Source organism: Streptomyces sp. NPDC051020, assembly GCF_040683105.1.
Lineage (GTDB): Bacteria > Actinomycetota > Actinomycetes > Streptomycetales > Streptomycetaceae > Streptomyces.
In genome coordinates, this window is record NZ_JBFBCG010000052.1 from 1 (window position 1) to 47,225 (window position 47,225).

Here is a 47,225-nt window from a genome sequence, read left to right on the forward strand (position 1 = left end):
AGCGGATACGACGTCGACACTCGCATCCTTGCAGGCCAGCGGCACCTTTCTGCTACCGGGACGTCAGATCACCCAATTCCGCTGAATACCCAGGGTCGGTGCTACTCGCTGAGCATGTCGGCATTTCTACGAGACTTCGATGCTCTGCGGGACAGGTGCGCGAGCAGCTGGCCCGCGCCGACGGCAACGTAGAGCACGACCAGAACCCCGAGTGCGAGGTCGAGCCAGTCATAGGTCGCGCCCCTGAAGAGCGAGGCCCACGCCCTGTACCCCGCGACGGATCCGGCAACCACCAGCAGCACCGACGCCAAGGCATACAGCGCCTTCGCGGCCCTGGGCCGCCGCTCTTTGAGCAGTTCACCACCCGCACCGAGCGCTACCAGCGCGGCGAAGGCATGGTGCGGCTCCAGATGCCCCGTCCCGATCGCGTCCACGATGTTGATCAGAACGCCGATCGACCCGACGACCAGGACACCTTGGGATATACGGCGGCTCATCAGCCCTCTCCTTGCAGTCAAACTTCGTTGGCAATGAATCAATCTTCGCTGTCGTCGGATATCGGGCACTTCCCCCAGGATCGCGGTAACAGTCCGGGCGACTGTTACCCCACCTGACCTGGGGAAGTTTCATAAATCGGCCCTCAAATGAGGGAGCAAAACTAGAAGCGGGCGCCCCCGGTGCCCAACGGGCGGCGGCCCGGCGGCCGCGCCTCGACCACCTCGTTCTCGACCGCCAGGGCGGGCGGCTCGACGGCTGCCCGCTCTGCTGCTGTCCGGCCGCGTTCGCGCTGGCCGCCAATTGGCGACTGCTCCTCGGCGGTACGGGGTCCGGTGCCCAACGGGCGGCGGGTGGTGCTCACCTGCCCAAGTCTCCCAGTTCGCCGAACGGGTCGGGCCCACGGTGCCGCGCTGAGCGGAGCGCCCACGACGGGCTCGGCCACCTCGCGGCAGCTGCTGCTCCCCCTCGACCACGGCCGGCGGCGCGGTCTCCTCACGCTCCCGTCATCCGAGACGGCGGGAGTACGGCGCCCGGCCCCACTCCGGCGGAGTCGACGGCGAACCGAACCCGGCCGCCCCTCCCCCCTCCCCCCTCCCACTGCTGCCGTCTTTTGGCACTCCGGACGGGCCGCAGTCGGCAACGAGAGGCGGCTACGCGTGCCATGTGACGGTGGCCGATAGCACCAGGTAGGCCGCTGAGAGGGAAGCGCCGGCGGCGCTTCCCTCTCTGTGCATCAACCGATCCGTTGTTGGACAACGGCGCCCGGACGTCGACATGCCCGACCGGAGTCGACTTCTGGTGTCCAACAAGGGTGTTCAACAACAGAGGGCGTCCAGGAACCTCTTGGGGCCCTTTTCTGTACGGTGCAGTGCATGACGACTACCGCTGAGTGGGCGGACGCTGACAGCCCGCTGGAATCCTTCCCTGCCAACTCCTCCGGGGCTCGGGTCGGGTACGGGCGCGTGTCCACGAAGGGGCAGCTGCTCGACCGGCAGATTGCGGCGCTGACGGCGGCCGGCTGCGTTCGGGTCTTCACCGACAAAAGTCGGGCAAGAACGCGGAGCGCGAGGAACTGTGGCAGTGCCTCGACTACCTCTGGCCCGGCGACACCCTGGTGGTGCCCTCCCTCGACCGCCTGGGCCGCTCGATCCAAGACCTGATCGCCATCGTCTCGGGCCTCCGCAAGCGCGGTATCGGCTTCCAGTCGTTGCACGAGGCTCTCGACACCACGACCCCGGGCGGGCGCCTGGTGTTCCACGTGTTCGCCGCGCTCGCGGAGTTCATCCGGGAACTGATCGTGCAGGGCACGCACGAGGGTCTGGCGGCGGCTCGTGCCCGGGGCGAGCAGATCGGGCGGCCGCCAGCCATGAACGCGGAGCAAGTCCGGCACGCCCGCGCCCTCCTCGCGCAGCCGGAAAACACCATCACCTCGATCGCGAAGTTGCTCGGCGTCTCCCGTACGACGTTGTACAAGTACGTGCCGGAACTGGCCGCTGGCCGTGACTCCCTCATCTCTGGAGACAGCCCGGCCCTGCCCGCTCCCCGGTCCTGATCGGCGCAAGGGATTCTGGCGAAGACTTGCGCAGCCGTGTGACCTGCTAAAACGGCGGATTTTCGCGAGAGTTGCGTCGCTAGTGCTCTGACCGCGAAGGTTCGCCGGGTTGGTGATTGGGGCGGTTGGATGTGCGATGACATCCGATCCAACCGGTGGAGGTGCGGTGGCCGAGCCTGTCCGTGTGCGCAGGTTGACCGACCAGGAGGGGCAGAAGCTGCAGCAGATCGTGCGCCGGGGCAGCACCAGCTCGGTGCGCTACCGGCGCGCGATGATGCTGCTGGCCTCGGCCGGCGGGAACCGGGTCCCGGTGATCGCGAAGCTGGTGGCAGCGGACGAGGACACCGTCCGGGACGTGATCCACCGGTTCGACGATATCGGCCTGGCCTGCTTGGACCCTCGGTGGGCGGGAGGCCGTCCCCGCCTGCTCAGTCCTGACGACGAGGACTTCGTCGTCGCGACGGCCACCACTCGCCCGACCAAGCTGGGCCAGCCCTTCACCCGCTGGTCCGTCCGCAAGCTCGTCATCTACCTGCACAGGGTCCACGGCCGGGTGATCCGCATCGGTCGCGAGGCGTTACGGTGCCTGCTCGTCCGGCGCGGCGTCACCTTTCAGCGCACCAAGACATGGAAGGAGTCGCCCGACCGCGAGCGCGACGCCAAGCTGGACCGCATCGAGCACGTGTTGGAACGCTTTCCCGACCGGGATTTCGCGTTCGACGAGTTCGGACCGCTCGGCATCCGGCCCATCGCCGGGTCCTGTTGGGCCGAGCAGGGACATCCCGAGCGGCATCCCGCGACCTACCACCGCACCCACGGCGTCCGATACTTCCACGGCTGCTACTCGGTCGGCGACGACACGCTGTGGGGCGTCAACCGGCGCAAAAAGGGGCTCGTAACACCCTGGCAGCGCTGAGGTCGATCCGGGCGGCCCGCCCGGACGACGCCCCGATCTACGTGATCCTGGACAACCTGTCCGCCCACAAGGGCGACACCATCAGGCGCTGGGCGAAGAAGAACCGGGTCGAGCTGTGCTTTACCCCGACTTACGCGTCCTGGGCCAACCCGATCGAGGCCCACTTCGGGCCACTGCGGCAGTTCACCATCGCGAACTCCCATCACCCCAACCACACGGTCCAGACCCGGGAGTTGCACCGGTATCTGCGCTGGCGCAACCAAAACGCCCGCCATCCCGAGGTACTGTCCACTCAACGACGCGAACGTGCCCGTGTCCGCAGCGAGAAGGGCATCCGCTGGGGCGGACGACCACTCACCCGGGCGGCTTGAGCATCCTCAGGGCACTTGCTTTTCAGGTCGCCACAAGTACCGAATGTCCGGCTCACGTTCCTCGTTGCGGTGACCGTCTGTGGACTCGGCAGCGACGAAACCGTGCCGCTCATAGAAGCGACGTGCCGAATTGTTGACCTGGAACGTCCACAGCGCCAGCCCTGCCGGGCGACGCTGCTTCGCCAGATGCACGAGGCGGCTGCCGATGCCCTGGCCCTGCCAGGCCGGATCAAGATAGAGCTGGTCCAGGTCTGCGTCGGCCAGCACCATCATCCCGACCACGGAGCCTTCGACCGTGGCCACCCAGGTCTCCTGGCCGGGCACGACCACCTCCCGGAACCAGGACCGGACCTGGTCGTCCGTATGGGCTCGGCGCACGCTCGGAAGCGCCTCCAGGAAGGAACGCAGCCACACCTCGGCCACCGCAGCAGCGTCGGATTCGACCGCACGGCGGACGACGAAGTTGTTGATCTCCACAGCGCCGCATGCTCGCAGACAGACGGCAAGGCCGCATCCGACTTCTTGACGACGTTTGGACCAGAACGGAACCCGGTGAACCTATGCGGCCAGAGCACTAGCCCCCGCGTCCCTGAACCTCTCTCCACGGCTCCGGAGCCACATCCATCCAACTGCGATCCTTGGAGAGAACGCATGTACCTCAGTTCCGGCGGCGCGGCCCTGATGCTGGATGACGGCTGGTCGGCGGCCTCCCTTGTTGCCCTTGGCCTCGGCGGCCCGCAGCCCGTCGTAGGTCAACTCCCGCTGGAGGTCGCGCTGGAGTTCGCCGGCGGCGGCGAGGGTCTGCACCATGAACTTCACGGTGGACAGCAGTTCGCCGGTACGCGGGTGGCGGGCGGTGAGGTGCATGGCGGAGAACGCGCCGTCGTGGATGCGCAGGGCGAGGCGGTCGTGGTGCAGGACGTCCAGCACGTCGAGGATGTGCTTGGTGCCGCGCACGAGACGGAACATCTCGGAGATGTGCACGGTGTCGCCCGGTCGTGCGTACGAGAGCAGCTCGCCGAACTTCGGGCGCTGGAGAGGGTGGAGGCGGCTGGAGGCGCCGGGGTTCTCCTCGAAGACGACCGGGTTCTCGATTCCTGCCTCGTCGAGGACGAGGTTCTGACGGTTGGTCGACTGCTGGTCGGTCGACACCCGCTTGTAGACCAGGTTGGCCATGCCGCTCCCCGTCGTGTCGGTGGTCGCATTCGACCCTAGCTGTCAGTAAACCCTGTCATCATCCGCCATCGGATCTGATTGGATCCGTGCCGCCGACAGGCCCCGGAAAGTCCGGGTTCATTGGACGCCCACCACGCCTGTCGTCATTCGATCGTTTGCCGACACTTGAGAGCCGCGGTGTCAGCGGCCAGGCACATCGTCGGCGGCGAGCCGTCAGCGGCTGACGAGAAGGCCGTCCACCAGGGCCCGGAGCCCGTCCTGGTAAGTGTCCTCAGCGGTCAGCGGCGCCCAACGGTCCGCGGCCTGTGCCAAGCGGGGTAGCTCGCTCGGGTCGAGATCGGCGAAGACTTGCTCCCGGTAGGTCGCACGGTCATCGTCTGCGCGCCGTCGGGCCGCTGTTGTCCTGACCACGATCTCTCCGGCGGTGTAGTACCAGATCGCACGGTAGCCGTGCACGGCCCGGTCGGGGGAGAGGCCGCATTCGACCAGGCCGTCAACGATCTGCTCGACAAACCACAGCGCGGATGTGGACATCAAGTCGTCGGCGGTCAGCACCTCCACGATCCAGGGACAGGCGGCGAGCGCCTCGTGAATTGCGGTGGTGGCGGCGACGATCCGCTCGCGAGGGTGGGCGGGCAGTTCGGATCGGCGCAGTGTCCGTGCGGCGTAGTCGTCGAGCAGCAGGACGAGCAGTTCTTCCTTGTCGCGGACGTGGTGGTAGAGGGCCATGGGCGTACTGCCGATTTCCGTGGCCAGCCGCCGCATGGTTAGCCGGTCCACGCCTCCCTCATCCACGATCCGGCGGGCTGTCTCGATGATCTCCTCGCGAGAGATACGGGGAGGTCGGCCCTGGGTTTTGCGCGGTGCGGACGGCTGCGGCATGCCCACATCATCCCCCAGGTGTCGACAACGACCACCCCCTGACGCTAACTTTTCTTACATGTATAAAAACTCCCGAGAGAGGCCAGGCGTGGTGCTGGCGGCAGCCGCCGTCGCCCAGTTCGTCGTCGCCCTGGATATGTCCGTGGTCAACGTCGCATTACCCGCGATCCACGCGGCGTTGGGATTCGCGCCGCTCGACCTGTCGTGGGTCGTGCACGTGTACGCGCTCACGTTCGGCGGGTTCCTGCTGCTGGGGGGACGCGCTTGCGACCTGTACGGCCGGCGTCGGATGTTCGCGCTGGGGCTGACCGTCTTCGGGCTGTGCTCGCTGGCGGGCGGACTGGCTCAGGCGCCTTGGCAACTGATCGCCGCCCGCGCCGGGCAGGGCCTGGGCGCCGCCGCAGCTGCGCCGGCCGCGCTGGCGATGCTCACCACCACCTTCACCGAAGGCCCCCAGCGCGTACGCGCGCTCGGGGTGTGGAGCGCGGTGAACGCCGCAGGCGGCGCGCTGGGCGTGCTGGCAGGTGGACTGCTGACCGAATACGCGGGCTGGCGCTGGGTCATGCTGATCAACCTGCCCATCGTCGTGGCGGCTCTCGCGCTCATCCCCGCAGGGGTGCCCGCCGGAGCATCACCTGCCCGGCGCGAGAGCCTGGACGCGCTGGGCGCCGTCCTGGCGACAGGCGGAGTCGGGCTGCTGGTGCTCGGTGTCGTCCGCACCGACACCCTCGGCTGGGGGTCCCCGGTCACGTGGGCGGCCCTCGCCACCGCAGCCGGACTGCTGGTCGCCTTCATCTTCGCCGAGTCAAGGGTCACCGCACCGCTGCTGCGCCTCGGCCTGCTGCGCAGCCGTTGGGTCGTCGGCGCGAACGTGCTGGTGTTCCTGGCCGCGGCGGGGCAATTCACCGCGTTCTATTTCGTGTCCCTGTACATGCAGCAGGTCCTGGGCATGGGTGCCGCAGCAACCGGCACCGCATTTCTGCCCTTTTCTCTGGGCCTGGTCGCGGGAACCATCGTCGCGACCCGCATCACCACGTCACGCACCCCCCGTGTGTCCCTGGTGCCCGGCGCCCTGCTGGCCGCCGCGGGCCTGGCCTGGTTCGCCCTCATCCGCCCCGACGGCAGCTTCCTCACCGACGTGCTCGGCCCGTCCCTGGTCACCAGTGTCGGCGCCGGACTGGTCCTGGCCCCGGTCGCCGCCGCCGCGACCACCGGCGTCGCTCCGCGCGAGGCCGGCATGGCCTCCGGCCTCATGAACAGCTCCCGTCAACTCGGCGGCTCCATCGGCCTGGCGGCCCTGGCCACTATCGCTGCGCACCACACCGGCACGACCACCGACCCTGCCGCGCTCAACGACGGCTACGCCCTGGGCCTGGCCATCGCCGCCGCCATTTTCGTGCTCGCGGCGGTCGTGGCCATCGGCGTGCTGCCGCGCCGCCGAACCGTCACACCTCTCCCGCAATCCACCGCTCCTGCAGACAATCAACTGGAAGGAACACCGTCATGATGACGACCCCCACCGTCGACCTGTTCGCCTCGGCGCTGCATTTCCACCCCGACGGCGACGTCCGAGCCGTCGAACGGCAGATGACAAGCAACGACTCTGGCGCCTGGCAGATGGCCACGTTCCACGTCGAGACCGACGCAGACGTGCACGCCGACTACTGGGAGATGCACCCGGAAGCCGAGGAAGCGGTCTGCTGCCTGACCGGCGGTGTCCGCCTGTACTTCCGGGCCGACAGGCCCGGCGGCGAGGAAATGGTGCAGTTGCAGGCAGGCGCCGCCGTGGTCGTCCCCCGCGGTCGCTGGCACCGCCTGGAGCTGGAGACCCCCAGCGACCTGATGTCGATCACCCTTCGCAACGGCACCCGCCTCGAAAAGCGCACCGATACCCACTGAGCGGAAGGTGGCCCGGCAAAAGGGCTGCCGGGCCACCACGAACCTCGCCCGAAGACTTGGCGGCGCCTGGCCCGCCGACACAAGGTGTTCATCGCGCTTGTCGGAGACCTCGCGCACCCGGCCGGACCCCACAAGGTGACGATCGTCCGGGACGGCACCGTTATCCACGGTGTAGCTGAGCCCTCAGCGTCCATCACCCTGGAGCGGGGGCCGGTTCGCCCTCGGGGACGCGCGGCCGGGGCACGGACCGGGCGGTCAGGTCCAGGTCGAGGCGCCGGTTCATGTCCAACTCGAACCGGCCGTAAATCTCCTTATCTGGACACCTTCGAGTGATGCCTGAATCGGCGCCGTGGCGGTGGAGGCGGAGGTCTCGTTGGGCTGTCCGAGTGCAGGCTCGGGGAGGCCAGTGTGCGGGTGGTCAAAGAACGCGACGGCGGCGTCGTACGGCGAGTTCGGTTGGTCGACGGTGACGGTGAACCGGTCGCGGCAGCCTGCCGGTTCCTGGACCATCTGGTCGACCGGGGCTTCTCGCCGCACACGGTCTGCGCGTACGCGTACGACCTGCGGCGCCTGTTCACCTTCCTCGCTGCTGAGGGCATGGATTGGCGCGAGTTCCGGGGCCCGGATGCCTTGCGGCTGCTGGCGTTCCTGCGGCGGGCACCGTCGCGTCGGCCCGCCCAACGGCTCGGCCTGACGGTCGTGGTCGGTGGCCCGGAGGCGCCGGGCAGTCTGCTCGCACCGGCGACGGTGAATCGGATCTTGGCTGCGGTCTCCAGCTTCTACGACTGGGCGGTGGTCGCCGAGGAGTACGACGGCGACTCCCCGATGCAGAAGCGTCTCGACCCGGCACTGGCCCGGGTGCCGGACCGGCATCAGCCGTTCATGGGCCGTGCGAGCCGTCAGCAGCCGATGCGCCGCACGGTGACGGTCAAGCAGCCGCGGCGGCTGCCGCGTCCGGTGGACGAGGCGGTGCTGGAGCATTTCATCGGCAGCCTGAAGCGGCTGCGGGATCTGGCGGTGTTCTTGCTGATGCTGGACGGCGGGCTGCGGCCGGGCGAGGTGCTCTCGCTGCATCTGGACGACGTCTCCTACGGCCGCCGCAGGGTGACGGTCCGCAAGCGCGACGACCACCCGCGCGGAGTCCGCGGCAAGTCCCGCACCGAGCGGGTCGTGGACCTGCACGAGCCTCGCACCCTGGACGCGGTGAGCCGCTACGTGATGCACGAGCGCCCGCTCGATGCGGCCGGCCCGTTCGTGTTCCTGGTCGGCGGCAAGGGCACCCGCCGTCTGGAGCCGCTGGGCTACGACGCGGTGGTGCGGCTGTTCGCGCGGCGGCTGGACAAGCTCGGCCTGCGCACGCCGGAGACTACGCCCCACGCGCTGCGGCACACCCACGCCATCGCGATGTGGGAGGGCGGGATGCGGGAGCTGTCGCTGCAGAAGCGATTGGGACACGCGTCGCCGGAGTCGACGAAGGTCTACACCCGGGTCTCCGACGAGGCCGTGCTGGCCGACTACACCCGCGCGTGGGAGAACAACCGGTGACCGCGCTCGCCCTGGCGCCCGCCCCGGAACCGGACCGCCGCCGGTGCCACGCGCCGAGGGAGGAGTACTTCGGCTGGGTCCGGGCGACGTTCGCCGATGCTTCGGCGTCGATCAAGTCCCGCCGCTACTTCTACAACCGCTTCCTCAAGCACTGGCCGGACCTGGAGGACTGGTTTGCCGAGCCCTTGCTGGTCCGCCTGGACCTGCACGGACGCGTCGCGCATGAGCCCGGCAAACGCATCGGGCCGTCCCACGAGGCAGGCCCCTATCTCGCCTACCTCTCGCTGGTGCACGGTCTCCGGCTGGACGCCGACTACGTCCTCAGCCGGAACTTCGACAGCCTGTTCGTCCCCAAGTTCGCCGCCGGTCTCGGGCTGGACCTGGATCTGCTCGATTCGTTCTCCGCCCGCATGTTCCAGTTCGGTTATGCGCCGGTCAGCGGGCGGTCCGTCCTCACCTGGACCTTCACCCGCCTTCTCCTGATGCGCGGTGACCCCGATCTGCGCGCGATCCGGCTCGACGACCTCACCGCGCTCGCCGAAGAGATCAAGCGCTACTGCGCCCGGCCGGAGGCCGGGTTCGTGCGGGCCAGCCATGTCTCCAACGCGCGCCGCCGCATGCCTATGGACCAGCTCGCCGAGATCTACCAGAAGGCGTGTCTGACCAGGCTGCACGGCGTCCATGTGCTGTTGTTCAACATCGGGCAGGTCCCCGAGCCGCCGTTCCACGGCCTGAAGACCGCCGAACTCTGGCGGACCGAGCTCACCCCTCCCGAGACGCCGCCGGCGCTCGCCGCACCGGTGACGCGCTGGCTGTCGGGTCGGTTGCAGACCAGCGACCGCGCGGAGTCGGTCCGCCACTCACGCGACGCCTTCCGCTACTTCCTGCGCTGGCTCGCCCGGGCCCACCCCGAAGTCGATGCGATGATCCAGCTGGAGCGGCGGCACATCGAGGGCTTCATGGCCCACCTGCACGAGCACATCAACGCCCGGACCGGACGGCCGCTGACGGCACGGTCCCGCTACACCTACCTCAGCCCCCTGCTTCAGTTCTTCCGCGAGACCAGCCAATGGGGCTGGAACGATGTCCCCGGCCGGCCCCTGCTCGGCCGGTCGGACATGCCCAAACTCCCCTCCGCTCTGCCGCGGTTCATCCCCCGGGCCGAGCTGGACCGCCTCATGGACGCGGTCGAGGAACTCGAAGACCCCCATCAGCGCGCCGCCCTGTTGCTGCTGCGCTGGAGCGGTGCCCGGCGCGGGGAGATCGCACGGCTGGCCCTGGACTGCCTGGACGCCTACCCCGACGGCTATCCGCGGCTGCGGATCCCGGTCGGCAAGACCTACACCGAGCGCATGGTGCCGCTGCATCCCCAGGCGGCAGACGCCCTGCTCGCCGGACCAGTGCGTACGCCGCCTCGGCGATGGAGGACCCCGCGCTGATACGGGCGATTGCTGCCCCGCGGCGATGATGAGCCAGGTCCACAGGTCGGCGGTGTCCGTGTGGCGGATTTTCGGGGCGGTCCATCCGAGCGTCTGCTTCATCAGCCTGAATGTGTGCTCCAGGTCGAAGCGGCGGAGGAAAGACTGCCACCAGCGGTCCACATCCGCGGGTGTGGCGTCGGCGGCCGATGACCACAGCCAGACGGGTTTCGGGTCGCGGCCGCCCGGCAGCCGCTCGACCTTCAGCCGCATTAACGTGCCGTGCAGGATGGGCAGTTCCTCGTCCGCGTGCTCCAGCCAGGGGCCGCGGTGGGTGATTCTGGGGTGCATCCGGTACCAGGCCGTCGCCTTGGCGGTGCCGTAGCGGGTGGTGTCCGTGGAGGTGGTGACGTCGGGTTGGTGCCAGGTGTCGGGCTTGGTGAAGGTCAGGACGCCGCCGTGCCTGCGGGGCCGCCCGCCCTTCGGCCCGGAGCGGGCGGGACCCGGGTCGCGGAGCATGACGCGGTCCGAGCGCAGACGTCCGACCAGCACGACCGGCAGATCCGCCAGGACGTGGGAGAGGTAGGCGACGTCGTAGCCGCTGTCCATGGCGATCAGGATCTCGGGGTCGCCCGGCCGCCAGTGCCCGGCCATGGCCAATCGGCTGACGACTTCGCGGAGTTGGCTGGCGGTGACCTGGGTGGCGTCGTCCGCCTGGCCCAGGCGGACCGCGTCCAGGAGAGCGCCCCAGGAGGTGCGGCCGGACTCCAGGGCGGCGACGAAGGAATACGGTCAGCCGGGCACGAACTGGTCCGAGCTGCGGTCACCACGTCCGTAGACGTGGCAGAACAATCGCTCGTCGCTGGTCGGTGCATCGGGCCGCAGCCAGTGCGACACATCCGCGGCGAGCACGATCCGCCCGTCGGCCGCCTTCGGCAGCGGCAGGCCGGCCAGGGCGCGGCGCAACCGCGCCGGCTCCAGCCAGCCCTGGTCCAGGGCGGCATACGGCGCGCCGTGCCCGCGCCGGTGCTCGGCCGCCAGCGACAGCTCGACCAAGGTCTTCACCGGCCCGTCCGCGCACAGCACCGCATCGGTGAGCTCGAAGAGCGCATCCGCGCGGGCGTAGAGACACTCGTAGAACTCGACCCGAAAGCGGGACAACAGGCCCAATGCCTCGCTTCCGGGCACATCGACGGGCAGACTCATGGGCAGCGGCCGTTCCTTGCGTGCTTCGTTACTCGACATCTCGAAGCGTGAAGAACGGCCGCCTCATATGCACCGGGATCCCAGCGATCTCAGCAGGTCGAGTGACCAGCGACGGTAAACGTCAAGCTGAGACCGCCGCCGGCGCTGCGTTGGCGCGCGTCGATCTGAGCGGTGTGGCGCGGCAGAAAGCCGGTGTCAAGAGGGCGTGAAGCGGAGCTGCGGCTGCGCTTAAGAAAACCTCGATGGACCTGTGGCGCGGGGTACGGCAGATTTCTCCGTGACGGCGGAGGATGGTGCGCGGCAGCCGATCACCGTGCGTGCTGCCCCCATGCCGTCCCTCTCATCTTCCCCGGGCCGCAGGCTCCCTTCGAGGCTGCCCCCGGCCCGGGGCGTTCACCTCGCACCACGTACAGGGAGCCGCAGCCGTGAAGGCACTTGTGAAGCAGAAGGCCGAGCCCGGACTCTGGCTGATGGACGTTCCCGAGCCGGAGATCGGCCCCTCGGACGTGCTGATCAAGGTCCTCCGTACCGGCATCTGCGGAACCGACCTGCACATCCGCAACTACGACGGCTGGGCGCAGCAGGCCGTGAAGACGCCGCTCGTCCTCGGCCACGAGTTCGTCGGCGAGGTCGCCGCGATCGGCGCCGATGTCGTCGACATCACCGTCGGCGACCTGGTCAGCGGCGAAGGCCACCTGGTCTGCGGCAAGTGCCGCAACTGTCTGGCCGGGCGCCGCCACCTCTGCCGCTCCACCGTCGGGCTCGGCGTCGGCCGGGACGGAGCGTTCGCCGAGTACGTCGCGCTGCCCGCCTCCAACGTGTGGGTGCACCGGGTCCCCGTCGACCTCGACATCGCCGCGATCTTCGACCCGTTCGGCAACGCCGTGCACACCGCGCTGTCCTTCCCACTGGTCGGCGAGGACGTCCTGATCACCGGCGCCGGTCCGATCGGCATCATGGCCGCGGCCGTCGCCAACCACGCGGGCGCCCGCAACGTCGTCATCACCGACGTCAGCGAGGCCCGGCTCGAACTCGCCCGGAAGGTCGGCGTCAGCCTCGCCCTCAATGTCGCCGAGGAGACCATCGCCGACGGCCAGCGCCACCTCGGCCTGCGCGAGGGCTTCGACATCGGCCTGGAGATGTCCGGCCGCCCCGAGGCCATGCGCGACATGATCGCGAACATGACGCACGGCGGACGGATCGCCATGCTCGGACTGCCGTCCGACGAGTTCGCCGTCGACTGGTCCCGCGTCGTCACCTCGATGATCACGATCAAGGGCATCTACGGCCGCGAGATGTACGAGACCTGGTACGCCATGTCCGTCCTGCTGGAGGGCGGCCTCGACCTCGCCCCCGTGGTCACCGGACGGTACGGCTACCGCGACTTCGAGGCGGCCTTCGACGACGCGGCGAGCGGACGCGGCGGCAAGGTCATCCTCGACTGGACCGTCTGACCGACCTCGTACCGGCCCGTACACACCAGGAGACACCCCTCATGTTCGACTCCGTACGCGACGACATGCGCACGACTCTCGACGAGATCAAGGCCGCCGGGCTCCACAAGCCCGAGCGTGTGATCGGCACCCCGCAGTCCGCGTCCGTCGCCGTCACCGCCGGTGGCCGCCCCGGTGAGGTGCTCAACTTCTGCGCCAACAACTACCTGGGGCTCGCCGACCACCCCGAGGTGATCAGCGCCGCCCACGAGGCGCTGGACCGCTGGGGCTACGGGATGGCCTCGGTCCGCTTCATCTGCGGCACGCAGGAGGTCCACAAGGAGCTGGAGCAGCGGCTCTCGTCGTTCCTCGGCCAGGAGGACACGATCCTCTACTCCTCCTGCTTCGACGCCAACGGCGGCGTGTTCGAGACCGTCCTCGGCCCGGAGGACGCGGTCATCTCCGATGCCCTCAACCACGCCTCCATCATCGACGGCATCCGCCTCTCCAAGGCCAAGCGGTTCCGCTACGCCAACCGCGACATGGACGACCTGGAGCAGCAGCTCAAGGAGGCGTCCGGGGCGCGGCGCCGGCTCATCGTCACCGACGGCGTGTTCTCCATGGACGGGTACGTCGCCCCGCTCCGCGAGATCTGCGACCTGGCCGACCGGTACGACGCCATGGTCATGGTCGACGACTCGCACGCCGTCGGCTTCGTGGGCCCCGGCGGCCGCGGCACGCCTGAACTGCACGACGTCATGGACCGCGTCGACATCATCACCGGCACGCTCGGCAAGGCGCTCGGCGGTGCCTCCGGCGGCTACGTAGCGGCCCGCGCCGAGATCGTCGCACTGCTGCGCCAGCGGTCCCGTCCGTACCTCTTCTCCAACTCCCTCGCCCCGGTCATCGCGGCGGCCTCGCTCAAGGTCATCGACCTGCTGGAGTCCGCCGGTGACCTGCGCGAGCGGCTGGCTGCCAACACCGCGCTCTTCCGTAACCGGATGACCGAGGAAGGCTTCGACATCCTGCCCGGCGACCACGCCATCGCCCCCGTGATGATCGGGGACGCGGCGAAGGCAGGCCGGATGGCGGAGCTGCTCCTGGAGCGCGGTGTGTATGTGATCGGGTTCTCCTACCCGGTCGTCCCGCAGGGCGCGGCGCGTATCCGCGTCCAGCTGTCGGCCGCGCACTCGACGGACGACGTGAACCGTGCGGTGGACGCGTTCCTCGAGGCGCGGGCCGCGCTCGGCGAGTAGTTCCACGAGCGGGGCGGTCCCAGGTCCCGTACACCCCTCGGGACCTGGGACAATGGATCACATGATCGATGCACGGCGGCTGCGTATTCTCCGTGCGGTGGCCGACCACCGCACCGTGACTGCGGCAGCCGCCGCGCTGTATCTGACGCCGTCCGCCGTCTCCCAGCAGCTCGCCGCCCTGGAACAGGAGACCGGCCACCGGCTGGTCGACCGCAGCGCCCGTGGCGCACGGCTCACACCGGCCGGCGAGATCCTGCTGACCCACACCAATGCGGTGCTGGCCCAGCTGGAACGGGCCGAGGCGGAGCTCGCCGCGTACGGGGCGGGAGACGCCGGTACGGTCACGGTCGCCGCGTTCGCCACCGGCATCGGGCTCGTGCTCGCCCCCGCCATCGCCGAACTGACGCTGACCGCGCCCGGCATCCGGGTCCGGGTACAGGACGCGGAAGGCGACGCGAGCGTGCCGATGGTGCTCGACCGGCAGGTCGATGTGGCGGTCGCCGTCGAATACCGGGGCGCGCCCGGCGAGGACGACCGGCGGCTGACCCGGGTGCCGCTGTACTCGGAGCCGTTCGACGCCGTGCTGCCGGTGGGGCACCGGCTGGCCGGCCAGGACCAGGTGGCGATCGCGGACCTGGAGAAGGACCCGTGGATCGGCCCGTACCCCGGCAACCCGTGCCACGACGTGGTCGTGCTCTCCTGCGAATTCGCCGGCTTCCAGCCGAGACTGGAGCACTCCTCGGACGACTTCCGCGCGGTGGTGGCACTCGCCGGAGCGGGGGCTGGGGTGGCACTGGTGCCGAGGTCGGCGCTGCGGGGGATGGAACTCGCGGGGGTGGTGGTACGCCCGGTGGAGGGCAGCGCACCGACCCGGCGGGTGTTCGCCGCGGTACGGCAGGGGGCGGAAGGGCATCCCCTGATCCATCCGGTGCTCGACGCGTTGCGGGGGGCGGCGGGGCGGGTGCTGTAGGCATCCTTCGGCCGGTCTGGCGCTTGAGGACGGAGCGCTTCCGTGGCGGGCCGGAGCCGGCCGGGCGGGACGATGCAAGCCCGTCCGGAGATCGAGGACTGAGGCCTCCGGCCGCCCACCGCACCCTCACCGCCTCCTGACGCGGCCACCGGACGCCCCCGGGATCACCACGCCCGCCACCGCAGCCACCAGCACCGCCCCCGCCAGCACCCCGTACCGCACCGGCTCCAGATACGGCACCGTCCCCGCCGCCGACACCGCGAACGCCGTCAGAGGGACCGCCGCCACCGCCGTGCCGATCGTCAGGCCCGCCACGGCCACCAGCCCCGTCTCCAGGAACAGCATCCGCGTCACCTGCCTGCGCCCCGCACCCACCAGCCGCAGCAGGCGGAATTCCCGTCGGCGGCCCACCGTGATCAGGGTCAGCGTGCTCACCACCGCCAGCAGCGCGAACCCGCCGATCACCCCGACCCCGATGACGATCAGCGCGTCGTCCTCCTCCGACGACGACGGCGCGATCCGTACGTCGTCCGCCGTCGCGGCCCGGACCTGCGCGCCGGCGTACGGGGCGACCGCGTGGCGTACCGACGCCGCAGCCGGCCCTTTCTCCGAGCGGACCAGGATCCGGGCATCGCGCGCCGCCGACACATGGCCGGTCAGCGCCTCGCGTGGCAGCATGAACTCGCCGAGCCCCAGGGCCCGTTCGTACACCGCCACCACCTGCAGCCGCGTCTGCGTACCGTCACCGAGCCGCAGCCGCACCCGGTCCCCGACGCCGACGCCGAGCTCGTCCGCCCGATCCCTGCCGACCGCGACCGTGGAGCGCCCCGTCAGGGCGGCCAGGTCACCCGATACGACGCCTGGATCGACCGTGCCGGACAGCTCGGCCGCCGTCACACCCAGCACCGGGTAGCGGTCCAGCTTCGGATCGCCCATCTCGTGGTGCGCGAGCATGACCGACGACCGCAGCACACCTGTCGCAGCCGCCACACCCGGCGCCTTGCGCACCGCGGCCGCCGCGTCCGCGGGCAGCCCCGCCGGAGCCGTCACCACCAGGTCCGCCCGCAGCGCGGTCGCCGACTGCCGGTCGGCGGCCCGTTCCAGCGTCGCCGCCGCCGTCAGCTGGACGCAGACGAACGCGACCACCAGCACGATCGGCGTGATCGCCGCGCCCAGCCGCCGGTGGTGCGCGGCGGCCGACTTCGCCGCCAGGAACCCGGAGACACCGCCCGCACGTCGCAGCGGCGCACCCAGCACCCGCGTCGACGCCCGTGCGATCCACGGCCCGAGCAGCGCCACCGCGACGACCAGCGATGTCGCCGCACCCGACGCGGCCACCGCGGCCGCCTGACCGCCCTGAGCCATGGCCGCGCCCGCCGAACCGACCCCGGCGACGGCCAGCAGCATGCCCGCACCGGTCCGCAGCCGGCCCGGCTCATCCGGCTCGGGGGCGCGCGCCGCACTCAGCGCGGCGGCGGGCCGCATCCCGGTGATCGACCGGGCGGCGAGCAGCGAGACCGGACGTGCGGCCCCGGCGACGACCACCGCGGCGGCCACGGCAGCCGCGAGCGGCAGCCACAGCGGCACGGGCAGCGGCAGCGGATCCGTCGTCAGCAGCGACCGCATCAGCAGCCCCAGCGGTACGGCCCCGACCCCGCCCAGCACCACCGCCGCACCGGCCACCCGACTCACCTCCCGGCCGACCGCCGACCTGAGCTGCCGCGGCGTCGCGCCGACCGCCCGCAGCAGCGCCAGCTCACCGGAGCGCTGGTGGACCGCCTGGGAGACGGTCGTGGAAAGAACGAGAAGCGCCACCATGAGGACCGTGCCCGCGATCGAGCCGAGCAGCGCCAGGAGAGCACCGCGCCCGCCCAGCGCGTCCAGGTGCTCGGCCTCTCCGCGTGCGGGGCCGGTGAGGACCCGGATGCCGCGCCCGGTGTCCGTACGGTTGGGCAACGCGTCGCCCAACGAGTCCCGCAACGCGTCCGAGGAGACGCCGTCCCGCGCGACGATCCCGACCGCGTCGACCGTGCCGGGGTGCCCGGCCAGCGCGGTCAGCCGCGCTTCGGTGAAGAAGACTGCGGGGGTGCCCTCGCCCCGGCTGCCCGCGTCTGCGACACCGCTGACGGTGTATGGGCGCGCGGCGCCGTCCACCTGGAGTTCCACAGCCGAGCCGACCTCGGCCCCGGCGGTTGCCAGCGCCCGGTCGACGACCACCTCGTCCGCACTCCGCGGCGCCCGGCCGGAGGTCAGCTCGTACGGGGTGAGCACCGCCGACGGCCAGGAACGGCCGACCGCACCGGCGCCACCACTCAGCGTCAGCGGCACCGAGTCGTCCGCGACCGCCTTCGCCACCCCGTCGGCCGCCGCGGCTTTCGCCACCACGGCCCGGTCAAGCCGGGCCCGTTCCGACAGATATGCCGTCACCGTCATCGGCTCACTGCCCCACGGCTTCGCCGTGTACGACACCTTCTGGTCGGCCGCCACCACCGCGTCCGCGCCCGCGTACCGCGCCACCGGGGGCCGCGCCAGCAGCAGCGAGCCGAGCACCAGCGCGAACGCGCCGATCAGCGCCGCCGTGGCCGCCGTCGTGGCGAACACCGCGGCCCAGGCCCGCCGGTGCGCTGTCAGCGAGCGCCTGGCCAGGAACGCCGACGCGCGCCGCCACCCGGACCGCGCCCGCACGGTCTCCGCCTTCCGGATCCTCGTGCTCATCGCAGCCGCCCGCCGTCCATCGTCAGTACGGTGTCCGCCCAGCTCGCCGCCACCGGATCATGGGTGACCATGACGACCGTACGGCCGTCGATCCGGACCGCGTCCCGCAGCAGACCGAGGACCAGCGCCGCCGACTCCGGGTCCAGGGACGCCGTCGGCTCGTCCGCGAAGATCACCGCGGGTTCGGTCACCAGCGCCCGGGCCACCGCGACCCGCTGCTGCTGGCCGCCCGAGAGCGTGGTCGGACTCTCCGCCCCGCGCCCCGAAAGACCCACGCGGGCCAGCAGATCCTGCCCACGGCCCAGCACCCCGGCGTCGCCCGGATCCGCTCCGGCGAGCACCAGCGGCAGCACGACGTTCTCCTCGATGGACAGCGACGGCACCAGGTTCAGTGCGTGCGACTGGAAGACGAAGCCCACCCGGTCCCGGCGGAGCCGGGTCAGTGCCGCCTCGCTCAGCGACCCCAGGTCGGTGCCACCGATCCGTACCGTTCCCGAGGTGGGACGGTCCAGCCCCGCCGCGCACTGCAGGAATGTGCTCTTGCCGGACCCGGAAGGGCCGACCACCGCGGTGAAGCTCCCGGCCGGAACCGCGCAGCTCACCGCGTCGAGCGCCATCATCTCCCGAGCGCGGCCGCGCCGCCCATAGCGCCGGCTCACCGACTCCAGGCTCAGCGCGGTCGCCCGCACTGCCGTGACCGTGTCCACCGTTGGTTACCTCCGCTGTTGTTGACATACCGCCTGACCTGCATAAACGTTAGGAGCGAGCGGGGTTGCGGGGGAGAGAGCGTGCTCCCGGAACGGGGGTACAGCCAGCTCCACCATGAGCCGGGGACGGGCCCCACTCCGCAGTCGGGAGGGCCCCCGTAACGTGACCTGACATGAGCACCGATCCCGCCCCGCTGACAGTCGCCATCCGGCGTTCGTGGGATGCCTCGCGCTATCTGTTCATCGGCGTTCCGGTGGCACTGCTCGCCTACATGGGTGCGTTCCTGGTGGTCGCCGTCCTGATGTTCGCCGCCGTGATCATCGGGCTGCCCGCCCTGCCGGAGGCCGCCACACTGCTGCGGCGCTTCGCGGACTTCGAGCGCCGCCGGTCCGCCGCGCGGCTCGGGGTGCCGTTCCGCCCGGCGCAGTATCTTCCGCTGGACGGCGGGGAACTGTCCGAGCGGGTCCGCCGAGTCCTCACCGACCCCGCGACCTGGCGCGACGCGCTCTGGCTGCCGGTCCAGGCGCTCCTCGGCAACGGACTCGCCTATCTCACCATGATCCTGTGGCCGATCGGTCTCTTCGTGGACGGGGCCGCACTGACCGTCGTCCACGCCCTGGACCGGCGCACCGCCGACGAGTACGGCACACCGCTTCCCGAGCGGCAGGGCTGGGTACTGCGCTGGCACCCCGTGCTCGCGGACCTGGCGGCGAGCTGGTCCCGTTCGCTGCTGACCTCGTCGCACTCCGCCGAGCTCGGCGACCGGATCGCGCAGCTGACGGAGAGCCGGGCCGGTGCCGTCGAGGCGCACGGCGCCGAACTGCGCCGCATCGAAAGGGATCTGCACGACGGAGCCCAGGCCAGGATCGTCGCCCTGTCGATGCGCATCGGGCTCGCCAAGCAGCTCCTCGACCGCGACCCGACCGCCGCGCGCATCCGCCTTGACGAGGCCCAGGACGGCGCGGAGGCGGCCCTCGCGGAGCTGCGGCACGTGGTCCGCGGCATCCATCCGCCCGTGCTGACGGACCGTGGACTGGCCGGTGCGGTACGGGCGCTGGCCGCCGATGTCGCCGTACCCGTCACCGCGGACCTCGACGGTGTCGAGGACGGGCGGCGGCTCCCGGCCGCCATCGAGGCGGCCGCGTACTTCGTGGTCGCCGAGGCGCTCACCAACATCAGCAAGCACAGCGGCGCGACGGCCGCCACGGTCCGGATCGGCCGGGGCCCCGACACCTTGCGCGTGGTCATCGGGGACGATGGACACGGCGGCGCGGACGAACGCGCCGGCAGCGGCCTGGTGGGGATCAGGCGGCGGGTCGCCGCACTGGACGGCACCACCCGCATCAGCAGCCCCACCGGAGGGCCGACGGACATCGAAGTGGAGCTGCCGTGCGGATCGTGATCGCCGAGGACAACGCCTTGCTGCGGGAGGGCCTGATCCTGCTGCTCACCAGTTCGGGCCACGAGGTGGTGGCCGACGCGGCCACCGGGCCCGAGATCCTTCCCGCCCTGCTGAAGCACCGGCCGGACGCCGCCGTCCTCGACGTACGGCTGCCGCCGACGTTCCGGGACGAGGGCCTGCGCGCCGCCATCGCAGCCCGCGCGGAGCTGCCCGAGCTGCCGATCCTCGTCCTGTCCCAGTACGTCGAGGAGACCTACGCCGCCGAGCTGCTTGCCCAGGGCGCCCAGGGCATCGGCTACCTCCTCAAGGACCGGGTCGGCCGGGTCGACCAGTTCCTGGAGGCCCTCGACCGGGTGGCGGCAGGCGGCACGGCCCTCGACCCGGAGGTCGTGACCCAGTTGCTGACCCGCAGGTCGTCCGCCGAGCCGCTGCAGAGCCTCACCCCGCGCGAACGCGAGGTGCTGGAACTGATGGCCCAGGGCAAGGCGAACGGCACCATCGCCGCCGAACTCGTCGTCACGGAGAGGGCGGTGAGCAAGCACATCGGCTCGATCTTCGCCAAGCTCGGTCTGGAGCCGGACGACGGCGCGGTGCACCGGCGGGTGCTCGCCGTACTCGCGTACCTGGAGGGCCGGGCGAACCGCTGAACACCCCGCCCGGCCGCCCGGCCCGACGGGTCCGGACCGGCTCAGCGAACGCCTGGACGTCCACGCCCTGGAGCTCGCGGAACTGCGCGTCGAGGCCGACCAGTTCCAGGCCGCGGCCACCGCCGCCCGCTGTACGTACATGACCGCCCTCGACCGGTGGATCAAGGCACCGCTCGGGCCCGACGGGGGGAGCCCGCTCGGATGGAGCGAACCCGCCTGGTGCTGTGGCGACTTGTCTGCCCTGCTGTTCGTGCAAACCCTCACAGAGTGCCCTGTCAGGGGGTTGGGACCGTACTCAGCGGAATACGGAACGACGCACTCCGGGCTGACAGTGCACCCTATGCCGCTAACGATCATGGTGCGGAAATGGTCAATGGTTGGCCGAAAGTGGCGCCGCTATTGATCAAAGATTGATCAGAATTATATCTTCTCGATCATCTCGTTACGCCAACTCCAAAGAGTGCACATGAGATTTGCAGATCTGGCTGCCCTGCGTGAGCCCAGCCGTCGCATAGGCACCGTTGTGCTCGGTGCCGTCGCCGTGCTCGGCGTTATCGCCGCGCCCGCCCAGGCGTCGAGCTGGTCCAGCTCTCTGACGGGCGCTGGTCCGGGCTTCGAGTCCCGTCGCTGGGCCGACAGCGGCGGGACCACCAACATCAAGTTCACCGGCTGCAGTGATGACTACAGCAACAAGGGCGTCAACGTCCTCCTCCGTAAGGACACTCTCGGGCCGGACCCGTACTACGTGAACGCTTACTTCACCAACTGTTTCGCCAGCAGCACGTCAACCTCTTCCGGTACGTGGGCCGACCACGGCTCCGGCAACTACTACTTTGCCGTTAACGATGCCCTTGTGGGCGTGCACGTCTGGGTCAAGTCGCTGACCGTTACGTACTAAGCGCCTTCCCTCTCCCCCGGGGCGCGCCCGCATAGCCTGTGCGCACCCGGGGGAGAGCCCTTTTTCTGCTCCGAGGGACCCTCATGCCCCTGCACTACCAGTCCTGCACCTTCCGTTACGGCCGAAGGTCACGTCCGGTCCTCGACCGGCTGGACCTGGCGTTCTCACCCGGCCACACCGTCCTTCTCGGCCCCAATGGCGCGGGCAAGAGCACCCTGCTCTCCCTCGGTGCCAGCGCCTCGATTTCGCATTCGGGACGCATCCAGTACGGGGAACTTGATCCGGCCAACCGCACACACACGCGGGCCTACCGAAGCAAGGTTTCCTGGCTGCCGCAGCATCCCGGGTTCCTTCCCGGGATGACGTGCAGAGAGCATGTGGCCTATGTGGGCTGGCTCAAGGGCATGCGGGAACGTGACGCCTGGCACGCCGCGACGGAGGCGATCGAACGAGTCGGTCTCACCGAAAAGATCAACAGCAAAATCAAGACACTGTCCGGTGGCCAGCAGCAGCGGATCGCTCTTGCACAGGCGCTCGTCCATGATGCCGAACTACTGCTTCTTGACGAGCCAACCGTCGGGCTCGACCCGCATCAGCGGCGCCGGTTCCTCGACTTGCTGATTTCGCTGCGCGGCAAGGTCCATGTGATCGTCTCCACTCACGACATCGGCGACCTCGACGAGGCGTTCGACGAGGTTGTGGTCCTTGAATCGGGGAAACCGAGGTTCAGGGGTACGGTTAAGGATTTCGTCGGCCACGCTGCCCCGGACTGTGCGCCGGGCCGACGCCTGGAGAGCGCCTACGCGTCGCTCCTGGAGGCGGCCGAATGATTACCTGGGCAAATCTCCGTGCCTCGGCCGCACCGTGGCTGGTGCTTCCCATCTTGTTGTACGCAGGTCTGTACATCGACGACGCCACTTTCACCGCACCATCGAGGTACGGGGTTGAGTCCGGTGAACTGGCCGCCCACGCCATCGCGGTCATCGCCCCGGCAGTGGCCGCAGCTGCCGCGTGGGAGGCGGGCCGCCACCGCCTGCTGGGCGCTTTGAGCACCACCGGCCAACGCAGTGCGGTACGGCAGCTCTTGCGGGCTGTCACCCCGGTCCTGATTCTGCTGCTCGTCCTCGTCACCGGGGCGCTCGTGATGGCCTACCAGGCGGTAGGCGTGTTGCCCGAGGGGGCCGGGTGGCTCGCTGTAACGCACCTGATCGTGCTTTCCCTCGGTTGGCTGATCATCGGCTGGTGCCTCGGACTCATCATGCCCAGGAGTATCGCGGCACCCGCTGCCGGAATCGGCAGCTGGGCGTGGCTCTCCATGCCGCACGCGACGTCCAACCCCTGGGTGCGTCACCTGGGTGGCTTCATCGACGGGCAGTCGACCGTCACCGATGTGCTCACCCCGGCTGTTTATCTAGTGCCGTGGGGTGTTGTTACTGGCCTGGCCCTCGCGTTCTGGGTTCTGGCCCGGATGCGCCAACGCGCCTGGGCGGTGGCTGTTGCCATTGCCGTGGCGGCAGTCACCTTCACCGCCGGCCGCGCTTTGGTGATCGACTGGGGCTACCGGAACCCCACAAGCCCCCGCAGCGTCGTTATGGCCTGTACCGGTCAAGCGCCGAGGGTGTGTGTACCGCCGGAGTACGAGCCTTACGCCCAACAGTTGCGGGAAGACGCCCTGGCGCCGATCAAACGGCTGAAGGATGCTGAAATAACTGTCCCGGAAGAGCTGCGCGTCACCTCCGCGAAGGTTCCGCTCAAGCCGGGCACGTGGCCGTTGAACTGGTCGCTGCCTCCGCGCGGCGGTGGCCAAGACCCCGCCCAGTACGCTGCAGACCTGGCGGAATCGGCAGTAACCGGGACAGCCGCGCTCGCCGGTGTGGACGACTGCCGACAGCCGGGCTCGCCCGCCGCCGCCTGGGCTGCCCTGGTGGTCGGATTGGACGAAAAGGGTGTACAGGCAGCGCTGCCCCCTACGGAATGGGCGGCACTCCAAAAGATCCGCCAGCTTCCCGCCGAAGAGCAGGCCGACTGGTTCACCAAGACAGCCGCGAGCCAAAAGCACTGCAGCAAGGCCCTCTCATGAACCGCTATGCGATCACTGTGCGCCACTGGTGGGCCGCCCCCGTGGCGCTCGCCCTGCTCGTCGTGGTCTGCTGGACGGTGGGGGCAAGCGAAGTCCCTGTCCCCAGCCTGGCCAGCGGCATGGGAAGCGCCCAACTCGCCTACTTCACTCCCGTCCTGATCGTCATCGCCGTCATGTACTGCCTGGAACGGCAGCTACATGAAGCCGAGACCACAGCGGTCCTACCCGTCCGCCGGTTCGATCAGGGCGCCGTCATTCTCACTGCGGCCCTCGCGCACGCGGCCGGACTGGTGGTGGGGATGGACATCGCCCGCAACGTCACTCTCCTTCTCGCACTCGCGCTCCTCACACGCCGCCTCGCCAACGAAGCCACGGCAGCAGGAGCCGGGTTGATGTTCCTCATCATCAACCTCATCCTCGGCCGCGCCTACAACCCCGATGGCTACACAACCCACACCTGGTGGGCCGTTGCCCTCTACTCTTCCGACAGCATGACTGCGTGGCTGGTTGCGGTTGCCCTGTTCGTACTCGCACTCCTGCTGGCATTCTCGCGGACGTCAGCTTCTCGCTGATGTCTCCACCATGTGGAATGCGCGGAAGGTGGCCACTGGCAACGTTCCCGCGAGGCGGGAAACCCGTAGTTCACGCGGGCTGGAGCAGGTCCCAGCGGTTGCCGTACAGGTCCTCGAAGACCACGACCGAGCCGTACGGTTCGTGGCGTGGCTCCTCCAGGAACCGCACTCCGGCCGCCAGCATCCGTGCGTGGTCGGCCGCGAAGTCCTCGGTGTGCAGGAAGAAGCCGACCCGGCCGCCGGTCTGCGCGCCGACGGAGGCCCTCTGGCCCTCGTCCTTGGCGCGGGCCAGCAGCAGCCCCGTACCCGCCGCGGCGCCGCGCGGGCGGACGACGACCCAGCGGGATCCGTCCCCGCGGTCGGTGTCCTCGACGAGTTCGAAGCCCAGGGCGTCCGTGTAGAAGGAGAGGGCCTCGTCGTAGTCGCGGACGACCAGGGTGACCAGGGCGATGTGGGACATGGCGGTTCCTCGGGGGTGCGGAGCTGGGTCAACGGGCTAGTTATACGTAACACTATCGAGGATGCCGCCCCTGCCGGGACAATGCCCCGTATGCACCTGAGTGACGTCGGTGAACTGTCGGCCCGCGCCCGCCGGCTCGCCACCCCCGGCCATCGCCGCATACTCGGCATCGCGGGGCCACCCGGAGCCGGGAAGTCCACCCTCGCCGCCCAACTCGTCGACGCGCTGGCCGGGTTCGCCGTCCTCGTCCCGATGGACGGCTTCCACCTGGCCCGCGCCGAGCTGGACCGGCTGGGCCGCGCCGACCGCAAGGGCGCCCCCGACACGTTCGACGCCGCCGGGTACGCAGCCCTGCTCCGACGCCTGCGCACGCCCGGGGAGGAGGGGCCCGTCTACGCTCCGGCCTTCGACCGTACCCTGGAGGAGCCGATCGCCGGGGCCGTCCCCGTACCACCGCACATCCCGCTCGTCGTCACCGAAGGCAATTACCTGCTCCACGACGACGGCCCCTGGGCGCCGGTGCGCGGGCTGCTCGACGAGGTCTGGTTCCTGGACCTCGACCCGGACGTACGGGTGCGCAGGCTCGTCGACCGCCATGTGCGGTTCGGCAAGCCCCGGCCGTACGCGGAGCGCTGGGTGGCCGGGTCCGACGAAACCAATGCCCGGCTCGTCGACCGTGGCCGGGACCGCGCCGACCTCGTCGTACGGCTGCGCCCAGCGTCCTGACCCCCCACTCGCGGCGACTGCCGCCGCCGGGCAGGATGCTGTATGCCATATCGCATCGCCAGGAGGTCCGCATGTCCAGCGAGAACCAGCCCGTGCCGTTCACCGCCGACGACTACCGGGCGAGGATGGAGCGGGCCGCCGAGTCCGCCGCCGAGGCGGGGCTTGCGGGTGTCCTCGTCGCACCGGGCCCGGACCTCGTCCACCTCACCGGCTACCACCCCGTGAACACCGAACGCCTCACCCTCCTCGTCCTCAGGGCGGGCCAGGACCCGGTCCTCGTCGTTCCCACTCTGGAGGCACCGGACGCCGAGGAGGCCGTCGGCTCCCCGGCGCTGACCCTGCGCGACTGGACCGACGGCAAGGACCCGTACGCCGTGACCGCCCCGCTGCTCGACGCGGCCGGCCGGTTCGGAGTCAGCGACAACGCCTGGGCGATGCACCTGCTCGGGCTGCAGAATTTCCTTCCCGGCACGTCGTACGTCTCCCTCACCGAAGCCCTGCCGATGCTGCGGGCGGTCAAGGACGCTGCCGAGCTGGAGCGGCTCGCGGCAGCGGGGGCCGCAGCCGACGCCACGTACGAGGACATCCTGAAGGTCCGCTTCGCCGGCCGCAAGGAGACCGACGTCGCCGCCGATCTCGCCGCGCTGCTCAAGCAGTTCGGGCACTCGCAGGTCGACTTCACCGTCGTCGGCTCCGGGCCCAACGGCGCCAACCCACACCACGAGGCGGGCGACCGCACCATCGAGCGCGGCGACATGGTGGTGCTGGACTTCGGCGGCCTCAAGCACGGCTACGGCTCCGACACCTCGCGCACGGTCCATGTCGGCGAACCCAGCACCGAGGAGCAGCGGGTGCACGACATCGTGCGGGAGGCGCAGGAGGCCGGCTGCCGCGCGGTCCGGCCCGGGGTCGCCTGCCAGGAGATCGAACGGGCGGCCCGCGCCGTCATCACCGAGTTCGGCTACGGCGAGCGCTTCATCCACCGCACCGGCCACGGCATCGGCGTCACCACCCATGAGCCCCCGTACATGATCGAGGGCGAGGAGCAGCCGCTGGTGCCCGGGATGTGCTTCTCCGTGGAGCCCGGCATCTATCTGCCGGGCCGGTTCGGCGTCCGTATCGAGGACATCGTGACCGTCACGGAGGACGGCGGGCGTCGGCTCAACACCACCGCGCGCGAGCTGGCGATCGTCGAATAGCCGGGCCGGGAAGAGCGTTCAGCTCCGTTATGTTTTTTTGCGGTCCTGCAACGGGACCGCCGACCTCCGGGCCCGGCATGACTGTTGCCCCCTGTCGAAGGCATGACCTGGGGGTGTCACCGGGCCCGGGAGGTTGGAGACGCTGATGAGAGGTCCGGCCACCGTTTGGTCCGGTGCAATGCCGGGCAGTTTCGCGGGCGACACGTCTGCATGACGTGGATGCGCGTACGACACCACTGCCGAGGCCGGCACCGCCAACTCCCTTTGGGAAGGGCGCGATGTTCGAAACCGATGACGTGAACGCCTTCCTCTGCCTGGACGTTGGCGAGACCGCCCATCACGGCCTCAGCTGAGCCGGACTCGGCCGTGTATGCCTGAAAGTGGTTCGCGAGGCGGTTCAGGGGCGCGACGCCGGCGTGGGGCCGATCGATTCGAGTGGGGGATTGCGATCGAGGGGTCGGTTGATTTAGTTCTCCTTGATCAGGGGGTCAATCATCTTGTGCAGTTTGTTGTCGTCGATTGAACTGAGCGCCCTGGCTGCTATCTTTCCATTTCGGTCCAGAATGACAGTGAATGGAAGGGACTGAGGGTTCAGTGTGCCCTTGGGGAATCCTGACAGGAGCAGTTTTCCAACCGGGTCGTACAGGCTCGGGTATGCCATATCGAAGTCGTCTTCAAAGGCCTTGGACAGACTCTTGTTGCCGTCACGGGCGTTGATGCCAACGAATTCGACACCCTTGGTCTTCATTTCCTTGGCGACCTTGTTGAAGTATGGTGCTTCGGCCCGGCAGGGTGGGCACCACGAACCCCAGGCATTGATCACGACGACCTTGCCTTGGAAGTCGGCGACGTCGAGGTGCCTGCCTTGAAGGGTCTCGCCCTTGATCAGGCCGACAGGCTTCCTCTCTCCCTTGGCAACCGTTGAGATGCCGTCCGTGCTCGTTACGTAATTCGTCTGACCACCGCCTCCGGACTTGCCGCTGCCACAGGCGGACAGAGCCGGCGAGCCAAGAGTGACGATTGCGGTCAGTGCGACGGCACGGGAGACGGGCCTGAGAATCATGTGAAGAGCTTCCCATGAGCCGTAAAGAAGAAGTCCTCTCAGGTCGGGGCTCCCGGCTCCCGGCTCCCGTCTCGCGGTCGGTACGTCGTACGGCAGCGGTCGGCACCCTCCGACGGTGCAGATGAGGGTGCCACCCGCTTCCGCGGCCCTTCAGTCGTCGGCGAGCACCACGCACGACTCGGGCGGCAGATGCAGCAGCCCGTCCGTGCCCGGCGTCTCCACCGGCTCCCAGGCGGCCAGCACCCTGCCCCCGCTGTTCCGGTTCCGCCCGACGCCGAGCGGGATCGTGGCCGGCTTCTCGTCGAGGTTGACCGCGATCCGCAGATCGCCCCTGCGACAGGCCAGCCAGCGCGCCTGCTCGTCGAAGGCCGTCTTCACCGATGCCAGATCCGGGTCGGACAGGTCGGGCAGGGTACGGCGCAGTGCGATCAGTTCGCGGTACCAGGCCTGGATGCGGGCGTGCGGTTCGCGTTCCGGTTCGGTCCAGTCCAGACAGGAGCGGTCGCGAGTGGCCGGGTCCTGCGGGTCCGGGATGTCGTCCGCCGCCCAGCCGTGCGCCGCGAACTCCCGGCGCCTGCCGCTGCGTACTGCTTCGGCGAGCGCCGGGTCGGTGTGGTCGGTGAAGAACTGCCAGGGGGTACGGGCGCCCCACTCCTCGCCCATGAACAGCATCGGGGTGAACGGTCCGGTCAGCACGAGCGCCGCCGCGCAGGCCAGCAGCCCGGGGGAGAGGGAGGCGGAGAGCCGGTCGCCGAGTGCCCGGTTGCCGATCTGGTCATGGGTCTGCGCATAGCCGACGAAGCGGGTGGCCGCGGTGCGGGCGATGTCGACGGGGCGGCCGTGGGTGCGCCCGCGGAAGCCGGAGTACGTGCCGTTGTGGAAGAAGGCGCTGGTCACGGTCTTGGCGAGGGCGGTCAGTGGGGCGGCGGCGAAATCGGCGTAGTAGCCCTGGGACTCGCCGGTCAGCGCCGTGTGCAGAGCGTGGTGGAAGTCGTCGTTCCACTGGGCGTGCAGCCCGATGCCGCCCGCCGCGCGCGGCGTGGTCGTACGCGGGTCGCAGAGGTCCGACTCGGCGATCAGCGGCAGCGGACGGCCGAGCTCCGCGGCGAGCGCGTCGACCGCCGCGGACAGCTCCTCCAGGAAGGTCAGCGCCCGGGTGTCGGCGAGGGCGTGGACTGCGTCGAGCCGCAGTCCGTCGAGCCGGTAGTCGCGCAGCCAGGCGAGCGCGCTGCCCAGCAGATACGCGCGGACCTCGTCCGATCCCGCCGCGTCGAGGTTGACCGCGGCGCCCCACGGCGTGTGGTGGGTCTCGGTGAAGTACGGGCCGAAGGCGGGCAGGTGATTGCCGGACGGTCCCAGGTGGTTGTGGACCACGTCGAGGACCACCGCAAGACCGAGCCCGTGCGCCGTGTCGACAAAGCGCTTCAGTCCCTCGGGGCCGCCGTACGGTTCGTGCACGGCCCACAGCGACACCCCTTCGTACCCCCACCCGTGCCTGCCGGGGAATGGGCAGACGGGCATCAGCGACACATGGGTGACGCCCAGCTCGGCGAGGTGCGGCAGCCGCGCCGCGGCGGCTTCGAAGGTGCCCTCCTCGGTGTACGTGCCGACATGCAGCTCGTACAGGACGGCGCCCGGCAGCCCCCTGCCCGCCCACTCGGTGCGCCAGGCGTACGCCTCCTGGTCGACGACGGCGCTCTCGCCGTCCGGGCCGTCCGGCTGGCGGCGCGAGCGCGGATCGGGCAGCACGGGGCCGTCGTCGAGGACGAAGCCGTACCGGTCCCCGTCCACGGCCTCCGCCTCGGCCGTCCACCAGCCCGTCCGTGCCGGGTCGCGTTCCATCGGCCGCAGTTCGCCCGCCAGCCGCAGGCCGACCGAATCCGCCTCCGGTGCCCATACCTCGAACAGCATGCGTCGCTCCTCGTCTCCTCGTTCCGGCCCCATGGTCGGCAGAAGTCGGGATCACCGGCCCACGACACTGGATCGAGCCCGTTACTGGCGATTAAGGTCTGGTTCTGATCATTGCCCTGCCAGGTTCTGCTCATTCGTACGGCTGATGGAGGCCGAGATGACCGTGCCGACGTTCCCGCCGGGATTCCTCTGGGGAGCCTCCGCCTCCGCCTTCCAGACCGAAGGAGCAGCCGACACCGACGGCAAGGGCCCCTCCGGCTGGGACGCCTTCGCCGCCCAGCCGGGACGGATCAAGGACGGCACCGACACCACCCGCGGCACCGGCTTCCACGAGCACTACCGCGAGGACGTCGCCCTGCTGGCCGGCCTAGGCGCCGACGCCTTCCGGTTCTCCGTCAGCTGGCCGCGCGTGGTGCCGGACGGCAGCGGACCCGTCAACCCGGCCGGGCTCGACTTCTACGACCGGCTCGTCGACGAGCTCTGCGCCCACGGCATCACCCCGGCCCCCACCCTCTACCACTGGGACACCCCGCTGCCGCTCGACGAGGCGGGCGGCTGGCTCAACCGGGACACCGCCTACCGCTTCGCCGAATACGCGGGCATCGTCGCCGAACGGCTCGCCGACCGCGTACCCATGTGGATCACCATCAACGAACCCGCCGAAGTCACCATGCTCGGCTACGCACTCGGCGAGCACGCCCCCGGCCGCACCCTCCTCTTCGACGCCCTGCCCGCCGCCCACCACCAGCTCCTCGCCCACGGGCTCGGCGTCCGCGCGCTCCGGGGCGCGGGCGCCACCAACATCGGCATCGCCGTCTCGCACACCCCCGTCTGGACCGCGGGCGACTCCGAAGAGGACCGTCTCGGCGCCGATTTGTACGACACGATCACCAACTGGATGTTCGCCGATCCGATCCTCGCCGGGCGCTACCCCGACGCGAACATCGCCGCGCTGATGCCGGGACCCGTCGAGGACGACCTCCGGACGATCTCCACCCCACTCGACTGGTACGGGGTCAACTACTACAACCCCACCCTCGTCGGGGCCCCCAGGGCGGAGGCCCTCGACACCTTCTCCGGCTTCGAGATGCCCGCCGAACTCCCCTTCGGCATCCGCGAGATCGAGGGGTACGAGACGACCGACTTCGGCTGGCCCGTCGTCCCCGACGGACTGCGCGAGACCCTCGTCCAGCTGCGTGACCGCTACGGCGACAGGCTTCCGCCGCTCTACATCACCGAGAACGGCTGCGCCGTCGACGAGGCCGTCACCGACACCCGCCGGATCGCCTTCCTCGAGGGCCACCTGGGCGCGCTGCGCACGGCGATCGACCAAGGCGTCGATGTCCGTGGGTACTTCACCTGGTCGCTGACCGACAACGTCGAGTGGATCGAGGGCGCCAGCAAGCGCTTCGGACTCGTCCACATCGACTACGAGACGCTGCGCCGGACGCCCAAGGAGTCCTACGCCTGGTACCGCGACGTCATCCGCAGCCAGAAGGCGGCCGGCACCGCGGAGTCAGCCGACTGACCGGATCAGCCGACCGATCGGATCCGCCACACCAGCACCCCACCCACCACCGTCACCGCGGTGGACGCCAGATACAGCCCCGCATAGCCCCCCGCGTACGCCACGATCGGCGCGGCCAGCGCCGGACCGAGCACCTGCGGCGCGGAGTTGGCGATGTTGATGACCCCCAGGTCCTTCGCCCGGTCCTCGGCCGCCGGCAGGACCTGGGTGATCAGCGCCTGGTCGACCGCCACATAGATCCCGTAGCCCAGCCCGAGCAGCACGGCCGCGCCCATCGCCACCGGCCAGGTGTGCCAGAACGTCAGCAGCAGCGACCCGGCTGCCATCACCATCGAACACGCGCTGACCATCATTTTCCGCTTGCCCAGCCGGTCCGAGACGATCCCGCCCGCCACCGCCGTCACCACCACACCACCGGTGTACAACAGCGTCAGGTACAGCACACCCAGGTCCGGATCCGGGTAGTGCACCGCGTCCTTCAGGAAATACAGCAGATAGAGCGTGCCGATCGCATTGCCCAGCTGGACCAGGAACCGGGTCAGCCACGCCCAGCCGAAGTCCGGATGCAGCCGCGGACTCACCCAGAAGTCCTTCAGCCGTACCGCGGCCATCGGCGCTCCCGACGGATCCGGATCGCGGGTCAGCAGGACGAACGGAAGCGGGCACAGCACCACCAGCCCCGCCAGCAGCAGGTATCCGCCACCGATCCCGGTCACCACCACCGACACCAGGAGCACCCCGAGAACGAGCCCCAGCGTCTGCGGTATCCCGATGTACCCCGACACCGCCGCCCGCTGCCGCACCGGCACCTGGTCCGGCACCACCGCGTTCGTGCCCGCCAGCATCGCGTTCAGCCCCAGCTGCGCCAGACACCAGCCGAGCGCCACCCCGACGACCGTCGTCTGCGCCGCCGTCACCACCAGACCGGCCGCGCCGACCAGCGCACCACCCACGATCCACGGGCGGCGGCGGCCGAACCTGCCGCCCGTCCGGTCCGACAGCGCACCCGCGAGCGGGTTGGCGACCACGGCGACCAGCGCCCCGACGCCGGTCGCCCAGCCGAGCGCGACCTCTTTGCCGGACGAGGTCAGATCGTCGATCTGCTCGGCGAGCAGCACCTGGATCGGGGTGAGGAAGGCCATGTACAGACCCAGGTTGGCCAGCACCAGACCGCCGATCCAGCCGCCGCCCACCCGGGACCGCGGTTCCGTGCGGGTGTCCTCCACGGTCATCGGCCGCTCGCCATCAGCTCGGTGGTACCCGCAGGGCCTTTCCTTCGGATCAGGCCGGGGGGTGCCCGGATCTTACGAACGGCCCCCTCAATGATCAATACTTCGCGCCATGGTTGCTTCATGGTGGTCCCAGGCCCAGCTGGGGATCTTTGTGCACTGGACACCCGCGTCCGTACCGGGCTGGGCCCCGCCCTACGTCCCCGCCGACGAGCTGCCCCTCGCCGGCCGTCGGACGCCGCTCGGCTGGACCTCGTACGCCGAGTGGTACGAGAACGCGCTCCGCTTCCCCGGCAGCCCCGTCTCCGCCCACCACCGGGCGACTTACGGCACCCGGCCGTACACCGACTTCGGCAACGACTTCAACGACGGCCTGGACGGCTGGGACCCGGCGGCCTGGGCCCGCAGCTTCCGCGCTGCCGGCGCCCGCTACGCCGTCCTCGTCACCAAGCACCACGACGGGTTCTGCCTCTGGCCCTCCGAGGTCCGCAACCCGCACCGAACCGGCTGGCACACCACCCGCGACGTGGTCGGCGAGTTCGCCGAAGCGGTCCGCGCCGAAGGGCTGCGGTTCGGGGTCTACTACTCCGGCGGGCTCGACTGGACCTTCGACGACCGGCCCATCGGCACCGGCGCGGACACCGTCTGCGCCGTGCCGCGCGGCGACTACCTCGCGTACGCCGACGCCCAGATGCGCGAACTGATACGCCGCTACCGGCCCGACATCCTGTGGAACGACATCGCCTGGCCCGGCTCGCGCACCGACGTCCAGCGGCTCATCGAGTACTTCCGCTTCACCGTCCCGCACGGCGTCGTCAACGACCGGCTGTTTCCCTGTGCGCCGATGTGGCGCGGCCTCCACCTGCCGGGCGCCAAGGCCCTGTACGACCGGTGGGAGCGCCGCACGATCGCGCAGGGCGAGGGGTTCGTGCCGCGCAAGCCCCCGTACTACGACTTCCGCACCCCCGAGTTCGCCCGTTACACCGGCCCGGACCCGTACGAGATCACCCGGGGCATCGACCACAGCTTCGGCTACAACCGGAACTCCCCGCCCGACGCCTTCCTCAGCCGCCCCGCGCTGACCTCACTGGTCACACAGACCGCGGCCGCGGGCGGGAATCTGCTGCTCAATGTGGGGCCGCGCGGCGAGGATGCGACCATCCCCGCCGAGCAGCAGCTCCGCCTGGACTGGCTGGCGGAGCTCACCCCGAACCTCACACCAGATGGATGCGTTCCTGACTGACCGGATGGCCCGCCCGGGCGAACGCGGCCGCCATCGGCGCATTGCCCTGATCGGTGGCGCCCGCGATGAACTCGGCGCCCTCGGCGGCCAGGAAGTGCGTGCACTCGACGAGCAGGTCGTACCCGTAGCCGTGGCCCCGCTGCTCGGGTACGACCCCGATGAAGCCGATGCACGGCCCGCCCGGGTTGCGGGCGGGCACATGGAGTCCGGCCACCTCGCCCTCGGGCGTGTACGCCAGCTGCCACCAGGAGCGCGGCGAGGGGCACCAGTGGAAGAAGTCGAGCTCTTCCTGAGCCGCCTGCTCCAGTCCGCCGGGTCCCTCGATGGCCCGGCGGGCGTGCGCGTCCAGCGTGACGGAGTGGACCCGGCGCAGCACGTCGAGGATCACCGCGTCGTCCGGCTCCGGCCGGAAGGTGAGCCGGCCGGGCCGCTCGGGCAGCCCGCACTCCGGCGTCCAGTGGTACCGGTACCGCTCGACCAGCGGCGTCATCCCGGCCGCGCGGGCGGCGGCGATCCTGGCCTCGGCGGCGGCCGCGACATCGGGCCGGTCCCGCCAGCCGGCGGGCAGGATCAGCTCGTACTCGGCGTACAGCGGTGACTGCCGCAGCAGTTCGGTGCCCGCCTGGTCCTCGCCGTCGGCGAAGTCGAACCAGTTGAGCGTGACGGGTGCGGTGTCCTCGGGCCCCGACCACCAGGCGGCCCTGGCCACCACGACACCGCCGCGCTCGGCGATCCAGGTCCACTCGGGGCGGTACTCACCACCCTCGCGCACGGTGGCATAGCTGTGCCCGAAGGCGGCGCGGCCGACGAGACCGTGGTCGGGCAAGGTGCGGAAAAGCTGTGCGTCGCTCTCGGTGAGCGCGCGGATGACCAGATCGGTCATGGAAGAGTCCTCCGGAAGAAGCGATGCGCTCCCGGTCAGACCGAAACCGAAACCGCCCGGCGAACGGGACGGGAGCGCGGGAATGAAGTGGTACTCGTACGCACTGTTCTCGCCTCCTTCCTCGATCTTCGGGCGGATGGCCACCGTAACCGGCCCTGCGGTGGCCCGTCCACCGGATTAGCTTGACTCTGTCGGCCATGGAGCTGGACGATCCCGGATTCCGCCACAGTGTCCTGGCCGACTTCCGTGACCGTCTCGGCCAGGGCGATCGTGACGGACATACGATTTGCAGGAGCTCTGAACTCTCCGTTGGGTGGGCGCCCCGTGCTGGGCGGCAGACCGGGTTTGAGTGTGCCGGTCAGGTGCCATGCGGGGTGGCGGTAGTGGACGGGGGCGAGGAGGTGTGGGCGTGTTTGGTGGCGTACTGTTCCGCGGTGACGGTCAGTGACTGCGCGATCTGCCGCAGGTAGGATATGAGCTGCTCGGTCTCTTCTTGGTCGCCGTCGGCTGCCTGATTGCCCTGTTCCGACATCTGCTGCAGGAGCGCCTCGGCCTGTGCCCTGGCGGCCCGCACCATGTTGCGGGCCTGTTCGCGGGCCGCGGAGACGGTCTGCTCGGCCGACTGCTGGGCGCGGGCCTGCTGCAGTACGGCGTCCACCGTCGGCACCCCGGTGGCGCCGCTGCCGTCGCCGATGTTGTTCGCCCGGATCCAGTCCCGGTGGCGCTGCATGTCCGTCCGCAGCCGGTCGTTCTCCTCCGCCAGCGCGGTGAGAGTCGCCGCGCAGCGGCGCAGGGCGTCGTCCACCGCCTCTTCGCTGTAGCCGCGACGGGTCAGGGGGGCGCGGGGGAAGGTCATCGACCGCAGTGACTCGGGCGTCACGCGGTGCTCCTCCGGATGGTGTTCTCCTGTCTCGTTCATGTGTCTCCGATCACCGAGCGTCTTCGAAGTGCAGCAGGTCATGGGGAATGCCTGCGTCCGCCAGATCGCGCACTGTCGCGGAGACCATGGCCGGCGAGCCGCAGACGTAGAAGGAGCATCCACTCCACGTGGCGGCGCGCAGGACCGGGCCGGCGAGGCTGCGGTTGTCGACGGTGCCGGCGTCCGCGCCGACCAGCGGCGTGATCCGAAGCCACGGGTGGGCCTGGGCCAGTTGCCTCAGCGCGGGCAGGTCGTACAGGCCGTGGGTGTCGCGTGCCCCGACGAACAGGTCCACCCGGCGCTGACGACCGTGCCGGGCGATCTCTTCGACCAGGGCGCGCAGCGGGGCCAGGCCGGTGCCCCCGGCGATCAGCACCAGATCCCGGCCGTCGGACGGCCGGAGCGTGAGCCTGTCGCCGACCGGAGCTCCGAGGCGCAGCACGTCACCTTGTCGCAGCCCGTACACCAGAGCCGGGCTGACCAGGCCGCCATCGACGGCGCGCACGTGCAACTCGACGGTCCTGTCGGCGCGCTGTGGGTTGGCCGGGGTGAAGGACCGCCAGGTGCTCGGCAGCATCGGGGCTTCCACCATCACGGACTGCCCGGCCAGGTAGGCCATCTGCTGGTCCAAGCGCAGCGTGAGGACCGCGATGTCAAAGCCGCGTTGCTCATGCCGCACCACCTCGGCATTCCACCACGCCGGATTCACCACGCCGTCGGCCTCAGCGGCCTGAACCATGGTGCGGGCCACCAGGGTGTAGGCCTCGGTCCAGCCGCGCTGCAGTTCCGGGGTCCACGCCTCGCCCAGGAAGTAAGCCAGCGTGGCCAGCAGCGCTTGTCCCACCGCCTCGTAGTGCTGCACCACCACCTGGAACCTGCGGTGGTCGCGGCCCAGTTGCTGCAGGTACGGAACGAGCCGGTCCGGATCATCCGCTTCCGCGACGATCCGGCCCAGGGCGGCGACGAGCCGATCGCGTTGCGCCCCCATGGCTACCGGGAACATCGGCCGGACCTCCGGCGCAATGAGGAATAGGTAGGAGTAGAAGTACCGCGGCACCTCGTCCCCCGACTTGCCGACCAGGGCGAAGGAATCTCTCAGCGCCTGTGAATCGCTCACGTCCGCCCTCCGGTGGCTGACATCAGGGGTAACTCCAAACAATCGGGAGCCGGTCGGCGGCTCGTCCCGCGGAGCCGCTGGCGGCTGCGTCAGCTCGAGGGGGCCTCGCCCGCCGCGACCATGGTGCTGCTGATCACGCCGTAGACCGCCGTCCAGGACTCCTCGACGGCCGGTGTCCACGCATCGCCCGCGTAATGGCGCAAGGTGGCGATCAGGCTGGCCCCCACGGCCGGGTAGTGCTCGGCCAGCACTCCGTATCCCGCATGGCGCCGACCCAGGTTCTGCAGCATGCCTATCAGCGTGTCGGTGTTCTCCAGGTTGGCAACCAGGGCACCCAGGGCCGCCCACAGGCGGTCGCGCTGCTCGTCGAGGTGAGCGGCGAACAGGGGGCGCACACCGGGATGGTGGGCGAACAGGTGGTCGTAGAAATACGCGGTCACCTGCGAGCCGTGGGGCTGAACAGCCGCGAAGCTGCTCCGGATCAGTGAGAGGTCTGCGGTCATGGCGGCCGACTGTAGCCAGAGGCGCGCGGGCCGAACAAGTTGAAAGATTTCTGTAACAATATCGTCAAGAGACTGACTGCGGTGGTACACACGGACAGGCCCTGGCGGGCACCCGAGTGCAGGGGAGTCCCCGAGGTCAAGGGAGCCGACCGAGGGACTGACCGGCTGCGGGAGGAGAACGGCGGCCGCGCAAGGCGGAGGCGGAGTGAGATGTGGAGCGCGAGACCCTGCGCCGGACAGCTTTCGGTCCGAGTCGGTGTGGGGGGTGGGATGGACGTCCTGGGAATCGACGCTTGCGGCAAGCAGGGGTGGGTGGGGATCCGGCTCACGGACGGCGCATACGCGGGGAGCCTGGTGGCCGTATCCCTCGATACGCTGATCGAGCGTGCCGGCGCGGTGGAGACAGTCGCGGTGGACATGCCGCTGGGTCTTGTCGAGAAGGGCTGGCGTGCCGCTGATCTCGCGGCCAAGGCGCTGCTGGGGACGCGACGCAGCAGCGTTTTCCTCATCGCGCCAAGGCCCGCATGGCAGGAACCTGATTATGTGGCGGCCGCGAACCGGTGCCAGGAGCTCACCGGGAGTCGGCTGAGCCAGCAGGCGTGGGCGCTGGCACCGAAACTTTTCGAGGCTCGCGCGTGCTGGCTTGCCGATGAGCGCATCCACGAGGTGCACCCCGAGCTGTCCTTCTATTCCTTGGCCGGCGGGGTGCCACTGATGTACGCCAAGAAGACCTGGCGCGGCCAGAACCTGCGCCGGGCACTGCTGGCCGAGTCCGGACTCGTGCTCCCTGACGAGCTTGGAGAGGCCAATCGGATCGCCGTGGACGATGTACTCGACGCCGCTGCCGCCGCCTGGTCGGCACATCGGATCGCGCTCGGGATCGCAGAGCGGGTTCCCACGGTGCCCGAGCCGGACGCGGAGGGCCGCCGCCTCATCGAGATTCGATACTGACTCAGGGCTGTCCCGCAGTCCCTGGCGGGACAGCGCGCGGCGTCAGATGCGGTGCATCGCAAGGCGGAGGGGCGTCCGCACACTGGATGTATTCGGACGTTCCGGCAACGCGGCGAGGTGCCGTAGCTGTCGTCGTGCGCCGGCCAGGGATTACGGGACAGCCCTTAGTCCCAGACCATGTTGAACGCGCGCTCGAAAGTGAGCGGACGTATGGTCAGGGCCGTGGATACAGCGGTCACAGAGTCTCCCCGGGGTGCGTCCAGCCGTGCGGTGAGCACCGCACGGCACGCGGCGGCAGACAGTAGCAACGTTCCCCCCACACCCACCGCGAATATTCGGGCAGGTTCGTTCCGTGCTGGTCAGGCGGGCGGCAAGCGGAGTTGTTCTGGACACTCCGGGGCGGTCGCCCCGACAATTGACCCTGTGACGTCGTCCTTCGAGTTCCACACGTATCCCGCGCGGGTTTCCGATGCTCAGCGCGACCGTGTTCTCGGTGTGCTCAGAGAAGGCGCCGCGCAGGGCAGGCTCTCCCACGACACGTTCGTACGGCGCATGGAACTGGCCCTGGCCGCCCGCCGCCCGGAGGAACTGGCGGCACTCACCGCCGACCTGCGGAGCGAAGGCCGCTGGACGCAGGGGCTGTTCCGGGTGGTCGGCGAGGTGTCCGGATTCCCGGCCCGGCTACGCAGGGCCTGGCAGGCCGAGCGGCTGCCGAAACTGCTGCTGCCCGCCCCGAGCCCGTACCCCGTGTTCATCGGCCGCGATCCGGCGAACGGACTGCGCCTCACCCATGAGACCGTCTCGCGCAAGCATGCCGAACTCACCGTGCAGGGCGGCCGCTGGATCCTGCGCGACCTCGGCTCGACCAACGGCACGTGTGTGAACGGGCAGCGGGTGACCGGCGCGGTGTCGGTGCGCGACGGGGACCAGGTGAGCTTCGGCCGGATCACCTTCCGGCTGTCCGCGCCCGCACTCAAGCCGCCCGGGGCGCCGGGGCTTCCCGGGCGTCCGGCCTGAACCGGGACGTGGATCACGCCTGTTGGCGGAGGCCGCGTCCGACGAGGGCGAGGAAGTCCTCGCCGACCGCTTCCAAGCGTGTCGGGTGGGCGTGGACGCGGCGGGCCACGTCGGACGGTTCAGCGCCCCACCCGACGATCAGCTGACTCTCCCGGGTGCAGCTGACGTGGGCCGCGGCGGCGTTCGCGGAGCTGCTGCGGGCGACGGCCACCTTCACCCGAACGGCCGTACCTCCACTGCGCTGAGCGCTCCGCCGTGGTCCCCTTGGTTCATCCGCGCCGCGCAGCGGTGCACCGACCCCGGGGGGCAAGGATGCAGGCTGACGCGCCCGACGGCATACCCCCGCCCGCCTCGGACCTCGGTCGTCGTGCCGCCCGGCCCGGCACCGGCCCCAGCCTGCTCGCGCCCGGCGCCGCGCACGATCCGTACCGGCTCTACCGCGTGCTGCGCGAGGAGTACCCGCTCAGCTACGACGCCCCCTTCGGCGCCTGGCTGCTCAGTCGGCACGCCGATGTGTCGACAGCCCTCACCGACCCGCGGTTCACCGGCTTCCCGCACGAAGGCGAGCCCCGCGGCGGCCCCGCGCCGCGCGGGCTCTGCCACGGCAGCAGGCTCTGCCTGCCCCGGCCGCAGGACATCGCGCGGCCGGCGGCGACCGTGCCCCGCCACCTCTCCGAACGCGTCGAACGGACCGCCTACGTCCTCGCACACCGCATCGCGGGGCGGCAACAGGCCGATCTTGTCGAGGAGTTCTGCCGCTGGCTGCCGGTGGGCACCGCCGCCCCCAGTACCGCCCAGGAGCCGGCGCAGCCGCCCGGTCACCCCATCACCCCCTGCATCAGCCGGACCGGCCTCCGTGAGACGGCGCTCGCCTCCCTCCTCGCCAATCTGCTGGACGCCCCCGACCTCCTGGCCGCCCTGCGTATCGAACCCGCCCTCGCCCACCGCGCCTGGACCGAGTCGCTGCGCCGCGACCCGCCCGTGCAGGTCGTGCTGCGCCGCACCGTCGCCGAGGTGCAGGTCAGCGGCGGCACGCTCCCCGCCGGGGCGCCCGTCGCCTGTCTGATCGGCGCGGCGGGCCGCGACCCTGAGCGGTACGCCGCTCCCGACCTCTTCGACCCCTTCCGGCCTGACCAGAGCCGGTCCAGCGCAGGACCGGAGTCCTGTCCGGCCGTCCCGCTCGGGCGGCTGGAGGCCGAACAGGGGGTACGCGCCCTGCTCGACGCCATGCCCCGGCTCCGCTGGGCGGACGGATTCCGTCCGTCCAGTACCGGACTGCTCACCCGCGGCCCGCGGACCCTCCTCGTACGATCCGGCTGAGTGCCGGTCCTCGACCCGGGGACCGGTCCGCCCGGCATTCAACGACAGGCACGGAGCAGCGCCACCGGTCGTTCGGCGAACAACGCGGCCACCTCGACCGGACCGCCCGGGAACTCCCGTCCCGGCGTGAGCAGATCCGTCCACGGCCCGTCGCCCGGCAGCGCCAGCGTCGTCCCGCGCCAGCCGCCCGCCCCGGCCAGCCGCAGCGACAGCCTGGTCACCGCCGTGACGACCTCCCCGGAGCGGCAGAAGGCCAGACAGTGCGCGGCCGCCGGGCCCTGCGCGGTCAGCGGGGTGTACGTCCCCGACTCGCCGAAGAGCTCCGGCCGATTCCGCCGCAGTCGCAGTGCCGCCACCGTGAGCGCTGCCTTCTCGCTGACGGGACCGTCCGCGGGCGGGCGGCGGAACGGCTGCCGGTTGTCCGGGTCGACCAGTGCCACATACTCCTGCTCCGTCCCCTGGTACAGGTCCGGCACCCCTGGCATCGTCAGCTGCACCAGGGCCGCGCCGAGCGCGTTGGCCCGGGTGAAGGGTTCGAGGGAGGCCGCAAACCGCTGCAACGCCTCCCGTGCCGGCCCGGTGCCGGCGGCGGGACCGGCCGCGACGAAGTCCGACACCGCCCGCTCGTAGACCGGATCGGGCTCCGTCCAGCTGGTGAACAGGCCCGCTTCCCGTACGGCTTTCAACAGCGCGGGTTCGAGACGGCCCGCCATCTCGTCGGCGGGCAGCCCCGCGCAGCCGAACGCCGTCTGCCAGGCCTGCCAGGCCAGCTGCGGATCGGGCGCGACCGCGTTCGGGGCTGCCCGCGCCAGCTCCGTCAGCAGCTGGGACCACTGCTGCGGACACTCCGACAGGACCGCGATCCGGGCCCGCACATCCGCGCTGCGCTTGGTGTCGTGCGTGGTCAGCACGGTGCCGGTGGCGGGCCAGTCGCGCGCCAGCCGGGTGCAGAAGGCATGGAACTCCTCCGGAGCCACCGCGGGGCGCCCGGGATCACAGCCCACCTCGGTCGCCGAGATCAGCGGCACGTACCGGTAGAAGGCCGTGTCCTCGACCGACTTGGCCCGCAGCGCCGACGCGGTCTGCGCGAACCGGGCGCAGAATGCCGCCCGGTCCGGCCCGTCACCGAGCCGCCCCAGCGCCAGGTCCCGCACCACATCGACGGCCGCCGCCTCCTCGGCCACGGAGAACAACGCCCTGGCGTCCCGTACGGCCGTGTCCGGCAGCGCCGCCTCCGCCGCCCCGCTGCAGGGCCCGCCCGCCGTGACGTACGGGCGGTAGACCGGGACGCGGACGAGCAGTTCATCGATGGCGGTGCGCAGCGCCCACGGGGCGTGGTCGCGCAGCGCGGGGTCCTCGGCGCAGATGCGTACGGCGAGGCGGGTCAGCAGGGCGGTCTCCGCGGCCAGTTCATGCGTCACCACCCGGTACGCGGCCCGGCGGACCGTCGTCGACCAGTAGCCGCCGCGGTCCCCGGCCGGGCCGGCGAACTCCCGGTACCGGCCGAGCAGCTCGGTGGCGCCCATCGGATCGGTGAACAGCCCGTCGATCCGGTGCAGCGCGTCGTACCCCGTCGTCCCCGCGACGGCCCAGCCCGCGGGCAGCGGCTCGGTACCGGTGAGGATCTTCTCCACGACCGTCCACCGCCCGCCGGTCGCCTCGTCGAGCCGCTCCAGATAGCCGGCGGGGTCGACGAGCCCGTCGGGATGGTCGATGCGCAGTCCGTCGACGACGCCGTCCCGGACCAGTTCGAGGATCTTGCCGTGGGTGGCCGCGAACACCTCGGGGTCCTCCACCCGGACCCCGATGAGGTCCGAGATGGTGAAGAACCGCCGGTAGTTCTGCTCGGTACGGGCCAACCGCCACCAGCCGAGCCGGTAGTGCTGGGCGTCCAGCAGCTTCGGCAGCGGAAGACCGGCGGTACCGGCCCGGAGCGGGAACTCCTGCTCGCCGTGGCGCAGCACCTCCCCGTCCACCTGGAACCGTTCCATCTCGTCGCCGATCCGTCGGGCGAGCACCGGCAGCAGCACCCGCCCGTCGCCCGCCGCCCAGTCGATGTCGAACCAGCGGGCGTACGGCGAGTCCGGGCCTTCGCGGAGGACCTCCCACAGGGCCCGGTTGTGGCGCGGGGCGGCGGCCATGTGGTTCGGCACGATGTCCAGCACCAGCCCGAGTCCGTGCTCCCGCGCCGTGGCCGCCAGTTGCCGCAGCCCCGCCTCACCTCCGAGCTCGGCCCGGACACGGCTGTGGTCGACCACGTCGTAGCCGTGCCTGGAGCCGGGCACGGCTTCGAGCACCGGCGACAGGTGCAGATGGGAGACGCCGAGGGCGGCGAGATACGGCACCGCGTGCCCGGCGGCCGAGAACGGGAAGTCCGGCTGGAGCTGGAGCCGGTACGTGGCGGTGGGCGTCATGCGAACGTACGTACCCAGCCTGAAGCCGACTGTGACACGGCATCCGGCCGATCCATCCGGACGAGGGGTCGGCTCCGTGGGCCGACCCGCCGCTGGCACTCGCGTCAAAGGAGGCCGAACAGGTAGAACACCACGGAGACCTACCAGAGCACGTCGCCGGACTGATGCGGGCCTACCTCGATTCCCGCCAGCACCTGCCCTACGCCAGCAGCAGGAGTGCCCGATGACTCTTCCCCGGCCGCCAGCCCGGGCAGCCGATGAACCCGGTCAGCCTCCAGGTCCACCTTCGCGAGATCGGCGTCCCTCCGCAGCGCGGCAGGACCTCCGCGATCCGCCACCTCGTCCTCCAAGCCCCGGCCCCAGTTATCGCAAAGGCCCTCATCTACCACGACAAGACCGCCACACGGCTGGTCACCGAAGCCGGCGGAACCTGGAGCCGATACGCCCCAGGCGGCCACAAGCGGTGACCGCCAGGAGCCGTTCGGCCGAACGCTCAGGCGACCGAAGTCCGGAAGGGATCAGCGGGAATGATCTCTGCCTCGTCGAAATGCTGCTCCAACGCCTCGTGGCCGTGACCCCGCCGGGTTCCTCTCACGGCCGGCGGGGCGGCAGAGCCGCTCGGCCCCGCCAGTAGTCCGCATCACGAGGATCTGCCAACCATCTGGTCAGACGCTCAGCGCCTGCTTCGACTGCTTGGGGAAGCGAGGCCTCCTCACCGACAACAAGCCTGAGGGCATCAACATCATGGGTGGCATGATCGGTCTCGCACCAGCAGGCCACGTTCACGGCCGCGTCGACCGCGAGCTGGCCCCGATCCGTCCACACCACCTGCAGCAGGAACTCCAGCTGATCGCCCCCGCCTGCATGCTCAATGACATCCAGGCCGAGGATGACGGGCGTCCACGGCTGCGGGCCCGGGAAGACCACGTGATCCAGTGCCCACTCCCACTCCGCCCTGTCTCCGTCGACACGAGCCGCATCAACCGCACGGACCGCCTGTTTCAGAAAGTCCACGTCAGCAGCGGAGAGGCGGGGGAAGAGCGTGGTCAAAGGGACGTCGTCGAAGACACCTCGGCTCATAGCCATGAGCCGGTGATCCGTTCTCTCCGACTTCGCAGACTTCAAGAAGTTGCCGTGCAGAGTCCGCATAGCGCATCGCGGTCTTCTCGTCGAGCCCGAACACCTCGGCGAGGTGGAGCGGATCCGGCCCGTGGGTCAGGGCCTCTTCGAGTTGCCGGTCGACGCGAAGCCGCTCCAGCGTCGCGTCCTGCCCGCGCATCGTGGCGCTGATCCAGTGGTTGCTGGCGCGGCTGGTCTTGGTGGCGGTCTGGTTGTTGATCAGCAGGTGGAGGTTCGCGGCGTTCGGCCACCGGCTCCGTCGGTGTTCCAACCAGTCCCGCAGCAGTTTCAGGGTGAGGTCGTCGAGCGGGCGGGCGCGTCCGGCGATGGTCATGTGTCGGTTGCCGATGTCGATGTTGTCGAGCATGAGGGTGCCGATCTCCCGCGGCGGAGGAGGAACGGATGGAGGCCTCACCCTCTGGCTTCGGCCGCAATCCAGTTCTGCCAGACGTGGATCGTGTTGGGCACCTCGGGGCGATCGAGGAGCCAAAGAACATAGCCAGCATGCCGCCGCGCCCATGGGTTGTCAGACCCAACGGCAGTTTCCAGCCGGCTGCGCAGATCCTCACTGTCAACGGCTCGAGCAACGCGCAGGTACTCGCGGTCCTTGCAGCGGTAGGCCCTCTGAACGACGATCTCGACCAGGTCGGTGAGCTTCGTCCTGACTGTCTTGCCGTGGTCAGCGACCGCCACGTCCTGTATGAGGTTCTGCTTCGTGCCCCACTCCTTGGCATGCCGGGTCCACTCCTGCGGATACCTTGCCTCCCATTCCAGGAAGAGGAGCGCATAGGGCAGCCCCTGCCATGTCCTGATGTCTCCGGGCGGGCGGTTCCACAACGCGTTGGGCAGCGAATACCTGCCGGCTTCGACGTACACCTCATGTGCCTGCAGGAAAGCCGGATCCCGCCACCTGTCCTGTCCGCCAAGCGGCAGCGGCAAGCGCCACATCTCATTGAACCGACCAAGAGCATCCCGCACGTTCCTCTGGACATCAGCAAGACGGACCAGCGCCGCAGCCCGTTCGGCGGGATCGTCGGCTATCAGCCCGAACGCCCAGCCCAACCGCGCGTCCCACGCAAGGGCTTCGTCAACGCCGACACTCGCATCCGCTTCCTTCGTCACGCAGGAGATCATCCCTCAGTCACTCACCGAGGTGCATCGACCCTCGACTTCATCCAGAGCGCAGATTGCTCGGACAAGGCGAGAGTGATGCACGAATCCCGAAGTTACGTCAGTAGGCAATCGCCGCCCCAAAGAAGGAAGAACCCCCTGGCCGAGTAATTGTCAATTCCTGTGGATCGGTGGTGCGCTTCAGCCTTCCTGGGGCTTCTGATCCTTGGCTTCGAGGAGGCGGCGGAGACGCCGGATCTCGGCGATCAGGCGGGGAATGTCCTGGCGGGCGTTGGCGATGAAGTTGGCGTTCTCGTCCCAGCGTTCGTCCGCGACGTCGACATAGCGTGGCTGCTGGACCAGGGTGGCGGCCACGATCTGGCGGTGGTCAAAGTCTGGCCAGCGTTCGCCGACTCCGGTGTCGGGGACAGTACTGATGGCAACGAGGCTCATGGCGAAGTCGTCGTCCAGTTGGCGCACGTGCCAGGGGCCGGGAGTCGCAGCACCGGCAAGCTCCTCGATCTCGGCGAGTTCCTCGTCGGTCAGCGGATTGGGGGTGTCCATCACGCTGCCCGCTCCTCGCGCTCAACCAGCTGACCACGTTTGAAACGGGCTCCGGCGCGGACAAGGGCAACGAGGTGGGGCGCATTCACGGCTCGCCAGCGGGCCTGAGCGGACTCGATTAGCTTGAAGACCATGGCCAGTCCGGCCGCGCGGGAGCCTGCGCCCTTGGTGACCTTGGTCCGCAGGCGCACGGTGGCGAAGGTCGACTCGATCGGGTTGGTGGTCCGCAGATGGACCCAGTGCTCGGCGGGAAAGTCGAAGAACGCCAGGAGTTCGTCTTCGTCGTCCGTGATCCGCTTGACGACCTTGAGGTACTTGGCCCCGTAGGCCCGTTCGAAGTCGCGGACGGCCCGGGCCGCATGCTCCTTGTCCTCGGCGTTGTAGATCTCCTGGATCGCACGCTTGGCCGCGGGCTGGGCTGACTTCGGCAGCGCGTCCAAAACGTTGGCGGTTTTGTGAAGCCAGCACCTTTGATGGCGGGTGTCGGGGAAGACCTCGCTCAGCGCGTTCCAGAACCCGAGAGCGCCGTCGCCGACGGCCAGGACCGGGGCCCGCATGCCCCGACGGGCGCAGTCCCGCAGCAGGCCCGCCCACGCCTCCGACGACTCGCGGTAACCGTCGGTCATCGCGATCAGCTCCTTCGTGCCGTCCGCGCGTACCCCCATCAGCACCAGGACCGCGGCCTTCGCCTCCTCCAGGCGGATGCGCAGGTGGACGCCGTTCGCCCAGACGTACACGTAGTCCGTGGCGGACAGCTCCCGGTCCATGAACGCCGTGTGGTCGGCCTGCCATTGGGCGGTCAGCCGCGTCACGGTGGCGGGCGAGAGGCCGGCCGAGGAGCCGAGGAACTGCTCCAGCGCGGGCACGAAGTCGCCGGAGGACAGTCCGTGCAGACACCTCACGCCCTCAAGGTGTCAAGCCGCAGCGACGAGTGGGGCGGGGAACGCCGTTTGTTCGTCGAACAGTTCGTGGTTCTGGATGCAGTGGTAGAGCTGGCCGATCATGCGGTTGAAGAGGTTGCGCTGGGCGGCGGCGTGCCAGTCTCCGTGCTCGTCGCGGCGTCGCCGGTAGTGCGCTTTTGCGCCGGGTGAGGCGGTGATGGCGGGGAAGGCCCAGAGGTAGCCGACGTGGTTGAGGCGGTCGTTCTTGACCCACCGGCGGGTGATGCTGGACTTCTTGCCGGAGGCCCGGGTAATAGGCGAGGAGCCTGCATACGCCTTCAGGCCGCGGGCGTCGGCGAAGCGTGCGTGGTCGTCCCCGATCTCGGCGAGCACCCGGGCGCCGAGCTGGGTGCCGAGCCCGGGAAAGCTCAGGATCACGTCAGCGTCGGGGTGCTGAGGGAAAGCCTCCTCCACCGCCTGGGCGAGATCGTCGGCGGCGGTGCAGGCGGCCTCCAGCTGGATGAGGAGGGCGAGCATTTGCTTGCCGAGCGCGTCCTCGACGAGGGGCGGCTGGTGGGCGAAGTCGCCGCGGAAGACTTCACGGATCCGCTCGGCCTCGACCTCGATGCCGCGCTTGCGGCCGGCCCGCCTGAGCGCGCTGACGATCTGCGTGCGAGTCAGTTTCGCGGCCCTGCACGGGGTCGGTGCAGCCTTCAGGAGTTCGCGGGCCTCGGGGCGGCACAGGCCGTTCTGCCAGGTCGCGAAGGCGTCCAGGGCAGAGGGGTAGTACTCCCGCAACAGGGATCGGAGCTGGTTGGCCAACTGCAGTTCGCGGGCCTCGGGGCGGCACAGGCCGTTCTGCCAGGTCGCGAAGGCGTCCAGGGCAGAGGGGTAGTACTCCCGCAACAGGGATCGGAGCTGGTT

At 70.0% G+C, this 47,225-nt stretch carries 41 protein-coding genes and 5 pseudogenes; 22 read left to right on the top strand and 24 right to left on the bottom strand.

What is annotated here, in order from left to right; translation table 11 throughout:
* Positions 1-101: 101 nt before the first annotated feature.
* Both AB0N06_RS25535 and AB0N06_RS25540 read right to left on the bottom strand, forming a co-directional pair.
* Positions 102-497 (bottom strand): hypothetical protein, encoded by a 396-nt coding sequence (locus tag AB0N06_RS25535; RefSeq protein WP_366137001.1) that lies wholly within the window; start codon positions 495-497, stop codon positions 102-104.
* Between the two features lie 161 nt (positions 498-658).
* Positions 659-859, bottom strand: coding sequence for a hypothetical protein (locus tag AB0N06_RS25540; RefSeq protein ID WP_366137002.1), 201 nt, complete (start codon positions 857-859; stop codon positions 659-661).
* A 511-nt stretch (positions 860-1,370) separates the two neighbouring features.
* Here AB0N06_RS25540 and AB0N06_RS25545 point away from each other — a divergent pair.
* Positions 1,371-2,050: pseudogene (locus tag AB0N06_RS25545) on the top strand (recombinase family protein).
* A gap of 166 nt (positions 2,051-2,216) precedes the next feature.
* A pseudogene (locus tag AB0N06_RS25550) lies at positions 2,217-3,337 on the top strand (IS630 family transposase).
* 6 nt (positions 3,338-3,343) lie between these two features.
* Here the strand turns inward: AB0N06_RS25550 and AB0N06_RS25555 are convergent.
* The 3 genes from AB0N06_RS25555 to AB0N06_RS25565 form a co-directional block, all read right to left on the bottom strand.
* Positions 3,344-3,814 carry a GNAT family N-acetyltransferase gene (locus AB0N06_RS25555; protein WP_366137003.1) on the bottom strand — a complete coding sequence of 157 codons (471 nt, stop codon included), beginning with the start codon at positions 3,812-3,814 and terminating at the stop codon, positions 3,344-3,346.
* A gap of 81 nt (positions 3,815-3,895) precedes the next feature.
* Positions 3,896-4,513, bottom strand: a complete 618-nt coding sequence (locus AB0N06_RS25560; protein ID WP_366137004.1) for a recombinase family protein — start codon at positions 4,511-4,513, stop codon at positions 3,896-3,898.
* 213 nt (positions 4,514-4,726) lie between these two features.
* The gene (locus tag AB0N06_RS25565; RefSeq protein WP_366137005.1) at positions 4,727-5,395 is read right to left on the bottom strand and encodes a TetR/AcrR family transcriptional regulator; all 669 of its coding nucleotides are present in this window, start codon (positions 5,393-5,395) and stop codon (positions 4,727-4,729) included.
* A gap of 58 nt (positions 5,396-5,453) precedes the next feature.
* Between AB0N06_RS25565 and AB0N06_RS25570 the strand changes: the two genes are divergently transcribed.
* The 4 genes from AB0N06_RS25570 (at position 5,454) to AB0N06_RS25585 (ending at position 10,278) form a co-directional block, all read left to right on the top strand.
* Positions 5,454-6,902: an MFS transporter gene (locus AB0N06_RS25570; protein WP_366137006.1), complete on the top strand. Its 1,449-nt coding sequence runs from the start codon at positions 5,454-5,456 to the stop codon at positions 6,900-6,902.
* Positions 6,902-7,294, top strand: a complete 393-nt coding sequence (locus AB0N06_RS25575) for a cupin domain-containing protein (protein ID WP_366137045.1) — start codon at positions 6,902-6,904, stop codon at positions 7,292-7,294. Before AB0N06_RS25570 ends, AB0N06_RS25575 begins: the two co-directional genes overlap by 1 nt.
* 408 nt (positions 7,295-7,702) lie before the next feature.
* The gene (locus AB0N06_RS25580; protein WP_366137007.1) at positions 7,703-8,839 is read left to right on the top strand and encodes a tyrosine-type recombinase/integrase; all 1,137 of its coding nucleotides are present in this window, start codon (positions 7,703-7,705) and stop codon (positions 8,837-8,839) included.
* Positions 8,836-10,278 carry a hypothetical protein gene (locus AB0N06_RS25585; protein ID WP_366137047.1) on the top strand — a complete coding sequence of 481 codons (1,443 nt, stop codon included), beginning with the start codon at positions 8,836-8,838 and terminating at the stop codon, positions 10,276-10,278. Before AB0N06_RS25580 ends, AB0N06_RS25585 begins: the two co-directional genes overlap by 4 nt.
* A gap of 18 nt (positions 10,279-10,296) precedes the next feature.
* Here AB0N06_RS25585 and AB0N06_RS25590 read toward each other — a convergent pair.
* Positions 10,297-11,463, bottom strand: a pseudogene (locus tag AB0N06_RS25590) (NF041680 family putative transposase); the annotation flags it as partial.
* Between the two features lie 425 nt (positions 11,464-11,888).
* Between AB0N06_RS25590 and tdh the strand changes: the two are divergent.
* The 3 genes from tdh to AB0N06_RS25605 all read left to right on the top strand — a co-directional run bounded on the left by tdh (position 11,889) and on the right by AB0N06_RS25605 (position 15,122).
* Complete coding sequence (gene tdh / locus AB0N06_RS25595; protein WP_366137008.1) at positions 11,889-12,917, top strand: L-threonine 3-dehydrogenase; 1,029 nt, start codon at positions 11,889-11,891, stop codon at positions 12,915-12,917.
* Positions 12,918-12,958: 41 nt separating this feature from the next.
* Positions 12,959-14,152: a glycine C-acetyltransferase gene (locus AB0N06_RS25600; RefSeq protein WP_366137009.1), complete on the top strand. Its 1,194-nt coding sequence runs from the start codon at positions 12,959-12,961 to the stop codon at positions 14,150-14,152.
* Positions 14,153-14,213: 61 nt separating this feature from the next.
* Positions 14,214-15,122: a LysR family transcriptional regulator gene (locus AB0N06_RS25605; protein WP_366137010.1), complete on the top strand. Its 909-nt coding sequence runs from the start codon at positions 14,214-14,216 to the stop codon at positions 15,120-15,122.
* 126 nt (positions 15,123-15,248) lie between these two features.
* Here the strand turns inward: AB0N06_RS25605 and AB0N06_RS25610 are convergent, their stop codons facing one another.
* Positions 15,249-17,837, bottom strand: a complete 2,589-nt coding sequence (locus tag AB0N06_RS25610) for an FtsX-like permease family protein (RefSeq protein ID WP_366137011.1) — start codon at positions 17,835-17,837, stop codon at positions 15,249-15,251.
* The gene (locus tag AB0N06_RS25615; RefSeq protein WP_366137012.1) at positions 17,834-18,544 is read right to left on the bottom strand and encodes an ABC transporter ATP-binding protein; all 711 of its coding nucleotides are present in this window, start codon (positions 18,542-18,544) and stop codon (positions 17,834-17,836) included. Before AB0N06_RS25615 ends, AB0N06_RS25610 begins: the two co-directional genes overlap by 4 nt.
* A gap of 173 nt (positions 18,545-18,717) precedes the next feature.
* Between AB0N06_RS25615 and AB0N06_RS25620 the strand changes: the two genes are divergently transcribed.
* The 6 genes from AB0N06_RS25620 to AB0N06_RS25645 all read left to right on the top strand — a co-directional run bounded on the left by AB0N06_RS25620 (position 18,718) and on the right by AB0N06_RS25645 (position 24,144).
* The gene (locus AB0N06_RS25620; protein ID WP_366137013.1) at positions 18,718-19,947 is read left to right on the top strand and encodes a sensor histidine kinase; all 1,230 of its coding nucleotides are present in this window, start codon (positions 18,718-18,720) and stop codon (positions 19,945-19,947) included.
* On the top strand, positions 19,935-20,594 hold the full coding sequence (locus AB0N06_RS25625) for a response regulator transcription factor (RefSeq protein ID WP_366137014.1): 660 nt from the start codon (positions 19,935-19,937) through the stop codon (positions 20,592-20,594). The genes AB0N06_RS25620 and AB0N06_RS25625 overlap by 13 nt, the downstream gene beginning before the upstream one ends.
* Before the next feature lie 466 nt (positions 20,595-21,060).
* Positions 21,061-21,492, top strand: a complete 432-nt coding sequence (locus AB0N06_RS25630; protein ID WP_366137015.1) for a hypothetical protein — start codon at positions 21,061-21,063, stop codon at positions 21,490-21,492.
* An 83-nt stretch (positions 21,493-21,575) separates the two neighbouring features.
* The gene (locus AB0N06_RS25635; protein ID WP_366137016.1) at positions 21,576-22,322 is read left to right on the top strand and encodes an ABC transporter ATP-binding protein; all 747 of its coding nucleotides are present in this window, start codon (positions 21,576-21,578) and stop codon (positions 22,320-22,322) included.
* Positions 22,319-23,572, top strand: a complete 1,254-nt coding sequence (locus AB0N06_RS25640) for a hypothetical protein (RefSeq protein WP_366137017.1) — start codon at positions 22,319-22,321, stop codon at positions 23,570-23,572. The genes AB0N06_RS25635 and AB0N06_RS25640 overlap by 4 nt, the downstream gene beginning before the upstream one ends.
* Positions 23,569-24,144 (top strand): hypothetical protein, encoded by a 576-nt coding sequence (locus AB0N06_RS25645; RefSeq protein ID WP_366137018.1) that lies wholly within the window; start codon positions 23,569-23,571, stop codon positions 24,142-24,144. The genes AB0N06_RS25640 and AB0N06_RS25645 overlap by 4 nt, the downstream gene beginning before the upstream one ends.
* 70 nt (positions 24,145-24,214) lie before the next feature.
* Here the strand turns inward: AB0N06_RS25645 and AB0N06_RS25650 are convergent, their stop codons facing one another.
* Positions 24,215-24,604, bottom strand: a complete 390-nt coding sequence (locus AB0N06_RS25650) for a VOC family protein (protein ID WP_366137019.1) — start codon at positions 24,602-24,604, stop codon at positions 24,215-24,217.
* A gap of 90 nt (positions 24,605-24,694) precedes the next feature.
* Here AB0N06_RS25650 and AB0N06_RS25655 point away from each other — a divergent pair, with 90 nt between their 5' ends.
* Together AB0N06_RS25655 and AB0N06_RS25660 are read left to right on the top strand one after the other, a co-directional pair.
* Positions 24,695-25,330 (top strand): nucleoside/nucleotide kinase family protein, encoded by a 636-nt coding sequence (locus AB0N06_RS25655; protein ID WP_366137020.1) that lies wholly within the window; start codon positions 24,695-24,697, stop codon positions 25,328-25,330.
* A gap of 71 nt (positions 25,331-25,401) precedes the next feature.
* Positions 25,402-26,529 (top strand): aminopeptidase P family protein, encoded by a 1,128-nt coding sequence (locus AB0N06_RS25660; protein ID WP_366137021.1) that lies wholly within the window; start codon positions 25,402-25,404, stop codon positions 26,527-26,529.
* 466 nt (positions 26,530-26,995) lie between these two features.
* Here AB0N06_RS25660 and AB0N06_RS25665 read toward each other — a convergent pair whose 3' ends face one another.
* Positions 26,996-27,592: a TlpA disulfide reductase family protein gene (locus tag AB0N06_RS25665; protein ID WP_366137022.1), complete on the bottom strand. Its 597-nt coding sequence runs from the start codon at positions 27,590-27,592 to the stop codon at positions 26,996-26,998.
* 150 nt (positions 27,593-27,742) lie between these two features.
* Positions 27,743-29,503, bottom strand: a complete 1,761-nt coding sequence (treZ, locus tag AB0N06_RS25670) for a malto-oligosyltrehalose trehalohydrolase (RefSeq protein WP_366137023.1) — start codon at positions 29,501-29,503, stop codon at positions 27,743-27,745.
* Positions 29,504-29,660: 157 nt separating this feature from the next.
* Here treZ and AB0N06_RS25675 point away from each other — a divergent pair, with 157 nt between their 5' ends.
* Positions 29,661-31,031, top strand: a complete 1,371-nt coding sequence (locus AB0N06_RS25675; protein ID WP_366137024.1) for a GH1 family beta-glucosidase — start codon at positions 29,661-29,663, stop codon at positions 31,029-31,031.
* 5 nt (positions 31,032-31,036) lie between these two features.
* Here the strand turns inward: AB0N06_RS25675 and AB0N06_RS25680 are convergent, their stop codons facing one another.
* A complete protein-coding gene (locus tag AB0N06_RS25680; protein WP_366137025.1) occupies positions 31,037-32,263 on the bottom strand; it encodes an MFS transporter in 1,227 nt (408 codons plus the stop codon).
* Positions 32,264-32,372: 109 nt separating this feature from the next.
* On the opposite strand from AB0N06_RS25680, the gene AB0N06_RS25685 reads away from it, so the two are divergent.
* Entirely contained in the window at positions 32,373-33,503 is a 1,131-nt protein-coding gene (locus AB0N06_RS25685) for an alpha-L-fucosidase (protein ID WP_366137026.1), read from the top strand.
* Here the strand turns inward: AB0N06_RS25685 and AB0N06_RS25690 are convergent.
* From AB0N06_RS25690 to AB0N06_RS25705, 4 genes are all read right to left on the bottom strand, one after another.
* Positions 33,475-34,386 carry a GNAT family N-acetyltransferase gene (locus AB0N06_RS25690; protein WP_366137027.1) on the bottom strand — a complete coding sequence of 304 codons (912 nt, stop codon included), beginning with the start codon at positions 34,384-34,386 and terminating at the stop codon, positions 33,475-33,477. The genes AB0N06_RS25685 and AB0N06_RS25690 overlap by 29 nt on opposite strands.
* 358 nt (positions 34,387-34,744) lie before the next feature.
* The gene (locus tag AB0N06_RS25695; RefSeq protein ID WP_366137028.1) at positions 34,745-35,266 is read right to left on the bottom strand and encodes a DivIVA domain-containing protein; all 522 of its coding nucleotides are present in this window, start codon (positions 35,264-35,266) and stop codon (positions 34,745-34,747) included.
* Between the two features lie 49 nt (positions 35,267-35,315).
* A complete protein-coding gene (locus tag AB0N06_RS25700) occupies positions 35,316-36,422 on the bottom strand; it encodes a globin domain-containing protein (protein WP_366137029.1) in 1,107 nt (368 codons plus the stop codon).
* An 89-nt stretch (positions 36,423-36,511) separates the two neighbouring features.
* Positions 36,512-36,925, bottom strand: coding sequence for a globin family protein (locus AB0N06_RS25705; protein ID WP_366137030.1), 414 nt, complete (start codon positions 36,923-36,925; stop codon positions 36,512-36,514).
* Positions 36,926-37,195: 270 nt separating this feature from the next.
* Between AB0N06_RS25705 and AB0N06_RS25710 the strand changes: the two genes are divergently transcribed.
* Positions 37,196-37,876, top strand: a complete 681-nt coding sequence (locus tag AB0N06_RS25710; protein WP_366137031.1) for a DUF429 domain-containing protein — start codon at positions 37,196-37,198, stop codon at positions 37,874-37,876.
* A gap of 423 nt (positions 37,877-38,299) precedes the next feature.
* The gene (locus AB0N06_RS25715) at positions 38,300-38,893 is read left to right on the top strand and encodes a DUF1707 and FHA domain-containing protein (RefSeq protein WP_266980132.1); all 594 of its coding nucleotides are present in this window, start codon (positions 38,300-38,302) and stop codon (positions 38,891-38,893) included.
* A gap of 13 nt (positions 38,894-38,906) precedes the next feature.
* Here the strand turns inward: AB0N06_RS25715 and AB0N06_RS25720 are convergent, their stop codons facing one another.
* Complete coding sequence (locus tag AB0N06_RS25720) at positions 38,907-39,110, bottom strand: hypothetical protein (RefSeq protein WP_366137048.1); 204 nt, start codon at positions 39,108-39,110, stop codon at positions 38,907-38,909.
* Between the two features lie 95 nt (positions 39,111-39,205).
* On the opposite strand from AB0N06_RS25720, the gene AB0N06_RS25725 reads away from it, so the two are divergent.
* Entirely contained in the window at positions 39,206-40,213 is a 1,008-nt protein-coding gene (locus AB0N06_RS25725) for a cytochrome P450 (RefSeq protein WP_366137032.1), read from the top strand.
* Between the two features lie 38 nt (positions 40,214-40,251).
* Here the strand turns inward: AB0N06_RS25725 and treY are convergent, their stop codons facing one another.
* The 7 genes and pseudogenes from treY to AB0N06_RS25760 all read right to left on the bottom strand — a co-directional run.
* The gene (treY, locus tag AB0N06_RS25730) at positions 40,252-42,627 is read right to left on the bottom strand and encodes a malto-oligosyltrehalose synthase (protein WP_366137033.1); all 2,376 of its coding nucleotides are present in this window, start codon (positions 42,625-42,627) and stop codon (positions 40,252-40,254) included.
* 591 nt (positions 42,628-43,218) lie between these two features.
* Positions 43,219-43,641 carry a hypothetical protein gene (locus AB0N06_RS25735; RefSeq protein ID WP_366137034.1) on the bottom strand — a complete coding sequence of 141 codons (423 nt, stop codon included), beginning with the start codon at positions 43,639-43,641 and terminating at the stop codon, positions 43,219-43,221.
* A gap of 1 nt (position 43,642) precedes the next feature.
* Positions 43,643-44,113 carry a hypothetical protein gene (locus AB0N06_RS25740; protein WP_366137035.1) on the bottom strand — a complete coding sequence of 157 codons (471 nt, stop codon included), beginning with the start codon at positions 44,111-44,113 and terminating at the stop codon, positions 43,643-43,645.
* 44 nt (positions 44,114-44,157) lie between these two features.
* Entirely contained in the window at positions 44,158-44,868 is a 711-nt protein-coding gene (locus tag AB0N06_RS25745) for a hypothetical protein (RefSeq protein ID WP_366137036.1), read from the bottom strand.
* Positions 44,869-45,057: 189 nt separating this feature from the next.
* Positions 45,058-45,420, bottom strand: coding sequence for a hypothetical protein (locus tag AB0N06_RS25750; protein WP_366137037.1), 363 nt, complete (start codon positions 45,418-45,420; stop codon positions 45,058-45,060).
* Positions 45,420-46,313 (bottom strand): annotated as a pseudogene (locus tag AB0N06_RS25755) (IS256 family transposase); the annotation flags it as partial. The pseudogene AB0N06_RS25755 and the gene AB0N06_RS25750, both read right to left, overlap by 1 nt.
* Positions 46,314-46,361: 48 nt before the next feature.
* Positions 46,362-47,225: pseudogene (locus tag AB0N06_RS25760) on the bottom strand (transposase); the annotation flags it as partial.

Coding starts and splice junctions, on each gene's coding strand:
- AB0N06_RS25535 (WP_366137001.1), bottom strand. CDS start 497: ATGAGCCGCCGTATATCCCAAGGTGTCCTGGTCGTCGGGTCGATCGGC.
- AB0N06_RS25560 (WP_366137004.1), bottom strand. CDS start 4,513: ATGGCCAACCTGGTCTACAAGCGGGTGTCGACCGACCAGCAGTCGACC.
- AB0N06_RS25565 (WP_366137005.1), bottom strand. CDS start 5,395: ATGCCGCAGCCGTCCGCACCGCGCAAAACCCAGGGCCGACCTCCCCGT.
- AB0N06_RS25570 (WP_366137006.1), top strand. CDS start 5,454: ATGTATAAAAACTCCCGAGAGAGGCCAGGCGTGGTGCTGGCGGCAGCC.
- AB0N06_RS25575 (WP_366137045.1), top strand. CDS start 6,902: ATGACGACCCCCACCGTCGACCTGTTCGCCTCGGCGCTGCATTTCCAC.
- AB0N06_RS25600 (WP_366137009.1), top strand. CDS start 12,959: ATGTTCGACTCCGTACGCGACGACATGCGCACGACTCTCGACGAGATC.
- AB0N06_RS25605 (WP_366137010.1), top strand. CDS start 14,214: ATGATCGATGCACGGCGGCTGCGTATTCTCCGTGCGGTGGCCGACCAC.
- AB0N06_RS25610 (WP_366137011.1), bottom strand. CDS start 17,837: ATGAGCACGAGGATCCGGAAGGCGGAGACCGTGCGGGCGCGGTCCGGG.
- AB0N06_RS25620 (WP_366137013.1), top strand. CDS start 18,718: ATGAGCACCGATCCCGCCCCGCTGACAGTCGCCATCCGGCGTTCGTGG.
- AB0N06_RS25630 (WP_366137015.1), top strand. CDS start 21,061: ATGAGATTTGCAGATCTGGCTGCCCTGCGTGAGCCCAGCCGTCGCATA.
- AB0N06_RS25635 (WP_366137016.1), top strand. CDS start 21,576: ATGCCCCTGCACTACCAGTCCTGCACCTTCCGTTACGGCCGAAGGTCA.
- AB0N06_RS25640 (WP_366137017.1), top strand. CDS start 22,319: ATGATTACCTGGGCAAATCTCCGTGCCTCGGCCGCACCGTGGCTGGTG.
- AB0N06_RS25645 (WP_366137018.1), top strand. CDS start 23,569: ATGAACCGCTATGCGATCACTGTGCGCCACTGGTGGGCCGCCCCCGTG.
- AB0N06_RS25650 (WP_366137019.1), bottom strand. CDS start 24,604: ATGTCCCACATCGCCCTGGTCACCCTGGTCGTCCGCGACTACGACGAG.
- AB0N06_RS25655 (WP_366137020.1), top strand. CDS start 24,695: ATGCACCTGAGTGACGTCGGTGAACTGTCGGCCCGCGCCCGCCGGCTC.
- AB0N06_RS25660 (WP_366137021.1), top strand. CDS start 25,402: ATGTCCAGCGAGAACCAGCCCGTGCCGTTCACCGCCGACGACTACCGG.
- AB0N06_RS25665 (WP_366137022.1), bottom strand. CDS start 27,592: ATGATTCTCAGGCCCGTCTCCCGTGCCGTCGCACTGACCGCAATCGTC.
- treZ (WP_366137023.1), bottom strand. CDS start 29,503: ATGCTGTTCGAGGTATGGGCACCGGAGGCGGATTCGGTCGGCCTGCGG.
- AB0N06_RS25675 (WP_366137024.1), top strand. CDS start 29,661: ATGACCGTGCCGACGTTCCCGCCGGGATTCCTCTGGGGAGCCTCCGCC.
- AB0N06_RS25680 (WP_366137025.1), bottom strand. CDS start 32,263: ATGACCGTGGAGGACACCCGCACGGAACCGCGGTCCCGGGTGGGCGGC.
- AB0N06_RS25685 (WP_366137026.1), top strand. CDS start 32,373: ATGGTTGCTTCATGGTGGTCCCAGGCCCAGCTGGGGATCTTTGTGCAC.
- AB0N06_RS25690 (WP_366137027.1), bottom strand. CDS start 34,386: ATGACCGATCTGGTCATCCGCGCGCTCACCGAGAGCGACGCACAGCTT.
- AB0N06_RS25705 (WP_366137030.1), bottom strand. CDS start 36,925: ATGACCGCAGACCTCTCACTGATCCGGAGCAGCTTCGCGGCTGTTCAG.
- AB0N06_RS25710 (WP_366137031.1), top strand. CDS start 37,196: ATGGACGTCCTGGGAATCGACGCTTGCGGCAAGCAGGGGTGGGTGGGG.
- AB0N06_RS25725 (WP_366137032.1), top strand. CDS start 39,206: ATGCAGGCTGACGCGCCCGACGGCATACCCCCGCCCGCCTCGGACCTC.
- treY (WP_366137033.1), bottom strand. CDS start 42,627: ATGACGCCCACCGCCACGTACCGGCTCCAGCTCCAGCCGGACTTCCCG.
- AB0N06_RS25740 (WP_366137035.1), bottom strand. CDS start 44,113: ATGCTCGACAACATCGACATCGGCAACCGACACATGACCATCGCCGGA.
- AB0N06_RS25750 (WP_366137037.1), bottom strand. CDS start 45,420: ATGGACACCCCCAATCCGCTGACCGACGAGGAACTCGCCGAGATCGAG.